This is a genomic window from Patescibacteria group bacterium (assembly GCA_030583705.1).
In the GTDB taxonomy this organism is placed as follows: Bacteria; Patescibacteriota; Patescibacteriia; order Patescibacteriales; family Patescibacteriaceae; genus Patescibacterium.
Genome location: CP129471.1, coordinates 288,357 through 346,027 on the forward strand (window position 1 = coordinate 288,357; position 57,671 = coordinate 346,027).

40 protein-coding genes, 6 tRNA genes and 1 pseudogene (2 of these 47 cut by a window edge) are annotated in these 57,671 nt (G+C 37.4%); 43 read left to right on the forward strand and 4 right to left on the reverse strand.

Annotated elements, in window-relative coordinates:
- The 16 genes from QY321_01400 to QY321_01475 form a co-directional block, all read left to right on the forward strand.
- A protein-coding gene (locus QY321_01400; protein ID WKZ25071.1) for a class I tRNA ligase family protein crosses the window boundary here: on the forward strand, window positions 1–2,770 show its 3' portion. Its footprint begins 101 nt before the window's first position; the window shows 2,770 of its 2,871 coding nt (coding positions 102–2,871); its start codon lies off the left edge, out of view; it ends in the stop codon at window positions 2,768–2,770.
- 30 nt (window positions 2,771–2,800) lie between these two features.
- On the forward strand, window positions 2,801–3,673 hold the full coding sequence (gene rsmA, locus QY321_01405) for a 16S rRNA (adenine(1518)-N(6)/adenine(1519)-N(6))-dimethyltransferase RsmA (GenBank protein WKZ25072.1): 873 nt from the start codon (window positions 2,801–2,803) through the stop codon (window positions 3,671–3,673).
- 134 nt (window positions 3,674–3,807) lie between these two features.
- Window positions 3,808–4,524 (forward strand): thrombospondin type 3 repeat-containing protein, encoded by a 717-nt coding sequence (locus tag QY321_01410; GenBank protein WKZ25073.1) that lies wholly within the window; start codon window positions 3,808–3,810, stop codon window positions 4,522–4,524.
- 1 nt (window position 4,525) lies between these two features.
- Window positions 4,526–12,646: a hypothetical protein gene (locus tag QY321_01415; protein WKZ25074.1), complete on the forward strand. Its 8,121-nt coding sequence runs from the start codon at window positions 4,526–4,528 to the stop codon at window positions 12,644–12,646.
- Between the two features lie 81 nt (window positions 12,647–12,727).
- Complete coding sequence (locus QY321_01420) at window positions 12,728–13,987, forward strand: T9SS type A sorting domain-containing protein (protein WKZ25075.1); 1,260 nt, start codon at window positions 12,728–12,730, stop codon at window positions 13,985–13,987.
- A 229-nt stretch (window positions 13,988–14,216) separates the two neighbouring features.
- Complete coding sequence (locus tag QY321_01425; protein ID WKZ25076.1) at window positions 14,217–15,554, forward strand: type II secretion system protein; 1,338 nt, start codon at window positions 14,217–14,219, stop codon at window positions 15,552–15,554.
- 128 nt (window positions 15,555–15,682) lie between these two features.
- Window positions 15,683–16,723, forward strand: coding sequence for a hypothetical protein (locus tag QY321_01430; GenBank protein ID WKZ25077.1), 1,041 nt, complete (start codon window positions 15,683–15,685; stop codon window positions 16,721–16,723).
- A 207-nt stretch (window positions 16,724–16,930) separates the two neighbouring features.
- On the forward strand, window positions 16,931–17,863 hold the full coding sequence (locus QY321_01435) for a hypothetical protein (protein WKZ25078.1): 933 nt from the start codon (window positions 16,931–16,933) through the stop codon (window positions 17,861–17,863).
- A 5-nt stretch (window positions 17,864–17,868) separates the two neighbouring features.
- Complete coding sequence (locus QY321_01440) at window positions 17,869–20,541, forward strand: hypothetical protein (protein ID WKZ25079.1); 2,673 nt, start codon at window positions 17,869–17,871, stop codon at window positions 20,539–20,541.
- A gap of 20 nt (window positions 20,542–20,561) precedes the next feature.
- A complete protein-coding gene (locus QY321_01445; GenBank protein WKZ25080.1) occupies window positions 20,562–21,794 on the forward strand; it encodes a hypothetical protein in 1,233 nt (410 codons plus the stop codon).
- Window positions 21,795–21,844: 50 nt separating this feature from the next.
- Window positions 21,845–23,401, forward strand: coding sequence for a hypothetical protein (locus tag QY321_01450; GenBank protein ID WKZ25081.1), 1,557 nt, complete (start codon window positions 21,845–21,847; stop codon window positions 23,399–23,401).
- A 9-nt stretch (window positions 23,402–23,410) separates the two neighbouring features.
- The gene (locus QY321_01455) at window positions 23,411–23,869 is read left to right on the forward strand and encodes a PrgI family protein (GenBank protein WKZ25082.1); all 459 of its coding nucleotides are present in this window, start codon (window positions 23,411–23,413) and stop codon (window positions 23,867–23,869) included.
- A gap of 23 nt (window positions 23,870–23,892) precedes the next feature.
- Window positions 23,893–24,564, forward strand: a complete 672-nt coding sequence (locus QY321_01460) for a hypothetical protein (protein WKZ25083.1) — start codon at window positions 23,893–23,895, stop codon at window positions 24,562–24,564.
- 5 nt (window positions 24,565–24,569) lie between these two features.
- Window positions 24,570–26,483, forward strand: a complete 1,914-nt coding sequence (locus tag QY321_01465; GenBank protein ID WKZ25084.1) for an ATP-binding protein — start codon at window positions 24,570–24,572, stop codon at window positions 26,481–26,483.
- A gap of 99 nt (window positions 26,484–26,582) precedes the next feature.
- Window positions 26,583–27,179, forward strand: a complete 597-nt coding sequence (locus tag QY321_01470; GenBank protein ID WKZ25085.1) for a hypothetical protein — start codon at window positions 26,583–26,585, stop codon at window positions 27,177–27,179.
- A 100-nt stretch (window positions 27,180–27,279) separates the two neighbouring features.
- A complete protein-coding gene (locus tag QY321_01475; GenBank protein WKZ25086.1) occupies window positions 27,280–28,131 on the forward strand; it encodes a hypothetical protein in 852 nt (283 codons plus the stop codon).
- A gap of 126 nt (window positions 28,132–28,257) precedes the next feature.
- On the opposite strand, the gene QY321_01480 is transcribed toward QY321_01475, so the two are convergent.
- From QY321_01480 to QY321_01490, 3 genes are all read right to left on the reverse strand, one after another.
- Window positions 28,258–28,344: transfer RNA gene (locus QY321_01480), tRNA-Ser, on the reverse strand.
- A 19-nt stretch (window positions 28,345–28,363) separates the two neighbouring features.
- A tRNA-Arg gene (locus QY321_01485) sits at window positions 28,364–28,435 on the reverse strand.
- Window positions 28,436–28,462: 27 nt separating this feature from the next.
- Window positions 28,463–28,549 (reverse strand) — tRNA-Ser (locus QY321_01490).
- 132 nt (window positions 28,550–28,681) lie between these two features.
- Between QY321_01490 and QY321_01495 the strand changes: the two genes are divergently transcribed.
- From QY321_01495 to QY321_01530, 8 genes and pseudogenes are all read left to right on the forward strand, one after another.
- Window positions 28,682–29,269 carry a hypothetical protein gene (locus QY321_01495; GenBank protein ID WKZ25087.1) on the forward strand — a complete coding sequence of 196 codons (588 nt, stop codon included), beginning with the start codon at window positions 28,682–28,684 and terminating at the stop codon, window positions 29,267–29,269.
- A 14-nt stretch (window positions 29,270–29,283) separates the two neighbouring features.
- Complete coding sequence (gene recG, locus QY321_01500) at window positions 29,284–31,365, forward strand: ATP-dependent DNA helicase RecG (protein WKZ25088.1); 2,082 nt, start codon at window positions 29,284–29,286, stop codon at window positions 31,363–31,365.
- A gap of 208 nt (window positions 31,366–31,573) precedes the next feature.
- On the forward strand, window positions 31,574–32,725 hold the full coding sequence (locus QY321_01505; GenBank protein WKZ25089.1) for a hypothetical protein: 1,152 nt from the start codon (window positions 31,574–31,576) through the stop codon (window positions 32,723–32,725).
- A gap of 436 nt (window positions 32,726–33,161) precedes the next feature.
- Entirely contained in the window at window positions 33,162–33,668 is a 507-nt protein-coding gene (locus QY321_01510) for a hypothetical protein (protein WKZ25090.1), read from the forward strand.
- Window positions 33,669–33,778: 110 nt separating this feature from the next.
- A complete protein-coding gene (locus QY321_01515; GenBank protein ID WKZ25091.1) occupies window positions 33,779–34,180 on the forward strand; it encodes a pilin in 402 nt (133 codons plus the stop codon).
- A gap of 202 nt (window positions 34,181–34,382) precedes the next feature.
- Window positions 34,383–34,455 (forward strand) — tRNA-Lys (locus tag QY321_01520).
- Between the two features lie 145 nt (window positions 34,456–34,600).
- Entirely contained in the window at window positions 34,601–36,520 is a 1,920-nt protein-coding gene (locus QY321_01525; protein ID WKZ25092.1) for a DUF2339 domain-containing protein, read from the forward strand.
- 834 nt (window positions 36,521–37,354) lie between these two features.
- Window positions 37,355–37,570 (forward strand): annotated as a pseudogene (locus tag QY321_01530) (thrombospondin type 3 repeat-containing protein).
- Between the two features lie 226 nt (window positions 37,571–37,796).
- Here the strand turns inward: QY321_01530 and QY321_01535 are convergent.
- Window positions 37,797–38,162, reverse strand: coding sequence for a hypothetical protein (locus tag QY321_01535; protein WKZ25093.1), 366 nt, complete (start codon window positions 38,160–38,162; stop codon window positions 37,797–37,799).
- A 527-nt stretch (window positions 38,163–38,689) separates the two neighbouring features.
- Here QY321_01535 and QY321_01540 point away from each other — a divergent pair.
- The 19 genes from QY321_01540 to QY321_01630 form a co-directional block, all read left to right on the forward strand.
- Window positions 38,690–38,762: transfer RNA gene (locus QY321_01540), tRNA-Thr, on the forward strand.
- Window positions 38,763–38,785: 23 nt separating this feature from the next.
- The gene (cysS, locus tag QY321_01545; GenBank protein ID WKZ25094.1) at window positions 38,786–40,162 is read left to right on the forward strand and encodes a cysteine--tRNA ligase; all 1,377 of its coding nucleotides are present in this window, start codon (window positions 38,786–38,788) and stop codon (window positions 40,160–40,162) included.
- Between the two features lie 90 nt (window positions 40,163–40,252).
- Window positions 40,253–40,741 (forward strand): hypothetical protein, encoded by a 489-nt coding sequence (locus tag QY321_01550; GenBank protein ID WKZ25095.1) that lies wholly within the window; start codon window positions 40,253–40,255, stop codon window positions 40,739–40,741.
- A 136-nt stretch (window positions 40,742–40,877) separates the two neighbouring features.
- Window positions 40,878–43,397 carry a type IV secretion system DNA-binding domain-containing protein gene (locus QY321_01555; GenBank protein WKZ25096.1) on the forward strand — a complete coding sequence of 840 codons (2,520 nt, stop codon included), beginning with the start codon at window positions 40,878–40,880 and terminating at the stop codon, window positions 43,395–43,397.
- A gap of 229 nt (window positions 43,398–43,626) precedes the next feature.
- Window positions 43,627–44,202 carry a hypothetical protein gene (locus tag QY321_01560; GenBank protein ID WKZ25097.1) on the forward strand — a complete coding sequence of 192 codons (576 nt, stop codon included), beginning with the start codon at window positions 43,627–43,629 and terminating at the stop codon, window positions 44,200–44,202.
- Between the two features lie 106 nt (window positions 44,203–44,308).
- Window positions 44,309–46,096, forward strand: coding sequence for a DNA polymerase III subunit gamma/tau (gene dnaX / locus QY321_01565; protein WKZ25098.1), 1,788 nt, complete (start codon window positions 44,309–44,311; stop codon window positions 46,094–46,096).
- A 15-nt stretch (window positions 46,097–46,111) separates the two neighbouring features.
- Window positions 46,112–46,729 carry an HD domain-containing protein gene (locus QY321_01570; GenBank protein WKZ25099.1) on the forward strand — a complete coding sequence of 206 codons (618 nt, stop codon included), beginning with the start codon at window positions 46,112–46,114 and terminating at the stop codon, window positions 46,727–46,729.
- Between the two features lie 118 nt (window positions 46,730–46,847).
- Window positions 46,848–46,922: transfer RNA gene (locus QY321_01575), tRNA-Gln, on the forward strand.
- Window positions 46,923–47,003: 81 nt separating this feature from the next.
- Window positions 47,004–47,708 (forward strand): SDR family NAD(P)-dependent oxidoreductase, encoded by a 705-nt coding sequence (locus tag QY321_01580; protein WKZ25100.1) that lies wholly within the window; start codon window positions 47,004–47,006, stop codon window positions 47,706–47,708.
- A 73-nt stretch (window positions 47,709–47,781) separates the two neighbouring features.
- Entirely contained in the window at window positions 47,782–48,216 is a 435-nt protein-coding gene (locus tag QY321_01585) for a hypothetical protein (protein WKZ25101.1), read from the forward strand.
- 118 nt (window positions 48,217–48,334) lie between these two features.
- Window positions 48,335–49,294: a hypothetical protein gene (locus tag QY321_01590; GenBank protein WKZ25102.1), complete on the forward strand. Its 960-nt coding sequence runs from the start codon at window positions 48,335–48,337 to the stop codon at window positions 49,292–49,294.
- A gap of 514 nt (window positions 49,295–49,808) precedes the next feature.
- Entirely contained in the window at window positions 49,809–50,339 is a 531-nt protein-coding gene (locus QY321_01595; GenBank protein ID WKZ25103.1) for a hypothetical protein, read from the forward strand.
- A 599-nt stretch (window positions 50,340–50,938) separates the two neighbouring features.
- On the forward strand, window positions 50,939–52,444 hold the full coding sequence (locus QY321_01600; GenBank protein WKZ25104.1) for a glycogen/starch synthase: 1,506 nt from the start codon (window positions 50,939–50,941) through the stop codon (window positions 52,442–52,444).
- Entirely contained in the window at window positions 52,431–53,918 is a 1,488-nt protein-coding gene (locus QY321_01605) for a polysaccharide deacetylase family protein (protein ID WKZ25105.1), read from the forward strand. Before QY321_01600 ends, QY321_01605 begins: the two co-directional genes overlap by 14 nt.
- A gap of 28 nt (window positions 53,919–53,946) precedes the next feature.
- Complete coding sequence (locus tag QY321_01610) at window positions 53,947–54,444, forward strand: hypothetical protein (GenBank protein ID WKZ25106.1); 498 nt, start codon at window positions 53,947–53,949, stop codon at window positions 54,442–54,444.
- 134 nt (window positions 54,445–54,578) lie between these two features.
- Entirely contained in the window at window positions 54,579–55,190 is a 612-nt protein-coding gene (locus tag QY321_01615; protein WKZ25107.1) for an alpha/beta hydrolase, read from the forward strand.
- A gap of 30 nt (window positions 55,191–55,220) precedes the next feature.
- Window positions 55,221–55,871, forward strand: a complete 651-nt coding sequence (locus QY321_01620; GenBank protein ID WKZ25108.1) for a DUF1648 domain-containing protein — start codon at window positions 55,221–55,223, stop codon at window positions 55,869–55,871.
- A gap of 20 nt (window positions 55,872–55,891) precedes the next feature.
- Window positions 55,892–56,563 (forward strand): VTT domain-containing protein, encoded by a 672-nt coding sequence (locus QY321_01625; GenBank protein ID WKZ25109.1) that lies wholly within the window; start codon window positions 55,892–55,894, stop codon window positions 56,561–56,563.
- Window positions 56,564–56,697: 134 nt separating this feature from the next.
- Window positions 56,698–57,671: the 5' portion of an L-lactate permease gene (locus QY321_01630; protein ID WKZ25110.1), read on the forward strand. Its footprint extends 595 nt past the window's final position; the window shows 974 of its 1,569 coding nt (coding positions 1–974); the start codon lies at window positions 56,698–56,700; the stop codon falls past the right edge of the window.

A 57,671-nucleotide genomic window follows, 5' to 3' on the forward strand; every position in this document is an offset into this window, starting at 1 on the left:
TATTTTGGATATGTTTCCTTATCCTTCAGGGGAAGGTCTTCATGTCGGACACCCGAAGGGTTATATTGCCAGTGATATTATTGCCAAGAAAAAAGTCATGCAGGGTTATAATGTTCTTCATCCCATGGGTTGGGACGCTTTTGGCTTACCAGCGGAAAATTATGCCATTAAAAATAAGCTTCATCCCCAAAAGGCTATGACGGAAAATATTGCTCGTTTTAAAAAACAGTTGCAAATTTTGGGTTTGGGTTATGATTGGAGTAGAGAAGTTAACACCACTGATCCCGCTTATTATAAATGGACCCAGTGGATATTTTTAAAGATTTTTCAGACTGGACTAGCTTATGAGTCAAACGAACCGATTAATTGGTGTCCTTCTTGCCAAACCGGACTGGCTAACGAAGATTTGGAAAACGGACTTTGTGAACGTTGCGGTTCAGTAGTAGAGAAAAAGCCTTTGCGCCAGTGGGTCTTAAAGATCACTGATTATGCGGAAAGGTTACTTAGTGATCTTGAACCCCTAGACTGGCCAGAAGCGATTAAAGAATCACAACGTAATTGGATCGGCAAATCCGAGGGGGCGGAAATTGATTTTGAGGTTAGTCTGGAAAAAGAAAAAGAACCAGAGAATAATAAAAAATTTATTGTTGGTGTTTTTACCACTCGTCCAGATACTATTTTCGGAGCGACTTATTTGGTTTTAGCTCCTGAACATCCTTTACTTGAAGAATTAAGCGATTTAGCAGATAACACCAAAGAGATTTTAGCTTATCGCCAAGCAGCAGGAAAAAAGACCGAGCTAGAAAGAGGGGCGGAAAATCGTGAAAAAACCGGTATAGCCATTAAGGGTCTTTATGCGCTTAATCCGGCTACCGGAGAAAAAATTCCGGTTTGGGTTGCCGATTATGTCTTAGCGGATTATGGCACCGGTGCGGTAATGGCCGTGCCAGCTCATGATGAAAGAGATTATTATTTTGCGGTTCAGTATGATTTACCTATTAAAAACGTTATTCAGCCCATTTTTATAGATAAAAATAATCCTCCACAAGAAGGTAAAAAAACCGTTGAAAGAAAAACTATTCATGCTTTAATTAGAGACCCAGAAAACGACACTTGGTTGGTTTTAAAATGGAAAAAACAGCCTTGGCGAGGTTTTGTAGTTGGGGGAGTGGATGAAGGGGAGGAGTTGGTTGAAGCCGCTCGTCGCGAAGTACTTGAGGAAACTGGCTATGAAGATCTTCTCTATATTAAAACTTTGGGCGAGTCGGTAAGGTCTGAATATTTTGCTGCCCATAAAGACGAGAATCGTTTGGCAATTACCTCGGCTATTTATTTTGAATTACAGAGTCAACGTCGCCGTGAAGTTTCCGAAGAAGAACAAGCCAAGCATGAAGTTGAATGGGTTAAGTTGGATAGTTTAAACTCGGACAACATGACTTGTGCTGAACTTGAATTATGGAAAGAACGCTTAAGTGGTAATTTTGCTTATACTAGCGAAGGGCTTTTAATTAATTCCGAACAATTTAATGGACGACTATCCTCTGAAATTTTTGAAGAAATTATTAAATTTATTGGAGGTAAACTTAAAACTCGTTATAAACTGAGGGATTGGGTTTTTTCTCGGCAAAGATATTGGGGTGAGCCTATTCCTTTAATTCATTGCGCTAAGTGCGGTGTAGTAGGAGTACCGGAAAAAGATTTACCAGTTACTTTACCAGAAGTTGAGTCTTATCAGCCGACGGGGACCGGTGAGTCACCTTTGGCGGCTATAGAAGATTGGGTTAGAACGGTTTGCCCAGAGTGTGGTGGAGAAGGTAGAAGAGAAACCAATACCATGCCCCAATGGGCGGGCTCAAGTTGGTATTATCTTCGTTATATTGATCCAGACAATGAACAGGCTTTAGTGGATAAAACTAAGGAAAAATACTGGTCGCCGGTGGATCTTTATATTGGTGGAGCAGAACACGCCACCAGGCACCTTATTTACGCCCGTTTTTGGCATAAATTCTTGTATGATCAAAAGATTGTTTCTTATCCCGAGCCTTTTACCAAATATTCAAATTTAGGCCTTATTTTAGCCGAAGACGGCAGAAAAATGAGTAAACGCTGGGGTAATGTCATTAATCCGGATGAAATGGTGGAAAAATTTGGAGCTGATGCTTTTCGTTTATATGAGATGTTTATCGGGCCCTTTACTAAATCAGCCGGTTTTAAGGTTAGTGGTGTAGCTGGTGCTCGTGCCTTTTTGGAAAAAGTTTGTCGTTTGGGCGAAAATTTAAGTGATCAAGAAAACAGTCCAAAAGCCCATAGCTTACTCCATAAGACAATTTTAAAGGTAGGCGACGATATAGATAACTTAAGATTTAATACCGCTGTTTCTTGTTTAATGATTTTGGTTAATGCTCTTTTGGAAGAAGAACAAGTTAATAAAATCGTTTATGAAAAACTTTTAATTATTTTAGCACCTTTTGCCCCTCATTTGTCAGAGGAACTTTGGCATAAGCATTTTAATAAGTCAGAAGACGAATCAATCTTTTTTAAAGTTTGGCCGAATTATGACCCGGCTTTAATTAAAGACGAAGAGGTAATGGTGGTTGTACAAGTTAACGGGAAGGTTAGAGATAGGTTTATGATTGAAGCCGAAACTGAAGAAGAGATTCTTAAAACCAAAGCTTTGTCTTTAGAAAAGATAAAAAATATTATTGAGGGTAAGAAAATAATTAAAGCAGTGATTGTTAAAAACAAATTAGTTAACTTGGTGGTTGATTAAATTGAATTAAGTTAAGTTGATTAAATTAATATGACACTGTTTGAGTTAACTAAAAAAATTTGTGAAGAACATCATCTTAAACCTTCGCGTAGTCGCGGACAGAATTTTTTAATTGATGAGAATGTTTACCAAGACATGATCAGTGCGGCAGAGCTTAAAGGAGAAGAAATAATTTTAGAAATTGGACCAGGCCTTGGTTTTTTAACCAAGGCTTTAGCCGAGCGAACACAAAAGGTGTTCAGCGTGGAAATAGACGATCGCTTGACGGGTATTAGTCGCCAAAGATTAAAACAAGAGGGGATAAGTAATGTTAAAATTTTTAACGAAGATATTTTAAATTTTACCGGTCAGTGGACTAAGGCTTTGGGTCTTTTAAAAGAACAAAACCAACCATGGAGTATAGTGGCTAATTTACCTTATTCAATTAGCGCAATTTTTTTGCGTAAATTCATTGCCGGTAATGAAGCAGAATTATTACCAGAAAGCTTAACTTTACTTTTACAAAAAGAAGTTGTTGAAAGATTGGTAGCCTTGCCGGGTAATTTAAGTATTCTTGGAATCTCGGTGCAATTTTATTCTAAGGTTGAATTTATCCGAGTGGTTAAGGCTGAAGCTTTTTGGCCCAAGCCCAAGGTGGATAGTGCTATCATTAGGATAAAAAGAGATAACGGTTTTAAACAAAAGCTTTTAGCTGAAAATTTAACTGAAAAAGATTTTTTTCGTTTAGTTAAAATAGGTTTTAGTGCCCGTCGTAAGATGTTAAAAGCTAATTTAGCGGCTGGTTATTCTTTAGACATTAAGGAGGTTGTGGAGATGATGAATAAGGCTAAAATTGATATTACTTGCCGTCCCCAGGCACTTTCCTTGGATGATTGGCTTAAACTACTTGCAGCTTGGCGGTAAAATATGCTAAAATAAAGATAGATAGGTATTTACAAATTTTTTATATTTTTTTATAATAAAGTCATAAAGATAAATAACTTAAGTTTATTTTAAATTTTTAAGTTGTTTATTTAAGTGTTTTAAAGATTTTAAATATGTTTAATCGGTTGTCTCATTTTTTGGGTCTTGATGATTTTGATAAGCGACACAAAGTCGGTTTTGTTTTACTTGTATTAGTAATTATCGGCGTTGTTGTTTTATGGGTCTTTCAACTTAAAAGAGATATTAGTGATCCTCTTTATGCTGGCTTTAAAAATAATAATTCAGCTCAATCCGGACAATCCAATCAAGCTAGCCTTGAACAAGAATTAAGAGCAAAAGATACAGACGGTGATGGCTTATCCGATTGGGATGAGCTTTATGTTTATGGCACCTCACCTTATATGGTTGATACCGACGGAGATGGCATTAGCGATTATGATGAAATTATAGCTGGTACAGATCCTTTATGTGCGGAGGGTCAGGTTTGTACTCCTCTCTCATCAGATATTCAACGGGAGCAGCTAACAACTTTCTCTAACCCAGCTTTAATGGAATTGTCTAATTCAGGCTCAGGACAAAATTTGCTTTCACCAGGACAAGCGCCTACAGCATCACCGGGATCTTCACCTTCGGGATCCTCTGGACAAAATAGTGGTACAAGTAATTTAACACAAGAAGAAAGAAACGCTCTTTTGGAAATTTTCGGTGATGTGAGCGATCCTTCAATTTTAAGACAGATGCTTCTTCAGGCCGGTATGAAACAAGCAGAACTTGAAGCTTTAAGTGATCAAGAAATAATGGAAACTTTTAATTCTTTATTAAACCCGTAATATGAAGAAGCGTTTCTCTTTGCTTTTATTTATTGTTGCAATAATTTTTTCATTATCTGTTTACAAGGAGGTTTCTGCTATCGCTGGGCAGGCTTTAACAGTCCCTACCCCAACAGCCGAGTTAACATCTATTCCTGAAACTACTCGTACTATTACTGAGTCTATTTGGGAGAGTTTAAAAAAGGCGGCTCAAACCAGTTTCGTTACTTTGTTTAGAAGCGCTATTAATCAATACGCTTATGAAACGGCTACTTGGCTTGGTTCAGGCGATCATGGGCAAAAACCGGTTTATCACACCAAGGGTTTTGGACAATTTATCCGAGATACCGGTGCTAATGCTGGTGGGCAGTTTGTTGAAGATTTTTTAATGTTTAGGGATCGGGGTGGTTCAGACGGTGATATCTTTAATACCGCCTCTAGTTTGGGGGTGGATATTTGCGCTCCCAGTATTACAGCTAGTTTGCAAATCTCTTTGGGTCTAACAGATTACTTAAACGAAAGTCGTGGTATTCCAGAGTCAAAATGTAACCTTACCAATATTTGGCAAAACTTAGCGGGTAGTTGGGATGATGCTTTTGGCTATGAAGGACAAGGAGTTAATCATCCTCATTTTTGGAATTCTTTAGCTCAGACCGCTTTTAATCCGGCTACTACTCATGTTGGAGCAGCCGCTACTTTGTTCGGAGTTTCCAGCGAAAGAGTTGCCGAGGAGAGAGGAATAGCTTCTCTTGAAAGAATAGTTTCCGGTGAGTGGAAAAATCCATCTAACCTACTTTCCGGTTGGAGGCTTTCTCCACCCGATTACTCCAAGGGTCGTTATGAAATGGCCGAGGAGTTGGTGCAACAAAATATTTTCCAGCAAACAGGTAATGCTATTGTTGACGCTGCTAATATTTTCTTAAATCAATACGCTTTAACTGCTTTTAATAAGTTTATTGCTAGTTTATCTAAACAAGAAGGCCCAGGGGACTTTAGCAGTAGTTTCTTTTCTCAGGGTTCAAGGGGTGGTATTAATCAGATAGCGCAAAGATCCAATAGAATAATGCAAACCCAGTTTAATGAAAAGGTTGATTATGATGTTTTAAGTGAAATGATTTCTTGCCCTGATCCGCAAAACCCGGGACCAACCAACTGTGTTATTACTCAACCCTTCTCTCAAGCCATTTCTAGACAACTGACTATTGGTGACGCAGTTAAGCAAGGGTTAATTGAAGGAGATAAAAGAATAGGCTATGACCAAAGTGGTAATGATTTGGATATTAATAACGGTTATCCTTACAGGTCCTTAATAATTCTTCGCAAATATAGAATTTTGCCAGTAGGTTTTGAAGTGGCAGCTGATTATATTAAAAATAATAGCGGAGAAACCAGATTTACTACCTTGCAAGATCTGATTGATTGTTATGATGGTAGTGATTCTTACGAAGGATCTTATGACACTACAGCTTGGTGTAAGGGTTTGATTGATCCCAATTGGACTCTTAAGATGCCAAGACAGTTTTGTGGTATGATCGGCTATGGTCCGACTATTCTTTCACAACAAACCGTACCAAAAACCAGGGGAGTTTGTGTTTCTGTTGAAAATTGTCATACAAATACGGCAGGCTGTGAGACTAATTATAAGGAATGCACTAACGCACTTACGGATTGCACAGAAACTCCTTATACATTCTGTAATTTTAATTACGCCCAAGAAGTTAACGTAGCCAGGGCACAGTCTTATTGCGCGGATGAACAGGCTTGTATTAAGGAAAATCCTAATGGTACCTGTGCTTTTTATGGATATTGTACGGAAGAAAGAAGACGTTGGGTTTTTGGACAAGCATCGGATAACAGTTGTGAAGCGCGTAATAACAGTTGCTCCACCTTTAGAGGTAGCGAAGGGCAAACTGTTTCTTATTTGCAAAACACTTTATCTTACGATAATTGTGGTCCTGATGAAGTTGGTTGTAAAAGATACGCTACTATCGGAACTTATAACCAGGCGAATAGCTCAATTAACTGGACGGGCGGAGAAAGATTTTTTAATGCAAAAATTGAGTCTTGCGATTCTGGTAATGAAGGATGTCACAGTTTTATTAGGACAGAGAGTAGTTTAGACGTTAACCTGATAGCTGATGGTAGCTTTGAGGAAAGTCTTTGTATTGTGGAGGTAGGAGGAGGTGTCTCAGGTAACTCAGATAATAATAATGAAGTTATAACCAAAGGTAAATTATCTTGGTTTGATTCTTTAATTAAAGGGGCAGTGGCTCAAAACTCTTTAGCTAGTTGTTTAATCAGTAATTTCTCTTCTTCAGGTAATTTGCCTAGTCCAAATAATCATTGGTATATAAGAGTAGCACCTGGACAATCCGCTAAAGCCGGGGTAACCAACAGTGATTCAACTCATGCCAGCCATAGCCTTTATGTTGAAGGACAGGCCGGTCTTTATTCTAAATTGGACGGTTCAACACCCTCACTTTTACCGGCTGGTTTTTCCATGGAAGGTGATGTTTATTATTCCCTGGCCGCCGCGGTTAAAGTTTTGGAAGGTAAAGTCAGGATCGGTTTTGGCGGTGGAGAAAATCGTTTTGTTGAAATAGATTCAGACGGTGTTTGGGAAACCAGAAACTTGGAATTTTATAATCCGTCTGGTGTAGCCTCGGCTATTGATTTCTATATTGAAGGCACAGACGGTACTGCTAAATTCTATATTGACTCAGTAAAATTAAGTAAAGGTAGAGCCGAGCTTACTTATAAACCATATGGCCAGGGCGGACAAATTTATCAAAAACTATTACCAGCTTACCTGGAAGCTCTTTGTTATGAGAATGTTCAAGGTGGAAACTTTAGCTATAAAGACAATGCACCCGATGAGTGTTTTGATTTTGCTAGAAAGTGTGGTGCTGATGAAGTCGGTTGTGAAAGGTATACTTCCCTTAAAACCAATATATCTTTAACCGCCAAAACCAAGCCCTATGATCTTTGTCCAGGTAGTTGCTTGGGTTATGACACTTATGTTCGTCAGGCGGATGATTTTAATCGTAAAGAAAATGCTCACTTTATTCCAAATACCGCCAGTTTTTGTAGTGCCCAAGCTGTTGGTTGTACCGCCTTTACTAACTTGGATAAATTAGGACAAGGAGCTGAGGCTATTGAGTATTACAAGTCTATGCGCCACTGTATTAAACCGGACACCCAAGCTTGCGGAGATTTTTATACTTGGGAAGGTTCTGATGATGCCGGTTACCAGCTAAGAGTTTTCTCTTTAAAGAGAAATGGCAATAGACCAGCTAGTACCATGGATCCCGAGGAGGAAAGCCAGCTTTGTAATGAAGAAATATTTAAGAAAAAACCCGGAGAGCCTGGTTATAACTTTGATTGTCGTGAATTTTATACAAGAGATGGAGCTATCTTTTATCATCTTTATACCAAAACCATAAGTTGTAGTGAAGATTGTCATCCTTATCGTCGAGACGGAGTAACAGCTCAGGAGTGTACTGCTAATGGTGGGCAGTGGGATACCGAACAGGCTCGTTGTCTTTACTACGCTATTCCCTCGGAAGGTGTAACTTGTTCAGCCTCTGAAGTTGGTTGCGGGGAATATACCGGTAATATTGCTAGCAATGTTAGGACGGCCTTTTATGACAGTTTTGAAGATGCTAATAACCCCTTAATGGGCTGGAGTCCTGGTTCGCACAGTGCTGTTTCTCTTAACCTTAATGGAAATTCTTTATTAACTAATGCGCCAGTTGGTAATATAAGTCGCGTAAGTAAGAGAGTAGGTGCTTATCAGCCGATTGAAAACTACATGGGAGTAAATCGTAACATGTCATATACCATTAGTTTTCTTGCCAAGGCAGCTAACCCGTCCACTAATGTTGAGTCCATTCTTTTCCGTAATGATGAAGGCGAAGAAGCTTTATTCTCTTTGGGCTCTTCTAGAGGTATGTCTACTGATTGGCGTCTTTATACTTTTAATCTTGGCGTTCTTGATCATACCCCAAGTCCTTTGGGAGATAACAGGGGAGAAGAACTTCGTTTAGCTTTCTCTAATAGAGTCTATATTGATGATATTCGGTTAACCGAGGTGCCTGATCGTTATTATCTGATCAAAGATTCTTGGAGTACGCCTATTGTGTGTGATCAAGACATGGGTGGTAACCCTTCTCCTCGTCACATGCTTGGTTGTAGTCAATATAGGAAAATAGATAACAGTACGGTTAATCTTAAGAGCTTTAGCGAACTTTGCCAAGATTCAGCAGCTGGTTGTGAGGCTATGATTGATACCCAAAATTCAACTTTGGCCAGAGCCAGAACGATTAAAGGTGTGGAAATACCGGCTCATAAGATGATTAATGTTGTCTATGACAGAACCAAACAATGTGGAGCAGATAATAAAGGATGCCAGAGAGCCGGTGTGGGCTCAACTTATGAAACTGTTACTACCTATAGCGATATTTATATTAGGAACAATCCAGATCGTTATTCTAGTACTGTTTGTGGTGCAGAATCTGTTGGTTGTAGTCAATGGACCGGCGGAGCGGAAGGTACCGGTACATACTACTTTAAGGATCCTGGTAAAGAAGTCTGTGAATGGCGCTTAAAATCTGGTACAGTTAATGATTATGGTTGGTATAAAAAAGATGTTAAACGATGTTCAGCTGCTCCGAATAATATTTGTTCAAGTAATGCAGATTGCGGTGCAGGAATTTGTCAGGAGGTAGCCTGTACAACTACTTTTGATAAAACCCTTGGCATAGGTGGAGCTAATAACGCAGTAGCCCAACCATCTGAATGGGCTGGTCTTTGTGAGGCCGCGCAATCCGGTTGTACCGAATACCTAGATCCTTTGTCCAAGTTTAACGCCAACCTGGTAATGAATCCGACTTATGCTGTTAATCCTCCCAATACCCAAAGATATGATCCTTGGACACCGGCAGGTAATATAGCTACCCAAATAATGAGTCTTGAAAAGCATAAGGTATATACTTTAACTGGTGGGGATAATGACCAGAACGCAACCCATGATGTCTTTGTTCGATGTGATGCCGTGGGGTCAACTCTTTATGAACTTAATAGTGGTAATAATAAATTTGAAATTAAGACTGGAGGAACAACCAGGTCGGTTAGAGGAAAAGACAGTGTACAGTTTTATGTTATTAGTTCAAGTCCTCAACAATCTGTGGCTTGTACGTTAACGAGGAATAATACTAATCCAATAGAAGCTGTTTCTGTCTCCTTAAAGGAAGCGATTGTTGCGTATCAGCTGAAACAGAACTTGGATTATGAAACACCCAATGGATTGGTTAATTTCAATAAAGGGCATATTCTCTTTAATGAAAGATCATATGGACCAAGGGGTTTAACCTCGCTAAGATACAATGCCAATCGTACCAGTAAAGACGAAGACACTGTAGACGGAGTTAGTCCGCTTCCTGCCGATACCTTTAACAAAAATAACGCTAATGAAATAATTGCCGTTACTGCCGATAGAGTCTGTGGACAGTGGCTTTCTTGTCGTGCTTATGTAACCGATCCACAGAATCCTAATAGACAAGTTTGTGTGGATGTTGGTCTTTGTAATGAATTAGATAGTGAGGGTAGGTGTAATAATTTCGTTAATATGGAAGCAGGAGATATTATTAACCAAACCAATAGTAGTGCGATTATTCATAATATGACCGGCTACAGTAAAGTCGGCTATTCAGACGGCTCAGCTATTGTTTCCCAAGGAGCTAAGAGTTATTACAACCTCGGGGCCATGCGTCAGGTGGGTGCACCAATTAAAGTTGAAAATGGTAGTTTTGAACGTTATGAAGATGCCAGTTGGCAAGGCTTTGGTCATCAGGGATCAGGAGACAATGCACCTTTCTTTAAATATATTCTCCATCCTGCGGAATTGTCCGCAGCCGGTTTGAATTCAATCCATAAAGTTGTTTCCTCTACGTCAAGTTATTTGCCGCCGGAAGGTGTTGGTATGGGGGAAGTTAAGAAAAACTCCTCGGCACTGCAAAAGAAGATTGATTTTATTGAAAACGGACAAACCTATATTATTTCAGCTTATCTTTATGCGAAAAGTTTAGAGGGAGAAGTTGGTATTAAGCTTTGTCCAAAGCCAACCAACCAGCTGGGAGGTTTGTGTACCACCGAATTATTGGTTTCCAATAATAATAGCCGAGACGAGTGGAAAAGAGTTAGTGCCTCCTTTAGGATAGAAAACGCTGGGGAATACCAATTGGAATTGTTTAATAGTACAGGCGCCAGTGCTTACTTTGATGATATTAGAATACAATCTAGCTTGGCTTATCGTTGTAACACCGATGAGACTGGAGATTGTCCAGTAATTGCCAATAGTCAAACAGGCGCAGTTAGGGAATTTTTGGGACCGTCTTGTAGACTATACCCCAATGCCAGTGCCTCGGCTTGTAGACATATAGATAACAATAGAGTGGAACATAAAGGTATCCAAGGTTATTGTCTTGAAACAGATCCTAAGAATCCGGGAACCTGTCTTATGTGGTATCCGTTAGATAGGATAGCTTCGGAATTGAATGATGATGAGTTGACTCCAGTGGTCTTAGAAAATGGTTTATTCTATTGTATTAAAGCCCAAGACAGATGTGATGCTAATAATAATGATAAACCAACTTTGGATTGTGAAGAAGTAATTGTTGTTAATATAGATAAATATTGGTATAACAGACTAAGGCCAGATTCACAATTTACCATAGGCGGAGGTAGTTCTTTTTGGCCTGCCAATAATGGAGTTATTGCTGATGATATAGTTATTAACGTCGGTAATTCCTACAGAACAGCTCAGCCCGCTTTTAATGGAAGGCTTACTTTTGATGAAGGATTTAAGCGAGGTAGTATTTATGGAGCAGGGTTAAACTTTAATGAGCAACAAGGGGTAAGATCTATAAATCTTGTTCAGGGTGGCACATTTAACTCCTTTGTTCCTTATTGGTTTAGGGAGTATAAGTATCAAGTTGGTTATGATTTACCCGGAACTGGTTCTCACTCAGCTTGGTCCACTTCTATTGGAGAGCCTCAGAATCGCCAGGTATGTTTAAGGTCTAATTGGGATGAAATAACGGCACCAAACGGCACTCAGAGTGAGGATATTCCACATGATTCTGGGTTTGCTTTAATGACGAGAAATGCAGGGGGAGGTAGTACGGGACAATGTAATCATACGAACTGTTTTTGTAATGGAGGGCCATGTCCGCAGATAGGTTTTACTTGGTGGTCTTATAATAATAATAGTGATTATACTAAGCAAAAATCAGCCATAGAGGGAGATGGTATATCTATATGGTTTACAAATGGGAATGATAATAAAATAAGATTGTTTAGACAGGGTGAGTCTGCAAATACAAGAAGAGCCCATGCAATGTTTGGCGATAATATAAAAGACTATTATGTTGCAACTTCTCGCAACGCGGCTATTCAGGCAATTAAAAGATTGTTTATTACAGACAACAAGGGAGTTAATGGACCAAATACCGGAACATTCTTATGGAAGCTTTGGAGATGGGAACAGGGCTCATATCAAGATAAAACAAATGAGTTAGATGGTGAACTAGCAAGTTTCCCACTTAGAGAATGCCCCTCTACTGGTCGGCCGGATTCTTTTGTCCAGGATAATGATCCTAGTATTCCTTCGGACTATTGCTATGTTAGACCGTTAATATCCGACTTTAGAATACCAAACGCCGGTAATAACGGGGTAGATAATTATCAGGTTAGTGGTAGAGGAGAGGACGTAACTTTTTCTCTAAATACAAAAACAGATTCTGAACAGTTACCTATAGAAAAAGTTGAAGTTGATTTTGGATTTAAAGATAGTTTAAATGAACCAGTAACCAGATTAATAGCACAAAGAGCTGGTGATAATAATCCGAGAATATTTTCTCAGAGATTAAGTTATCATGATGTTAATAATGTTCACAATAATCCTTCGGATCCAGCTGAGCGTCTTTGTGCGGCTGAAAATCAAATAACCAAATTTGGCGAATGTCCGGGAGGTAGCGGAGCTTGCTGTATTATTAAACCTAAAGTTAAGATTACGGATAACTGGGGTTATTCTAATGAAGTTAGTTACGGAGGAACCGTTGTATTAAGAGCAAACATTGAATAACTTGACTATATTTCTCGTTTGTGATTTAATTAAAATTAATAATTAAATACTGTAAATTAAAAACTAAAGGAGGGTAAACCCTTGAAAAAACTAACAATAAATTTATTTTTAGGGCTATTCTTTTTAGCCCAAATTCAAAATTTGCCTGCTCAACAATGGCAGACAGTATCAATTCCTAACTATTCCGGCCCGCTTATTTGCGGAGATTTTGTTAACGATTTAACGGGATATGTTGCGCAAAGAAAGATGTGGAAAACCACTGATGGAGGTTATACCTGGAATCATATCTTTGATTTTCCTTATTCCAATAATGCTATAACCGGAATGAAGTTCTTTAACGAAAATTTCGGAGTAATTTCCGGACTTTCTGGAAAAATAATGAAAACTACTGACGGAGGAAATTCTTGGATTGATATTTCCACTCAATCAAATATTCATGCTCTCTTTGAGGTTCATTTTTTTTCAGAAGAGAATTTCGCTCTAACGGGTCATGGTCTCGCGTCAACTACCAATGGAGGAGTTACTTGGGATAAAGTTTATTCTACAGGTAGTCAAACGTGGTTTAGGGGGGCTGCTTTTGATGGTAATAATATTATTGCAGGGCTGAGCCATGATTTTTCTTATATTAAGAGTAATAATGGTGGAACAACTTGGAATACAGGATCTGTTATGTTGGACAATAAAAAGATAATTGAACCCTACGCTATTAAGATCCCTGACTACACTCTTTTAGTTGGAGTTATTTCTGGTAGTCCATATACATTAGTTTCAGCTAAAACTAGTAATAACGGACAAACATGGATTACTAAAGATTTCGGTCTATCTGTTTGGGGAGTCGGTAGAGTTATTTATTATAATCAAGTTATTTATCTTACTACTAGTATTAGTGAAAGAGCGGTGATTATGAGATCAACTGACTATGGAGAAATTTGGAGCGAGTTTCTAGAGTTTCCATCTAATTGGTCTGTCGCTAATCTTTTAATAAATAATCAAAAGATTTATCTAGTGAGGTCTGACGGCTTAATATCTTTCACAGATATTAACGTCGGAATCCAAACCACCTCAACCGAGGTGCCGGATGGATTCCAAATCTCACAAAATTACCCCAATCCATTTAATCCGGAAACAAAAATAAACTTTCAGATACCAAAAGGAGACTTTGTTTCTCTAAAGGTATTTGATATTACCGGAAAAGAAGTCGCAACACTTGTTAATCAAAATCTTGAAGCAGGAAGCTATGAGTATAGCTTCAATGCTTCAAACTTAACAAGCGGTGTTTACTTCTACACAATACAGGCAGGTCAATTCACTGAGACCAAGAGAATGGTTCTCGTGAAATAAAAACTTGCTAAATATCCTTGCCACCATGGCTAGGAAAACCCCTTTTCTTTTTTTCTTTCTTAAAAAGGGGTTTTTTATTTGTTTAATAATTACATAATAATCATATTTGGTCTTAATTTACCCCCCTAACTTGTTCTTGTTGGAGTTAAATGCTAAAATATTAGTAGATTAAAGTCCTCATGATTTTAAATTAATTACAATATATATCCTATATATCTTAGCTTTAAATATGTTTTACTCTATTTTTAAGAAAATCTTTGACCTTAAAAGGCTTTCTAAACCCGCCTTTTTTAGTCGTTTTTCTTCTGTTCGTTCTTCTTCTTCTTCTTCTTCTTCAGCCTTTACTCTAGTAGAACTTTTGGTGGTAATTGCCATTATCGGGGTTTTAACAACTGTTAGTGTGGTTTATTTTAATAGTTCTCGTGTGGCAGCTAGAGACGCGAAAAGATTGGCTGACATCAAGCAAATACAAATAGCTCTTAAACTATATTATCAGGACTATGGAGAATATCCCCAAACCGTTACCCCGGGAGGTGCTATTGCCTCTGGATCTAAGAACTATCTTTTAAGAGTACCCTCTAATCCTACACCCAGAAACGATGGAGATTGTCCAGATGAAGATTATCAGTACCAAGTAATGGAAGGAGGACAACGTTATTCTCTTAACTTTTGTCTTTCTTCTAAAGTAGCTGATCTTAAATATCCCGGTATAAAAGTCGGAACCACTAACGGTATATTGGATTGTAAACCAGGTTATATGGGCATAGTTGGTAGCACAGCCCTTGATACTAATGATTTTTGTGTTATGAAATATGAAGCCAAGTGCTTGGACGAATCTGGTGAACCAGTTGTTGCTGAATACGGTACTGGCTATGACGATGACGTAGATGGTGATTGTATAAACAATGGAGGAGCTATTACCTCAGCTCCTTTAGGGGAACCGATAATAAGTCTTGATCTTAATAAAGCCAGATATTATTGCGAATTGGACGGAAGTAGATTAATTTCCAATCCCGAATGGATGACTATAGCTAGAGACGCACAAAGCAACGGTCTTAATGAAGAAGGTGCTCGTAAATATATGCCCAGAGGTAATTTTCACAGTCAAGCTGTACTTAATGCAGAAAATGAATATGTTTTTACAAATGAATTTGATGGTAATAACTTTTTTGATCGTCGTACCCTTAAACTTTTAAGCGGAGGCAGTATCTGGGATTTGGCTGGAAACGTGGCTGAATTGGCAGACAGTACCTGCGTAAGCGGCACCGGTGCTGGACAATATCCGGTTGTAGGACCAAGTTATTGGTCCACCGTTTTAGCTGATCCGAATTATGCTTATGCTGTTGAAGCTTCGGGGCCGACTTGGTTGGATGGCTATGATTCTTCTATGGGTAACTCAGGTTGGTTTACCAGTGGTTGTAGTTCAACAGGTAATATTTTTATCAGGGGAGGTGATTCTTTTAATGGTACAGATGGCCATGATGGTTATGTAGGTATTTATTACTTGGATTTAGAAAATAATTCTTCTTATAAAGGTAAGTACCTTGGCTTTAGATGTGTTCATTAATTATCCTCTTGGCTCTTTACTTGTAAAAAAGCTTTATTTTAGCCAAAATATTACCACCTATTGACAAAATATTTTATATATGATATAATTAATATTATATATTAATTAACCTATTTTAGTTTATTTATATGAAAACTTTCTTTATTTCCGTATTTTCTTTGTTTTTATTGGTTTTTGTTCCCATATCCGTGGAAGCTCAAATGTTTTCTTGGTTACAAGTTTCAGATATTAAACCAAAGAAGATAGCTTTTGTTGATGATAATAAGGGTTATGCCCTGGTTAACGATTCTTTACTTAAAACCAATAATGGAGGTTTAACTTGGTCTTTAACTTCTGATTTGGGCTTGGTTAAAGATTTTAATGTAAATGAACAGGGGAATATCTATGTTTTGGGAACAATTAAGACTAATAATCAACAAAAAACAGCTTTATTTTTTTCCAAAGGCGGACATGGTTGGAAGGTGGTACATATTTTTATTTATGATATTACTGTTGGAGGTATGGAGTTTACCGAAAATGGACATGGGTTTATCGGCACAATAGGTTTAATGAAAACTACTGATCATGGACGGAGTTGGCGAAGTTTACTTGATTTACCACTTAATCATGCAGTTGATGTGGCTTTTAATCGAGACCTGGGATTTTATGTAGATTATGATGCCGCAAGACAAGAAGTTAATTTATACAGAACAGTTGACTTAGGTAATACTTGGGATTATTTGGGAGTTTTAGATTACCGCGCTTTAGACCTAAACTCACAAGTTCCTTATAAGATAACTTTTGGTGAGGAGGCGGTTTATTTAGTATCCGGTACAAAGATTTTAAAAAGTGTTAACCAAGGAGCTAGTTGGGAAACAATTAGGCAGGATATTAGTGATTTATATGACATTGTTTTTGTTAGAGATAGAGGCTTTGCTCTAGGTAAAGAAAAAATTATCATTTCAGACAATGGCGGAGCTACTTGGCGAGAAGAATTTTTTAGCCGAGCTAGTGAATATAACTCTTTATCAGCTACTGAGTCTTATGTTTACGCCGCGGCTGGAGGTGGAGTTTTTCGTTCCTCTTTTAACGAGCTTTTTATTAAACCCCTAACACCTAAAAATTCTTTTAACACAGCCAGACAAAGTACTGCTAACGGGTCAAGACAAAGTAGCGCTGGATCCAGATAAATAAGAACAAATTTAACCTAAATCTCAACACTAAAAAACGGATTTTATTGATAAAATAAAGTTCGTTTTTAATTTGACAAAAAAACATTTTTTATTTTTGCTATATTTAAACAAAAAAGCTTTTCTTATCTTAAAACCTTGGTTTTCCGTCTCTTACCCTTGCCCCCTATTAGCTTATTATGATATACTATAGAGGTAATATCAAATATGGCGCAGTCATCAACATACGCAGGTTTGTCTTATCATGAAGCCGCTTTGTCGGATATGCTTAGGCGTGAAAGAGCAAAAAGGCTATCAGAACAAAAAACCGCTAATTCGTTTTTTGGGCAAGAAGCGGGATCAATCCTAAGAAATGTCGCCACTTATGCAGCCGATAATTTTAGTGATATAAAAGATTCATCAAAATCTTCCGATTTATTTGAAGACTACGCTGCTCATTTACGTATTGTTAAAACCCTAAAAAAAGCCGCTTCTTCTTCTAAGGGTGCTGCTAAGGGAGTTGCCGATGTTTTAGCTTCAGCTGGTATGAGATATTTAACAAGGCAAATGCTTAGAAAAGCTTGGCAATTGGCGATTGAAACTTATTTTATTTCAATTTTCTTATACGGTAATCTTCATATTTTTGGAAGATTTGTTATGGGGGAAAAATATTTTTGTAAACTCGGTCATGAATGGAACCCCAAACTTGATTTTGCTTCAAGGGCGGTAAAGAATACCTCTTCTCATGGGGCTTTGGTTACTACTGTTGAATTAGCAGTAAATTTAGTTGGTATTAAAGCCAGTCCAGAGGTTATACAACACGCTGCCGGTGTGCTGGAAGAAATGAGCGATCACGAGCTATATCAAGCTACTGGTCATAGAAAAAGCGGAGTAGCATCAAGCGCGGCGGGTACTGCTTTAGGTTTGCCTTTGGCCGGTATCGGGTTAGGCGAAGCTTTGATTATAGGGGTTTTGGATGCTTTGGTTATTCTGGTTATCTTAGGTTCTTTAATTATGGTGGTAATAACTTGGTATGTTATTTTTGGAGCAGTGGCGGCGGTGGTTGAAGCTGTAGGTGAAGCTTTTGGCGCCACTTCTTCGGCTTTGCAGGTTCATCAGGAAGTAACCGGAGAAACTCTTTTACCGGGCCCTAAGTTTTAATTTTTATGAAAAAGAGATTATCAGCTTTTATAAAAAAGAGATTATCGGCTAAATACCTTGTCGGTCTGTCGCTTTTGGTTGCCTTAATCTTTATTACCTCAGCCCACCCCCTGCAGGCTTCTATTATGCAGGATGTGGCTAATATTGTTAACTCAATTTTTGCCGGTATAATTAACGCTCTGGGAGCTATTTTGGTTGTTTTAATGTATTTGGTTATTTGGATCTCTTCTTATAACGGTTTCATAACTTCAGCCGCTGTTAGTAATGGTTGGACTATTGTTAGAGATCTTTGTAACATGTTCTTTATTTTAATTTTGTTAATTATTGCCTTTGCCACTGTTTTAAATTTAGAGTCTTTTGCCTGGAAAAAGCTTTTACCAAAAGTTTTAATAGTAGCCGTCTTGATTAATTTTTCTAAATTAATCTGTGGTTTAATAATTGATTTCGCTCAGGTAATAATGTTAACCTTTGTTAACGGTTTTAGGGATATTGGAGGAGGAAACTTGGTTACCATGTTGGGTGTAGAAGGGCTACTTAACTTAACACCGGCTGCCGAGGTTAGTATTTTGGGGGTTATGGCCACCTATGTTCTAGCTCTTTTATATATAATTGTTTCCATTGGCGTAATAATTATTATCCTTTTTGTTTTGGTTATGCGTATGGTAATGCTTTGGATTTTAATCGTCTTATCTCCCTTGGCATACTTACTTAAAATTCTACCAAAGACTTCCGGGCACGCAGACACTTGGTTTAAACAATTTGGTGAGAATGTAGCCTCCGGGCCTATTTTAGCTTTCTTTATATGGCTATCTTTTGCCTCGGTTACTATAAATACAAATACAGATGAGCTTTTAGGAAATACCAGTAGACCAGGGCAAACAGAGGATGAATATAGCTGGACAGATGCTCAAGCTATGGGAGCGGGTATGGCTCAGGCTGGTACCCCGGATGGTATGATGAGGTTTGTTATTTCCATTGGACTATTAATGGGAGGAGTTATGATGACTAAACAACTCGGAGGAGCGGTTGGTTCAACAGCCGGTAGGGTTTCAGATAAACTCCAAAAAGCCGGAAGTTGGGCTGGTAAGAAAATGGGTGGGGCGGCCAAGAAAGGAGCTGTTAATACCGGTAAGTTTGCAGCCAGATCAGGCTTGACTATAGCCGGTGGTGCTACTGGGCTGGTGGGCAAAGGAATGAGTAAGGTTACTGGAGGCCGAGTAGGTAATTCTTTTGAAAAGGGCGGTGCCTTCATGAGTAAATGGGGTTCTGATTTAAGAAGTACCAGGCAGAAAGATAAAGAAAAGAAACGTAAAGAGACTTTGGAGAAATTGGGCATGAAAGAAGATTCAATGGACGCTTTGGCAGATTTCCAAAAAACCGCTTTAGCTAGGTCTTTTAAAGGTACCATTGCTGTTGCGGCAGGAGTAGCTACTGGTAATGCCGCTTTGATTTATGGAGGTGGTGCTTATATGGCTTATCAGCTTGGACCAAGTGGTAAAACATTAAAAGATCATGCTAAAGAGATTCGAATAAGATCAAACATTAGTAAAGCTGAAAAAACAAAAGATAAAATTTACGGTCAGATAAAAGGAGAGCAAGATGCTATTGATAATGATGAAAAATTAACCAACCTTGAAAAGATAAAAAAACATGCGGATCTTTCAGATAAGTATAGGCCAATTATAGATACAACTGTTGCTGCAGTAGAAGCTTTTAAACAAAAAAATGTAAGAGCCCTTGATGCTATCTTAAGCGTTAAAGATTCTGAAGGAGCAACTAATACCGGTCTTGAACTAAGCAGACAGAGAAGGAGACAAGAACTTAATAAAGCAAAAGAAATGTTTAAGGACGCTCCTTCGGCTGTTAGGAAGGACAGACTTAAAGAAATTAACGATAAATATGATGCCCAGGAGAGAAATATTAAAGAACAACACCAGATTTTTGCCGATGACCCAACCGGCAGCAAGAGAGCTGCTAAAGATCTAGAAGAAGAAAAGAAGAATTTGGTTAGTGATAGTGATAAAAAACGAGATGAAGAGCTACTTGAGGCTGCTGAGGCTCTTAAGGGGGCAGCTAAAGAGATTAAAGCTGCTAAAGTTAGAGAAATTAACCAGAAGTACGATAATCTTAATCAAAGAATATCATCAGAATATAAAGATCGTATAGATAGCATCAAACAGAATAATGTTCCTGAAATTGGTATTAGCGGATTAGTGCCAACAGCTATGAATTGGCTTGGTAAAAAAGCTGATACTTACACTCCAAATAGACTTACTATTGCAGCCGCTAAGTTAGGCGCTAAAGAATACTCAGATGCCAGAGATAAGCGCAGCGCTTTGTCTGAAACAGATATTGGACAGTTCTCCAGTAAAGACTTTAGTACGCCAACCGGTCCTAATTCCGGACAAGAGAAACTATTTAAGGTTTTGGCAGATAAATCAGATCTTTCCAATAAGGCTTTAGAGAGAATTATCCAAGGACTTAAAGACATTAAGTCTTCAGGTAAACAAAGTAAAGATGTTTCAGCTACTATTGACGCCATGATGCGAGGTATTGCCCATGTTACCGATAAGGACTCTTCCTTAAAGGCTGCTTTAAGTAAACTTTCCTATACTTTAGAAGATGTCCACCAGGAAGGTAAGAAGGTGAGCGATTTTAAACCAAAGTCCAAGTCTTAGTTTACTAACCAATCTTAAATATGTTAATAGAAGAAGCGATCGAAAAATTTCATAAAGAATTTCCACCGGAAGTTACTATAACTTGTGAGTTGCCGGCGGTGCTTGAGCCTTTATCCCAAATGGAAGAGAGCTATGGTGTTAACTTTTCCGGTTTGGTGGTTTTGGTTTTGGTTGGTGAAGTTAATCTTAATAACTTAACGGATTATCTTAAAGATAATTTGGGCTTGGAGGCTGCCAAAGCTGAGAGTGCGGCTAACGAATTAAAAGAAAAAGTTTTTTCTTTCTTAACCGAACGTTTAACCTTAATGAACGCCAATCCGAATAAGGAGATGAGCGTTATTCAAGAAAAAACCATTATTGAAAAGATTTTTAGTAAGAGATTTTTAGATGAGTTAAGTTATCCTTCGGTTATTACTAATGCGGTTAATATGAGAATCTTTTATATCTTAGCTCGTGACTCTAATTTTAAAGGCAGAATAACTCAAGCTCTGCTTGCCAATGATGAGGTTTTAACCGAAGGAGGTTTAATTTTGGACGAGCAAAAAGTTCCAGCCACTGTTGGTAATTGGCTAAAGGCTTATATTGCCGCCAACGGTAGCCAGACCCATGACAGTGTTAGTCAGACGAATTTTTTGGTTAATTCAGAATATGGCCAAAAACTTTCTGAGCAAGAAAGAAGTTTAGTTGGAAGAACCCTAAAGACTTATATTAATATAGCTTTTTTCCCGGACAGCATGCCTTCTGATGAAGGAGAGGGTTGGGAGATAATTAATATTGAGGATAATGAATCCATGTCCGAACAAGATAGCTCAGTATCTTTAAGTAACACACCTCCCGAGCTTTTGGACCAACAAAAGGTAGATGAATTTTTTGCTGAAATAGATAAAACCGTTGAGTCGGTTAGTGTTAAGCAAGATTCGTTATTATCAGATAGTAGACCGTTAACCGAAGAATCTTTAGAAGAACCTTTAGCTGAAGTAAGTCATGACTCTTTATCTCCTTCTTCTCCTATCCCTTCTTCTTCTCCATCCTACTCTTCTGAAGAATCTAATGAGATGCAGAATGAAGAAATTATGGAGACCAATGAGGAATCTTTAGAGGATAATTCTTTAGTGGAGGTGGATGGTTATTCTTCAAATACTTCGGACGAGGTTAAAGAGCTTCACTTGGCGTTAAAAAATTATTCACCGGACAGTTTGGAGTATAAAGCCCTTGAGGAGGAAATAGTCAGACTGGAAAGTGAACAAAAGTAGTTTTTATTTATTTTAATCCTTTAGTTATATAAGTTATTTTGCTTTTCCCTATGTTAACTTATCTTGTTAAATTTCAAAACTTACCCCAAGAGGTTAAAACCTATCTTAATGATGGGTCTCTTAAGGCTAAATTAAACGATATAGAGCAGACTTTTGGTGTTAGCTTAGCCGCTTTGGTTATGAAAGTAGCGGTTAAGGAGCTGAAATTGGATGATCTTGGTGCCTACTTGGTTAATGACCTTAAGTTAAGCGCCACCAGGGCTCTTGAACTTGAAAAAGCTTTAAGAAGAGAAATTTTTGTTGGTTTACTGGATTATTTATTGGGCGATAGTAGGGGACCCAAGCATGTTATAGATAATGAAGACGAAAAAGAAGTGGCTAAACATCTTGTGCAAGACACTTCCTCTTTTGATAAAAAAGTAGAGGACTCAGTGGAAGAGGTTTTTCGTTTATCCAGAGTTAATTTTTCTTCAGATCCTTTATCAGCTGGACGCTTTAAACAGATAATTAAAACTTATCTGCGAGGTGGTCGTGATAGAGTCTCTAGCTTTGATTCCATGATTAAGAATTCCGAGCTTGGTGGTACTGCCTTGAGCCGTGATACAGCCGAGAGAACCTTGATTATTGCGGATAATTATCTAGCTAAATTATCCAATGCCTCTAGTGAACAAAAAAAGGTTTTACCCAAGAGTTTAGTTGGTAATATAGCCCAAGATGCGGATTATAATCTTGAACAAGTCTTAAAACAAGAAGGTAGATTAATTGAAAGAAAAGAACAAGAAAATACTAAAGAAGAAAGGAAAGTAAATAAAGAAATAGAAAAAGACGACAAAGAAATAAATAAACAAGAAATAGAAGAAAGAAAAGAAGTGCAAGAACAAAAACAAGAAGGAGAATCTTTAGAGCAAGAACAGTTAAATACTCCTTTATCATCCGAGCCTTTACTTGACCTGTCTCATGAGCTTATGCCACCTACGCCAGCTTTAATTGATGAAAAAGCTGAGATGAGGGAGGATGATAATGAAAAAAATAACGATAATGAACAAATCAATGATGAAGTAAAAATTAATAATAAAGAAGAAGTTAATGATAAAGAAGAAACCCTGGAGGTTTCTCAAGCTAAGACTGCCGGTTTAATTAAACAGGCTTTAGCTGGTGAACCACTTAACAAAGAGAAATTACGCTCTTTAACTTCTGTTTCTGTTAAGGTTCCGCGTATAGATAATCTGGAAACTTCTTCTACTGGTAAAGTTAAAATGCATGATATAAAATTTAATCCGAGAATTCTTAGCCCAGTAGATGAACTTCGTTATCTTACTCTTAAACAGTTTAGGAGGCTTTCTATTGTTCCCGAGCAAGCGGTGGAAAAGATTAAAGAAAAAATGGAGTCTTTAGGTCGTTATGATTATGGTAAGAAAATAGAAGGTATTGCCGCTTGGCGTGAAAGTCCTCTTAATAACCTGTATCTGGAAATAGGGCGACGTAGTTTAAAGGAGCACATTAGTGTTGATGATATAGTTAAAGAGAACTTAGCCACTGATCCCGATGGTCTTCGTCAAGATGAACTTGAAGCGATTATCTTTCTTAACCAAAGTTTAAAGTTTTAATTATTGTTTATGCAACAGTTTACTGTCCCACAATTTATTGAAGTTGAAGATAAGATTATCGGGGCTTTGACGGTCCGACAATTTGTTATTTCTTTGGTTGGAGTATTGTTAATAGCTCTATGTTATCGTCTTTTTGATTTTGAACTTTTCTTAATTGTCGGTATTTTAATCTTTTTAATTACCGTTCTTTTTGCTTTTATTAAAGTCAATGCCATGCCTTTTCATTTTTTTCTTTTAAATCTGATTGAAACTTTAAAAAAACCCCGTTTACGAATATGGCAAAAAGATGATACAATGTTAGCGGAGCTAATGATCTCTCATCCTAAGCCCAAAACCCCTCCATCTCCACCAGATCGTCAAGCCTTAATTAGTCGTTTAAACGAACTTTCTTTGATTGTAGACACCAAGGGTATGTACCAAGGAGAAGTTGATGATAACATCCATATTAAGGATCGTAGAGATTTTTAAGTACAGATTTTTTAAATATTATTATGGCCAAAACAAATACCACTCCTTCCACTCTTTCTTACCTGGATATTGCCGCTATTAGGCAAGATTCAGTCATTATGCGTGACGGTAGTTTGCGGGCGGTGGTTATGGTATCTAGTGTTAACTTTGCCCTTAAAAACGAAGATGAGCAGAATGCCACCATTGCCGCTTATGTTAGTTTTTTAAATAATATTAATTTTCCTCTGCAGATAGTTATACAATCCAGGGAACTTAACATAGATAATTATTTGGAAGATTTAAAACAAAAAGAAAAGGAACAGACCAATGAACTCTTAAAAATGCAGATTGGTGAGTATCTTCGTTATATTCAAGAATTGGTTTCTTTAAGTAAAATTATGAATAAGCGTTTTTACGTAGTAGTGCCTTATAATCCCTTATCTGATAAAAAGAAAAATTTCTTTGCCAGGCTTTCTGGAACTTTTACATCTAATGACTTAATCAAGATGAAAGAGGACACTTTTGGTTGGCTACGTAAGGAGCTGTCTCGTCGGGTTGATACAGTAATCGGCGGACTTAGCTCCATGGGTTTAAATACCATTGAATTAGACACTCAGGGCCTGATTGAGCTTTATTACAATACTTATAATCCGGTTACTTCAGCACACCAACCTTTGGCTGAGGTAGATAAATTACGCCTTGAAGAACAAAGTTAATTTTTATGTCAAAATTATCTGATATTTACAATAAGATAGTATATAAGCAAGAACCGGGAGAGTTTGAAGAACCGTCCGGTGCTTTAGAATTGCCTGATCTTGAAGCTATGAGTCGGGAAGCCGAAGCTGGTGAAGAGGTGATCATGAGCGAAAAAGTTTTTCGTCAGGGTCTGGCTTCTATTAAGGAGCTTATCGCTCCGGAAAGTTTTGAGGTAACTCCTCAGCACCTTAGATTGGGCTCTAAATTTTTGCGAACAATTTTTGTAGTTTCTTATCCTCGTTATATCAGTGTTGGTTGGTTTGCGCCGGTAATTAATCTAAACGCCAGTTTTGACATTGCCATGTTTTTTTACCCGGTTAAGAGTGCCCTTATTTTAAAACAATTAAGGAATAAAGTCGGTACCTTGGAAGCGCAAATTATTGCAGACTCGGAAAAGGGTGCTCCGCGTGATCCGATTAGAGAAACCGCTTTACAAGACATTGAAGAGTTAAGAGATTCTTTAACCCAGGGTACGGAAAAGTTTTTCCAGTTTGCCTTGTATGTTACTCTGTATGCCGATAGTCTTGAAGAATTGGATCGTTTAACGGATACGGTGGAAGATATTTTCGGCTCTCGTTTAGTCTATTCCAAGCGTGGTTATTTCCAGGCTGAACAGGGTTTTAATTCCACTATGCCGTTGAATAATGACGAACTTTACATTACCTTTAACATGAATTCTTCGCCGATCGCTTCTTCTTTCCCTTTTGTTTCCAGTGAGCTAACTAGCGATAACGGTATTTTGTATGGTATTAACCGTCATAACAATAGCTTAATCCTTTTCGATCGTTTTAGTTTGCAAAATGCCAATAGCGTAGTTTTCGCCACTTCCGGTGCGGGTAAAAGCTATGCCATTAAGCTGGAAATTCTACGTAGTTTAATGATGGGAACCGAGGTGATTGTTATTGACCCTGAATATGAATACAAACATTTGTCTGAGGCTGTTGGTGGTACTTATATTAATATTTCTTTAGCCAGCGAAGGTAAAATCAATCCCTTTGATCTACCTAAAGCGGTGGGGGACCAGACGAAGGTGGAAGATGTTATTCGTTCGGCGGTTATTACTCTTAAGGGTTTGGTAAGGTTAATGATTGGTGATTTAAACCATGAAGAAGACTCTATCGTAGATAGAGCTCTTTTGGAAACCTATGCTCGCAAAGACATTACCCCTGATTCAGATTTAACCACTGTTGAGCCACCAATTATGCAAGATTTTCAACAGATTCTTGAGGGCATGGAAGGGGGAGACGAGCTAGCTAATCGTCTTAAGAAATATACTGAAGGTACTTTTGCGGGACTTTTTAATAGCGCTACTAACGTGGAAATGGATAACCAGCTGGTTTGTTTCTCGGTTCGTGATTTAGAAGACGAGTTAAGGCCAATGGCTATTTATACCATTGTTAATTATATTTGGAATGAAGTAAGGAGTCAGGTAAGAAAGCGTATTTTGGTGATTGACGAAGCTTGGTGGTTAATGCAACAAGAAGACAGCGCTAAGTTTATTTACGCTTTAGTTAAGCGTTGTCGTAAATATTATTTGGGGGTAACAACTATTACCCAGGATGTTAATGACTTTTTAAGATCCCCGTACGGACAAGCCATTGTTACCAACTCTTCCATGCAAATTCTACTTAAACAATCTTCGGCTTCTATTGAAATGGTGCAAAAGACCTTCCTTCTAACGGAGAGTGAAAAGTATCTGCTTTTAGAATGCGGAGTTGGAGAGGGAATTTTCTTTGCCGGTAATAAGCACGCGGCCATTAAGGTGGTGGCCTCGTATATTGAGGATCAGCTTATCACCTCAGACCCCAGACAACTTTTGGAGATTGAAGCTGCTAAAAAACAGGCAGAAGAAAAGCGTTTTACTGAAGAAAAGGGTTAAAAGAATTAATTAAAGGATTAATAAACAGATATTTTCAGCCACTACTTAACTTGCCTAGAAAATTGATTTTTGTTAAAATATAAGAGTAATAATAAACATATGAATGTTAATAAAAAAGCTTTAGCAATCTTAGTGGCCGGTCTTTTGGTTATCTTTTTAATTATCTATTTTATCTTTATCCACGACTTTGATCGCGATGAAGAGTTTCCGGACGCTGAATTCCCGACTGATCAACCTACCCAAGTAGAGCCGGTAGTTGAAGTAGTTGGGGAAGCTCCTTCGGTAGCCGTACCCCCAAGAACTTCCAGCGAGATTAATCGGGATCAAGTACAACAAGTATCTTCTTACTTTGCCACTCGCTATGGTAGTGCTTCCAGTCAGGCAGATTTCGGTAATCTTGAGGATTTAGAGGTCTTTGTAACTGATGAAATGTGGATTAGTCTGTCTGAAGAAATTAGACAAAGGCGAGCCGCTTTAACCCAAGCTCCAGAGTATGAATCAATAGTTACCCAGGTGGTAGTGGCCCAGATAGACACAATTAGTGATATTATTGGTACTGCCCAGGTAACAGTTAAAACTAAAAGACAATCTATTAACACAAATGGAGAAACTAGCGAATTTGGACAAGACCTTAAATTGTCTTTACGTCTAATTGGAGAAGAATGGAAAGTGGAAAGTGCCCAGTGGGTTGAATAGCTTAGGGTAGTGTAATATTGGTGTAAGAAGATTAGATTAAATTATATTAAATTGAATTAAATTAAGTAAAGAATAAAACCCTCCCTAGAAGGAGGGTTTTATGATTAAAAAAACATTAGATTTTTTCTTAGATTGTCTTTTTCCTAAGCTTTGTTTGGGGTGTGGTTTGGAGGGGTATTTTTTTTGCTCAAATTGTCGGAGAACTTTTTTAATGGCCATTCCTGGTTTTAGTTGTTTGGGCTGTCGTAAGAGAGCCGCTAATCTTCTTTGTCCGGATTGTACCTGGCTTTATTCTTTTGATGGAGCTTTTATTGGCTTAGATTATCACGAGGCTTTGGTAAAAGAGGCGGTTAGGCTTTGTAAATATGGTTTAGTTAAAGAACTATCCCAAGAGTTAGCTGAAGCTCTAATTAGGCGTCTTGAGAGATTCTTAAAACAAGAAGAGATAAGGAAAGAGGAAATAAAAAAAGAAGGAATAGAAGAAGAAACAGAAGGGAAAATAAGAAAAGAAACAAAAGGAGAAGAAGAGGTGGAAGAAAAAACAAAAGAAGAGGAAAAAGAGGAAGAAGTTATCTTAAGTGGTCCCGCAGTAATTAAAGAACTTTTTTCTTCAGTAATAGTTCCCATACCCCTAAGCTCTTTTAGGCAAAGATGGAGAGGCTTTAACCAGTCTGAAATGATAGCCACTAGAGTGGGGGAATATTTTGGTTTGGAGGTTAAAAGAGATCTATTAAAAAGAAAACACCGAAAACCCCAGGCTAAACTAAAAGAAGAACAAAGAAAGAATAATATTAAGGGAGCTTTTTATACTAATTATAGCAAACAAGAATTTCCTTCTAAGATAATCTTAGTGGATGATGTTATAACGACTGGTGCAACAGCCAGCGAAGCAGCTAAAATATTAAAACAACAAGGAGCTGAACAAGTTTGGTTAATTGCCGGGGCGGGGTAAAAAAAGGGAGGGTAATGTAATAGGGCTTATGACTATGATGTCTTATATGATTTATTCAATTATAATAACCTCACCATCTGTTTTCTATATTACTAAATAGAGCTACTTTCATAAATTTATTATGTGCGGAGAGAGAGGGATTCGAACCCTCGAGACTCGTTAAAGTCTAACACCTTAGCAGGGTGCCCCTTTCAACCACTCAGGCATCTCTCCTTGGTTGTGCTATTTACTGTGCTCTCGCTAGGAATCGAACCTAGATTTTGAGATCCGCAATCTCACGTCCTATCCATTGAACGACAAGAGCTTATTTTTTTTAGGTTTATTAGACCTGCGGAGGGGGTGGGATTCGAACCCACGAGCCGCTTGCACGACTGACAGTTTTCAAGACTGTTCCATTCGACCACTCTGGCACCCCTCCTTTACTTAAAATATCTTTAAAATAAGGCTTTAAAAGAAAAAGTTATAAAGCCTGGATTTGGGACTTTTCGCTTTATAACTTATATGCTATAATAATAGTATATAAAACTTAAGGCTTTGTCAATTAAATTATATGGCCAAAGAAAATGAAGAAATGATTTATCAGGAGAATGAATATGATGATTTTTCTGAAGAATCTCCGGAAGAGTCTCTTGATGAATATCTTGAAGAAGAAGGTATTTCTCCTATCGGCTTGGAGATTGTTAGTTGGGAGATTGATTCCCATGACCGACACCAAAGAAGCAAGGCTTGGTATATTGGTTTTGCTTTGATTATGTTTGGTTTGATTATCTATGCTGTTACTACCGACAATTTTCTTTTTGCTTTAATTCTCATAATTTTCAGCTTTCTTTTCCTTATTAACGATGCCCGGCATCCGGCCAAAATTCCTGTTTCCCTTACCACTGAAGGAATATTGGTTGAGAGTAAGTTTTATGAATACGACACTATACAAGATTTTTCCATTGTCTACAAACCCCATTTTAATATCCGTAAGGTCTATTTTGAATTTAAAGGAGTAACCAAGCATCGCCTTTCTTTACCCCTTGAAGATCTTAACCCTCTTTTAGTCAGGGAGGAGTTGCTTAAGTATCTGCCCGAAGATTTGGACAGAACTGATGAGCCTCTTTCCGAAGTCTTGGCTAAAATTTTTAAACTTTAAGCAAATCGTTGTCTATGGAAAGTTCTTTAGCGCCGGCCGCCTGGCCCGGGGTAAATTCAGCCATGGCTAAAAAACTAAAGACTCTTGGGCTTGACTCGGCTCGGGAGGCTTTATATTATTTTCCTTTTCGTTACGAAGATTTTAGCCTTACCAAAAATATTGGTGATTTGGAAATAGGGGAGACAGTTAATTTAGTTGTTCAGATAGAGATGATTAAGAATAAGAGAAGTCCTAGAAGACGAATGAATATTACCGAAGCTTTGGTTAGAGATGACAGTGAAACCTTACGTATAATTTGGTTTAACCAACCTTTTTTAACCAGAATTTTAAAGGTTGGACAATCTGTTTCTTTATCTGGTCGTTTAAGTGAAGATTATGCCGGTCCGGTAATGGTTTCCCCGGCCTATGAGCCCTATAACGGACAAAGCTTGCATACCCAGGGTTTAGTGCCTGTCTATCATTTAACCGCCGGTTTAACGCCCAAACAATTAAGAGCTTTAATAGCTAAACTTTTGCCCTTAGCTGATCAGTTACCTGAATGGTTACCTGAAGAGACAGTTAAAAAATATAATTTAATTAGTCATCAAGAAGCGATTAAACAAATACATTTTCCGGAGAATGAAGAAAAATTGCAAGCCGCTAAAAATCGCTTAAGCTTTGAAGAACTTTTTACCCTAAGATTAAAAGGTTATGCTCGGCGACGTTTGTTAGCCTCTTTTAAGTCTCATAGTGTTGGCTTTAGAGCCGATGAGCTATCTTCTTGGTTGGAAACTCTGCCTTTTATTATGACCGCTGGGCAAAAACAAGCTCTTTGGGAGGTTATACAAGACATGGAAAAAACCAAGCCCATGCTTAGGCTATTACAGGGCGATGTTGGTTCTGGTAAGACAGCGGTAGCGATGGCAGCGGCCAGACAATGCGTTAAAAGTGGAGCCCAGGCGGCCATTATGGCGCCCACCGCCCTTTTAGCTAAACAACATTTTAATACTTGTCTTGATGATTTTTTTACCAAAGACGATTTTACCATAGCGCTTTTAACCTCTTCTTCAAGGTTAATTAGAAGAGGAGACAAGAGTCTTGAGAATTTATCCAAACAAGCTTTATTAAAAGAGATAAAGGAGGGCAAAGTTGATATTATCATAGGTACGCACGCCTTAATCCAAAAGGATGTTGATTTTAATAATCTGGCTTTAGCTGTTACTGATGAACAACATCGTTTTGGTGTTGAACAAAGAGCCGCCTTAGCAGTTAAGGGTAGTAAGGAAGTTATGCCTCATCTCTTAGCTATGACCGCCACCCCGATTCCTCGTAGTCTAGCCTTGGTTCTTTATGGAGAATTGGATCTATCTGTTATTAAAGATATGCCTCCGGGTCGTCGTACGGTTTTAACTAAAATTGTTGAAGAAGAAAAAAGATCTGCTATGTATGATTTTATTAAAAACCAGCTTAAAGAAGGTAGACAAGCTTTTGTTATTTGTCCCTTAATAGATCCTTCAGATAAGTTGGGCGCACGTTCGGTTAAATTGGAATATGAAAAACTTTCCAAAGGTAGTTTAGTGGATTATCGCGTTGGTATGATCCATGGGCGTTTATCTGCTAAAGAAAGGGACAAGGTTATGGAGGATATGTCTTCAGGGCTTTTAGATGTTTTAGTAGCTACTTCAATTATTGAGATAGGGATTGATATACCTAATGCTTCGGTAATGGTTATTGAAGATGCGGATCGCTTTGGTTTGGCTCAACTTCATCAGTATAGGGGCAGGGTAGGTAGGTCCACCCACCAATCTTATTGTTTTCTTTTAAGTTCAGCTACTGAACCGAGAACCAGGGGTAGACTGGAAGTTATGGCCGAGTGTAGTAGTGGCTTTATCTTAGCTGAAGCAGATCTTAAGTTTAGAGGACCCGGGGAAGCCTATGGACTGGCTCAAAGCGGTTGGCCGGAGCTTAAGATGGCTAATTATTACGACACTAAACTACTTAATTTAACCAAAGAGGCTGTGGATAACTTAGTAACCAATGATCCTAACCTGGATAGTCATCCGAATTTAAAGCAATACCTTAAAGAGGAGGAAAACAAGACAATAACTAACGATTAATAGAGAAATAATCCAAGAAGATTTAAAAAACCCCTAGAAACACCTTATTTTTACCTATTATTAGAGCCTTTTGCCTAAAGAAAAGGCTCTTTCAAGATAAAGAAACCCTACCTATTGACATAACTTTTATAATATGATATAATGATATATTGAAGTTTAAAGCAAGAAAATTAAAAATAAATCAAAAATAATAGAAAAGGAGGCCTAAATGGCACAAGGACAACAAAACCCAAAAAGAAATCAACCACCCGTTCCTGTTATTGAGGGGCGAGTAGTTTCTGTAAATTTCAATAACAATATTATTCAAGTTGTTATTGACGCTGTTGTAAAAGCAGGAAGAAACCCCATAAGAAACCAAGATGTGGCTTTTCGTATGGGAACTTCCAATCTCGGCAGCAAGCCAACTGATCAGTATGGATTAGTTAGCTTTGTTCACGACCTACCGGAAAGTTACGCCGGCACAGCAGTTGAATTCAACCTTCACCTTATATCAGGAGGAGGAAATTTTTCAACGGTAGTGAGTTTGCCACCATTAACAAAAAAAGAAAAGGTGAAGACCAAAACCAATCTTGATCCGAATAGGATTGAGTTAAGGAGTCATATTAACGAGAACTCCGGGTTGGCTCATGTGGATGTAAGGGTGATTGGCCAGCGAGGCGAGTCACTGGTTCGTAATGTCAACATCTTTTTTGAGGGGCAGAATCATGTTATTCGCACAGATCGTGAGGGGCATTGTATTTTTCAAATTCCGCGATTTTTAAATGCAGGGGAAGACGTTCTTTTAGCTGTTACCGTTGACGGTATAGCAAAAGAGTGCGTTATCCGCCTTCTTAATCCTGACCCTCAAGCAGGCACTTGGAGAGAGTTTTGGAGAGACGCTGGTTCTTTTTGGCCCTTCTGGGTCTTTGGAGGACTTTCAATGATTTTTGTCATCCCTACAGTGGTGGCAATTATCAAGCTTCTAAACTTTTCATCAGTCGCTTGGGCTTTAATCCCAGCTACGGCACTTTTCCCGTTTTTCTTCTTTGCCCTTTCAGTAGGGATATTTATTTTAAGAAGAACAGCGATCAGGACTCATAGGTATACAAATACCATGATCAGATACAGAGAAAAGAGGGCAGCCTCTGATCCTCATCTTGAAAATCTGGTTGATGAAGTAAAGTCATGGGTAAAGCCGGAGCAAGACAAGTCTGCTGAGGTTAGTAATACTACAACTTCCTCTAGAAGTTCTGGTGCTACTAGTAAAAAGGGCTATGACTGGGGAGGGCTAATGAAGTACATTAAGGCCGACATCATTGGTGATATCGGTAGTAATGCTTTATTTGCCTTACTAAAGAAGGTTCTTCCGGGTAGTAAGTAAAAATTAAAATATGAACCTCCTTGCTTTTATATAAGTGGGGAGGGTCATAGATTATCAAAAAGTTTAAAAAACAAAAAAATTAAAAAGGAGAAGAAATATAATGTTACAAATATTTGAACAAATCATAAAAATGATAGTCAATAGATTTGATTTTGCGGCTACTATCATAGGTAGAAATATAAAAAGGACAGCTGTTCTTGTTCTAAATATATTTCTTTGTCTTTTGACATTCTTTGCTGCTGTAGTTGTTATTGTGTTGTGTCAAATAATATTTGACCCCATTAATATGACCATAATTTTCTGGATAATAGTTGCTTCTTGTTTATTGTCATTTATGTCCAGAAAGACTAGATGGGGATCAGCGGTTCTCGGTGTATTCTTGGCATTTGTTGTAGTTTTGCATATTGCTAACAGCTATGTTCCTGGTTTTTCAAGTATGATTAATTCCCAAAAGGAGAGTGTGGACAATGATGCTTTTCATAATTTTGTCCCGGCTACCGAAAGCGAAGAAAGGATTATAAATACTTACAAAAAGGAAGAAGTGCTTGTATTAGAAAGAGTTGATGAAGCTAACAACAGATTTGACTATCAAGAAGCCCTTCGTATTATGGAGGAATATATAGAGAAGGGGAATGGGCTTAAAAAAGAGCTCTTAAGAATTAGAAGTAGTGCACTTGCCGGTAATAATGTAGAAGAAATGATTGAGATGAAAGGAATTGATGCTATTTATCTTAATCAGACGAACCTGGGAAGAATTAACAAACCAGGTCTTGTAAAATTTTACGCCCCAAAGCCATTTCAGCTGGTATGTTCAGTTGTAGGTCAAGGTGGAGCAACATTGGTTAATAAACCAGCCGGATATAGCGATCAGTATTTTTCTTCTCCAGGATTAATTCTAATCCATGGATCAGACAGATATGATGTTCAAGCAGAGATACCATGATAACTAAATTAGTACGAAATTAGTACTTTTAAAGAGGCAACAATTTTGCCTCTTTTTTATTTTTTTATATTATGATATAATAAAATTATAAATTATATAAGTCTATTTATATGAGTATTATTAAATATTCTTTAGTTATATTGTTTTCACTTTTTATAATATCTCCTGTTTTAGTATTGGCTCAGGTTGGTGATGAGCCTGCTGGAGATAAACCCGCAGGAATTGAGAACCAAAACAACACCAGCAAATCAACAGTTAGCTTACCAAATCCATTAGGAATCACCTCTGTCCCTGTTTTAATCGGTAGAATCATTAAGGGTGCTTTGGGTATTGTTGGTTCTTTAGCTCTTTTGATGTTTGTCTATGGGGGTTTTGTTTGGATGTTATCCGGAGGTAATAGTGAAAAAGTTCAAACCGGTAGAAAAACTTTAGTTTGGGCGGCCATTGGCTTAGCTGTTATCTTTACTTCTTTTATTTTAGTAGACAAGATTATCAGCACCTTGGGAGTATAAATCTTAGCTTATTATATCTCTTATTAGATATTGAGCTATTTTCTTAAGATGATGCAATAATCATTGATTACTTGGCTATTTATCTTTGGGATATTATATTTCTTGTTTATCTTCTCTTTCTCTCTCTTGCTTTTTTTTATTTAATCTTGTATGGTGTATTAAGTTATTATTTTTATTTTTGCCATTTTTTGGCTAAAAACAAGCGCCTATAGCTCAGTCGGTAGAGCAGCAGCCTTTTAAGCTGATGGTCGCAGGTTCGAATCCTGCTGGGCGCACTGAAAAAAAAGAACGTTAATTAGCGTTCTTTTTATTTATTTATATTTTAATAATTGCTATCTTTTGTCTTTTTTTGTATAATTAAAGCATATTATAATTTAAGGTCTAAAGATCTTTTTTAAGGTTTTTTAGCCTCCAAAACTTATGTATGCGATTATTTCAATAGTGCTCTTCATTATATTAATGGTAAAGATTAGTTCCCTTGAAAAAAGGCTCTTTCGCCTTGAAAGAGGAGAGAGAGGAGTTTCTCCTTCTTCAGATAAACAGCCTGAAGCACAAAGAGCATCGGTTGCTCAGGTTTCTTCTACTGAGCCAGTATTAGCGAGCGAGGTGACTGCTAACCCCACCCTTTTAAATTACATTGAACAGTCCAGGGCCCAAGGTATCTCTTTTAAGGTAATAGAGGAGAGTCTTTTAAATAATGGCTGGAATCGCTTAGATGTTGATGTGGCTTTATCTTCTTTTGATAGATCTGGTGAGATTTTTGAACAAAGAGAGGGCCATGAAGACGGTAAAAAGAATTATAGACAAGATTTGAATGATAGATTTATTGAATGGCTTAAAAAAGATTGGTTGGTTAAGCTTGGAGCTTTGTTGCTACTAGTTGGTTTTGGCTGGTTTGTTACTTACGCTTTTATGGAAAACTGGATCGGGGAGCTTGGTCGTATTAGCTTAGGAATAATCGTTGGTGCCTTGTTCTTACCTTTGGGCTTTATGAGAATGAAGAAATATCTTAACCAAGGTGGTATCTTTATGGTACTTGGTTCAACCATTATCTTGTTAACTGTTTTTGCTGCCAGAAATCTTTATGACTTTTTTGACCCCATTTCCGCCCTTTTGATTATGTTTTTAAGCGTTGCCTTAGTGGCTTTAGCTGGAGCACGTTATAAGAGCTTTTACATTATTTTATCTTCCCTGATTTTAGCGGCCGTTGCCCCCTTATTAACTGATTCTTCTTCAGATAGTAGTGTCTTCTTATTTAGCTATTTAACCGTTATTACCTTAGGAACTCTTTGGATAGTCTTTGTGACCGGCATGAGAGAGTTGGTACTGGCTTCTTTATTGATCGTCTCTATTTACAGTTTCCCTTATTGGACTGGTTTAGCGGACGGTAATTTAACTACTTTACTACTTTTTGCTTATAGCTTAGCCGGTATTTTCTTCTTTGTTAGTTTAGCGGGAATTATTAAGGAGCCTGGTAAGGAATCAATGTCTGATTTGGCGACGGCCTTATTAAACGGTTTCTTTATCCTGCTTTGGATTATTACGGTAGCGAGCCCCGAGTGGCAGTCTTTAATTATTGCTTTATGGATGCTACTTTTTGCTGGTGGTGCTTTTGTGGTATTTCGTTTATCTGGCAGTCGGAAAGTTTTTTACCTTTATTCTGCGGTGAGTTTAATAATGCTTGGTTCAGCTACCGCTGTCCAACTTAAAGATAATCAGGCGGCTTTATCTGTGGCCTATACTCTTGAAGCCGGCTTAATTGTTTATCTTTCTTATATCCTTACCTCAGACATTCGTTTAGCTCGTCGTTTGTCTGCTTTAATGGCTATACCGATTTTCTTTTCTTTCTTTAATATCTTTTCCTCCAGCTGGCGACAGGGCTTTTTGCATAGCGACTTCTTTATCTTATTGATTCTTATGATCGTTTTAGGCTCTTTAGGTTGGTTATTCCTTCGTTATCGCCGAGATGATGACCCTGTTATTTGGCGACAATTTAACCCACTCTTAATAGCTTCTTCAATCTATCTTTATCTTATTATTTGGTTGGCCTTGCATTCCGGTTTTTACACTGACTTTTCCACTATGTTTGCCTTAGTGGTTTATGCGGTGATAGGCTTAGTGGCTTATTTCGGTGGATTAATCTATAACCTAAAATCGGTTAAAACTTATGGTACAGTCTTTTTGGTCTTAATTATGATTCGTTTGGCGATTGTTGATATATGGAACATGGACCTGGCTTATCGGATAGTTGTCTTCTTTATAATCGGTGGACTTTTCTTGGCTACAGCCTTTTTATCCAGAATGATAGAAGGAGGAAAGCATGAAGAACCTAATAATTAAACAAAAATTATGAAAGGACAGAAAATCTACAGGGCTTTAATCGTTTGTCTCTTGTTAACCTTTTCTTTAACTGGTTATGCCCAAGGGCAAGAAGCTGAGCCGAATGAAGTTTTAAGCGCCTATCGTTATTATTACGAGGTACCAGCTTTTTCTTCGTCTGTGCCTGCTGTTGTAGAAATGCCTTTGGATAACTTTTTTATGGAAAGATCTTCTTTTGCAGTTTATGATAATGATAATAAGATATTTGTGCCCCATTATTTACAAGATAATCTATTAACCAATAAAACCCCACTTAAGGCTGAGGTTGATAGTGGACTTAACGTAAGAGCCTTAACAGATAATAACCCCTCTACCTTTGTTGATTTCCCCTTGCCTTTTGATGCCCAGGGTGAGGTTGAGATTATTTTAAGTTCATCTTCAGCTATTACCACCTCTTCTTTATCTGTCTTATTGGACGCTAATGTCGCTTTGCCAACCAATATTTCGGTAATAGCCGAAGTTAACGGTGTACCGACCATAGTACTAGCTCCTTCATCAATGAGTAGCCAAACAGTTAATTTCCCTAGAACCACTTCTTCTAGATGGACGGTTAAACTTAATTTTGCCCAACCCTTGCGTATTGGGGAAATGGTTTTGCAAGAAGAAAACCCTTCGGTTAGTAGTAGTCGTTTTATTAGATTCTTAGCCCAGCCGGGAGGTAACTATAGGTTGTATTTTGATGCAGATCGTTTTGTTTCTCCTCCTATTGGAGAAACCCCTAATTTATCTAGTGCCAGAGATATTGTTAGATTAACAGTTGGCGAAAGAATAGCTAACCCTTTCTATAAACTCTCAGATATTGATGGCGATGGTATTCCGGATATTTACGATAATTGTATTGATGTACCTAACCCGGATCAAGCAGATACCGATAATAACGGTAGGGGAGACGCTTGTGATGATTGGGATTTAGATGGTGTTATTAATCTTTATGATAATTGTCCCTTTCATCCCAACAGGGATCAAAGAGATACAGACGGGGATGGTATTGGTGATGTTTGTGATGACGAGGAAAGTCGCTTAACTGAAAAATATACGTGGTTACCTTGGCTGGGACTTGGTTTAGCTTTAGTGGTAATTATTTCTCTATTCTTTATGGTAATGCGTTCCGATAAAAAAGAGAATAATGATACTTAAAATGTAACATAAGAAAACAGAAGATAATATAAATAAAAAAGAAAAAATAAAAGAGCGGACCAAAAGTTCGCTCTTTGTGCTTTAAAATTATTTGAAACCCTCAACCTATCTTTTTATAAAATATCCAGGCAATAATCCCTGATACTATCATGGCTGAGATCTTTGTCGCTATTTCCGACAACTCCTTATTTTCACTAAAAAAGACTAGGAACCCTACATAAGCAAAGAAATTTATCATACCCAGGAAGAAATATGGTTTAATAAAGTTTCTTTTTTCTTTTAGGTGCTCGGCTACAAAAGAAGCCATTAGCAGAAAAAGAGATTGTCCTATTACTGCTATTAAAGCAAATACGGGAAGAAATGGCTTTATAGTTAGCCAAGTAAGTATAACTACAATCAGTAAGCTTATAAAATACAAAAAAGCTACAGATAGTTTATTGAAGATTTTGTTAGTTATCTCTTTCATTTTTTCTCCTTGTTTTTATTTGAAAGGGCAGATAAAGACTTTAGTACATTTTAAGGAAGTTGTCAATTGTTGTACGATTGCATAGTTAGGGTTACCTTTTCTCGAGGTAATATATATAAAAAATTAAATAAAAAACTCGCCCCTATTTTGGATTTTGGTGCGAGTTAATTTTTAGCTCTCGTCTTTCATGTATTCCTGTACAAACTCCTCTTTATTAAGAGGATGCTTTGAGAGCATTATAAAAAAAACAATGATAAATGTTACTATAGCCACTATTGATGTGGCAGTAATTAAAAAAGACCATCTAGCTAGATCAAATAATGATTCCATTATTTTCTCCTTTTTGATTTTTAAATAAAATTTAGTATTATTCTAATTATACACCCAAAGTTAGGTTTTGTCAACGGGTTTATGGGTGGATAGCTTGATAATTTCTTAAGATGGTATTATAATTAAAGAGCTTTTAAGACAAGGCTTTTTCTTGTTGTTTAAGGTTTTAAACCCCGGTTTATCCGAGGTTTTAGTACGCCGGGGTAGCTCAACTGGCAGAGCAACGGTTTTGTAAACCGTAGGTTGCGGGTTCGACCCCCGCCCTCGGCTCCCTTTTTATTTAATTTATCCCCATGGATCTTTATCTTTATAACACCTTAAGTCGGCAAAAAGAGAAATTTTCTCCGCTTAACGATTCTTTGGTTGGTTTATATACTTGCGGCCCAACGGTTTATCATTACGCTCATCTTGGTAATTTAAGAACCTATCTTTTTGAAGATATTTTAAAAAGAGTTTTATTATATAACGACTATCATCTTCGCCATGTCATGAACATAACCGATGTCGGGCATTTAACCGGTGATCGGGACATGGGTGAAGATAAAATGGAAAAAGGCGCCAGTCGCGAAGGTAAGAGCGCTTGGGAAGTAGCGGACTTCTTCTTAAAAGCTTTCCAAGAAGATCTGGTTTCCCTAAACATTCTTGATCCAGATATTTGGTGTAAGGCAACAGATTATATTCAGGCGCAAATTCATTTAATACAAACCCTAGAAGCTAAGGATTACGTCTATCTTACCTCAGACGGTGTCTATTTTGATAGCGCCAAATTCCCGGACTATAACAAACTAAGTCATCTTAAGCTGGATGAACTTAAAGAAGGAGCTAGGGTGGAAAAAAACTCCGAGAAAAAAAATCCCACAGATTTTGCGCTTTGGAAATTTTCTCCTAGTGGAGCTAAAAGACAAATGGAATGGTCTTCGCCTTGGGGTATTGGTTTTCCTGGTTGGCATATTGAATGTTCGGCTATGGCTCTACATTTTCTTAAAGGACATCTGGATATTCATTGCGGTGCGGTGGATCATATTAATGTTCATCATACCAATGAAATAGCTCAGTCTGAAGCGGCTACCGGAGAAAAGTTTTTTAATTTTTGGTTACATGGTGCTTTTTTAAACGTTGGAGATGATCAGAAAATGAGTAAAAGCGCGGATAATTTCCTTACCCTAACTAAAACCCTTGAAGAAACTGGTTTAGACCCTTTAGCTGTTCGTTTCTGGAGTTTTTTAACCCATTACCGCAAACCCATGACTTATAAGGCGGAAGCTATTAAACAGGCTGGTGCCGCTCTAAGTGCTTTACGTAGAGCTATGTTGGGTTGGCCTGAGCCTTCAACTCTAGATAAGGCTCTACTGGATGATTTCCACACTGCTATTAACGATGACCTTAACATGCCCCAGGCAGTAGCTGTTTTACAAGCTACGGTTAAAGCCGAGCTTGATCCGGCTGTTAAGGCCGCTACTGTGCAGGAAATGGATAAGATTTTTGGCCTTAATTTTAACTTTACACTCCAAGAAGATATTCCTTCCGAGATTAGACAATTAGCGGCTCGTCGTGAAGAAGCGAGAAACGAGGAAGATTGGTCCTTAGCGGATGATCTACGTACTGAACTTACTCGTCGGGGTTGGACTATTGAAGATTCTTCCGAGGGTAGTCGTCTGCGAAGAGTATAATTGTTTTCTAAGTATAATAAGGTTATAATATAGGTAATAGAGTAATAACCAATAATATAATAAAAATATAATAAACAAGTTAATAAAAGTATGCCTGAAACTGAAAAAACCATAAGCCCGGAAAGTCCTATTAATCCTGAGACTGTCTCCCCAGACAAGTCAATGGAAAGCCCCACCCTACCGGAAAAACCCGCTGAAAAAGCAGATAAAGTCGTTAAAGACGATGATGTTTTTAATGTTTCAGCTACCGCTTCTTCAGGACAAGACAACTTGGCTTTAGCACCAGATCAGGCAAGAATTTTAGAGATAGAGCGAATCCTTGAGGAAGATTTATCTGAGTTATATTTTCAGATACCCGAAGATCGTCGGCAAGAGTTTAAAGTTAAGGGAGAAGCAGCCGCTCGTGAGATTAGTGAGCTTCTTAAGGTTGCGAAAGTTAAAATTTCTAAGTTGGTTGAGGTTATCCGACGTTGGCTATCTTTAATTCCCGGAGTTAATGTTTTCTTTCTTGAACAAGAAGCTAAAATTAAAGCAGATAAACTTTTATCTTGGCGGGAAGAGAAAAATAATAAAAGCTAGAAATAGTTTAATTTTAAGAAGATTAAGATAAGATTATAGAGGATAAAAAAGAGAAAAGTGGAAACAAGATAAGATAAAAATAAATATAATATAAATAATAACAAGATAAGATAAAAATAAATAATAATTTCAATCTATGGATTTTGGGCAACAATATATTAACGAGAATACTACAGTGGTTTTTGAACCCACTATTCCCAACCAAGTAACGGTTGAGCCGGTTGTTTGGGTTAGTGCTTTATTATTAATTATTTTTTTGATTTTGCTTTTCTCGGTCCGGGCGATGTTTCGTAAGAGAAACTTGGGAGAGCAGAAGGTTTTCTTGGTTCGTCTACCAAAACAAAGAAGCGAAGAAGATAAACAACCCATGAGTGTTCAGCAATTAAGAGAAGAAATTGCCAAGGGTGAAAGCCTTTTTACCGCTATTGGGGGATTACGAGCCCAACACGGTTTTAGGAGTTGGCTTTTTGGTCGTAATGATCATTTCGGTTTTGAAATTGTGGCTCATAAAAAAGTTATTGCTTTTTACGTAACCGCTCCCTATGAATATGCTCATCACCTTGAACATCAACTAAACGCTATTTATCCCGATGCGGTAATTGAAGATGTTAAGGATTATAATATCTTTTCTCCCCAGTCTTTTATCGCAGCAGCCGAGGTGCAAATGCGTAATTCAGATATTCTACCTTTACGTACTTACCTTAAAGACGATACTGATCCTCTTAACTCCATTATTAACGCTATGTCAAAACTCCAAGAAGGAGAAGGCTTGGCTTTGCAGTATATTGCCCGTAGTGCACCCGGTTCTTGGCATGGGCGAGCCAGAGGGATTGTTGAAAAAGCTCATAAGACCGGTTCTCTTAAAAAAGCCTTGGGTGCTAATTTATTTAACCATTTAATGGAAACAGTTGGGGACTTTAATTCGGCGGTTAAAAATGAAGGCTCTAAGCATGAGGCGCCGCAAAAGAAACTTACCGCCAGAGAAGAGGAAGCCATTAAAGCTATTGAAGAAAAAGCCGCTAAAGCCGGTTTACAGGTTAATATTCGTGCTGTGGCCAGTGCTTCTAGTATGGGTAGAGCTTCGGCTATTTTGCGACAAATGACCGATGCTTTTAGTCATTACAATCTATATGAATACGGTAATAGCTTTATCGTTAAAACCTTTAAGCGACCCAAGAAGTTTATTAGTGACTTTATCTTCCGTCGTTTTTATGAAAAAACGGCTGCCCTGTGCAATACTGAGGAAATGGCTAGTTTATATCATCTACCCTTAAAAAACGCTGAGACACCCAATATTTTATGGTTAACAGCTAAACAGGCCGCCGCTCCAGTTGATATACCTGAAGAAGGCTTACTTTTAGGTACTAACCATTACCGACACGTCCAAAAAGAGGTTAGAGTTAAACCGGCAGATCGTTTACGTCATACCTACATTGTTGGTAAGTCTGGTACCGGAAAATCCCAACTCTTAGCTAATATGGCCATACAAGATGTCTTAGCTGGGCATGGTCTTTGTTTTTTGGATCCCCATGGTGACGTGATTGAAGATATCTTAGCTCGTATTCCACCGGAGCGGGCGGATGATGTGATTATCTTTTCTCCGGCAGATATAGCAAGACCAATGTCCATGAACCTTTTGGAATATGATCCTCGTTATCCTGAACAAAAGACTTTTGTCATTAACGAGATGATTGGTATTTTTGATAAACTCTATGATCTTAAATCTACTGGTGGACCGATCTTTGAACAATATATGCGTAACGCCATGCTTTTAGTTATGAGTGATACCGAAAGCGGCTCTACTTTAATGGAAATCCCCAGAGTTTTAGCTGATGCGGAATTTCGTAATTTAAAACTTTCTCGTTGTCCTGACCCGACAGTGGTGGATTTTTGGCGTAAGGAAGCGGAAAAAGCTGGTGGTGATGCTGCCCTAGCTAACGTTGTCCCTTATATTACTTCCAAGTTAACTTCTTTTATCTCTAATGATATGATGAGGCCGATTATTGGGCAACAAAAGAGCTCCTTTAATTTGCGAGATATTATGGATTCAAGAAAACTACTTTTTGTTTCTTTGCCTAAGGGTATTGTCGGGGAACTTAATGCCTATCTTTTGGGTATGATTATTGTCGGCAAAATCTTAATGGCTGCTTTATCTAGAGCGGATATTACTAATCCAGCAGATCGTAAAGATTTTTATCTTTACATAGATGAGTTCCAGAACTTTACTACCGATTCTATCTGCCAGATTTTATCCGAGGCTCGTAAGTACGGATTAGGTTTGGTTATTGCCCACCAATATATTGGGCAGTTAACTAAAAAGGGTGATACGGCAGTTAAAGATGCCGTCTTTGGTAACGTAGGAACTATGATTAGTTTTAAGGTGGGGTCTGAGGACGCGGAGTTTCTTAAAAAAGAATTTGCTCCGGTTTTTAGCGAGTTTGACCTTATTAACGTGGAAAAATATACCGCCTATATTAAGCTCCTTATAGATAACACCACCAGTAAGCCCTTTTCCATAAAAACACCTTGGCCCTTGGCAGGCGACCTAAGGCCGGATATGGCTGGCAAGCTCAGGCATCTTAGTCGTCTTAAATACGGGCAAGACAGAGAAACGGTTGAGGCGGAAATTATGGCTAGGGTTAGACAGACGCAGTAGTTAATAGAGGTGGAGGCTTAAAATAGGGTATAAATATAACTAAATGATGTTTAATTTTAAATAATTTTCTCCCCTTGACCAAAGCTTGCCCAAAAGGCTATAATGGGAGTACTTTAAGGTGTTTTAAAAGTAATTAAAAATAATAAATTATTGTTAAAGCAATTTAAAAGATTAATAAATAATCAATATAAATAATAAATAAATATTAAAATATAATTAAAACAAACATATGGATTATACAAACACAAAGGAAAATGAAGACGACAGAGCCGAAGAAGGTCTGGTGGTCTCAAAACAAAAATTGGCTGCTTTAAAATCTTTGGCTAATAATCTGCGCCAAGCCAGTGAAGCCTTATCCGACTTTTTGTCTGGTTTTGGGGAATTGCCTTATTCTTCCTCTTCACAAGGTTTTGATTTAACGGCGCCTAACATAGATCGGGTAGTGGAAGGTGTTTTTGATGGAGAAAAGATGATCGGTTCTGATGGTAAGACTTATCTGGTGCCAATGAATTACGCTTCTAAGTCCAAGTTGGTTGAGGGAGACGGTTTAAAACTTTCTGTAACAGATAAGGGTACTTTAATCTATAAACAAATTTTGCCAGTAGAGAGACTTCGTTTAACCGGTGGTTTAGAGAAATCAGAAACAGGTGACTGGACTGTTCAGGCCGGTGCCCATCGCTACCGAGTCTTGGGAGCCAGTGTAACCTATTTTAAGGGTGATCCAGGCGATGAAGCGGTAATTTTAGTACCTAAGACCGGACAGTCTCATTGGGCTGCGGTAGAACATATTTTTAAAAAGAGTTAATTTTGCTGTTAAGTTAAAGCGTTAAACGACGGCAAGATTACCGTTCGTTTTTCGTTTATAAAGAGGATTTTATATTTTATTAAACTAAACAATTAATCTAATTAACATGCCCACCCTATACCGTAGATATCGTCCCCAGACTTTTGCTGAAGTTTCCGGACAAGACCATATTAAAATAACTTTGGAATATGAGATTATGGCCAATCGTTTGGCGCATGCTTATCTTTTTTGTGGTCCAAGAGCCATTGGGAAGACTACGGTAGCTAGGCTTTTAGCTAAGGCGGTTAATTGTCCCAATAAAAAGAAAAACAGTGCTGAGCCTTGTAATACTTGCGAGTTTTGTCGGGAAATTACAGATGGACGGGCTTTGGATATTTTGGAAATAGACGCGGCTAGTCATACTGGGGTAGATAATGTTCGCGAGTCCGTGATTGCTTCAGCCAGAGTAACTCCTGGACGGTGTCGTTATAAGGTCTTTATCATAGACGAAGCGCATATGTTATCCACGGCGGCTTGGAACGCTTTGTTAAAGGTTATGGAAGAGCCTCCTGAATACGTTATTTTTATTCTTTGTACAACCGAGGCTCATAAGGTGCCGGCAACTATTATTTCTCGTTGTCAGCGTTTTGATTTTCGTAAAATAGGTTATACAGATATTTTAAAGAAACTTAATAAGATTATTAAAGAAGAAAAAGTGGAGATAGAAGACGAGGTACTGGAGGCAGTAGCTAGACATTCTGGTGGACATATGCGGGATGCGGAAAGTCTTTTAGGACAAGTTATTTCTTTGGGTTCAGCTGCTGACTCTTTAAAAGGTAAAAAGATTACTTTAGCGGAAGCTGAATTGGTTATCCCAAGAAGCTATCTTAACGAAACGGTTTCCATGCTGGAATTTTTAATTGAGAAAAAAGCGGCGGAGGCGGTGGAGCAAATTAATCGTTTAGTGGAAGACGGCGCTGATCTTAAAGTTTTTAACAAAGAAGTGGTGGAAGTATCTAGAAGATTGTTCTTAGCCAAAGTTAGTCCAACCATGGGAGCAGAGCTTTTATCTGAGTTTGGACAGAATGTTGAAGCTAGACTTTTGCCTTTATATACTAATAGCCGGTTAGACTTTCTTTCTTATATGACAGATCGTTTGGTTAAAGCCGGGTTAGAGATAAAAGATTCTCCTTTAGCACAACTTCCTTTAGAATTGGCGGTGGTGGATATTTGTCTTTTTTCTGTGCCTAGAGATACCTCAGCAATTTCTGGTGGAGGAGAAGGAGTAGGACAGGGAAAAGAACAAAGACAAGGGCAACAAACCACTGGAAATATAACACAGCAAAATAGTGGGACACAAAAGAGTATTAATGATAGTGCTGGAACAAAGAGTGGGGATGGGGATAATAAGCAATCGGGGTTTAGTTTAAGTGGTAACTCTTCTTTAGAGGTAAACTCTCTTTGGAAAGAGCTTTTAGTTAAGATAAAGCCATATAATCATTCCCTTTCCTTTATTCTTAAATCTTGTCTGCCGGTTAGTCTTGAGGGGAATAGTCTAAGGATAGTTTTTAAGTATAAGTTACATTATGACAGAATTAAAGATGAAGCAGTTAAGAGTTTGGTGGAAAAGGTAGCCTCAGAAATTGTTGGACAAAACTTAATTGTTGAAGCTCTTTTGGATCCTTCTTTAACTTTGCCGGAGATTAAAAGTGTGGAAGAAGATTTTGGGGGTAATAATACAAGAGCTACTTCCAGTGAATATGAACAGTTGGATAATGATCAGGATAGGGGAGAAGGTGAGAGAGAAGGAATGGGAGAGGATAATCAAGGAGGAGAAGGTAATGATAAGGGATCGACTGGGGATGATTCGGTAATTAATAATCTTTTAAAAACCTTTGGAGGAAGAGTGGTTTAGTTATAGTTTAGAGCTATGGAGAATAAAGATAATAATGAAAATTACAAGAAGATGGCCGATTTCTTTTATGAAATAGGTACTATGCGCAAGATTATGCGTATTCACCGCCAAGCTCTTTTAACGGATGATATGTCGGACAGTATTGCCGCTCATTCATACCGGGTAACGGTTATTGGGTGGTTTTTAGCGAAAGAGGCTGGTGCTGATCCATATAAAACGGTTATGATGTGTCTTTTTCATGATACTGAAGAAGCTAGGAGTAATGATCATAACTGGATTCATAAAAGGTATGTTAAGATTTTTGATGAAGAGATAAGGGAGAGTCAGTTAGGGCAATTACCTTATCCGGAATTATCTGAATTTATTAAAGAATATGAAGAAAGAGAGAGCTTGGAAGCTATTTTAGCTAAAGAGGCAGATACTCTTGACCAAATTCTTCTTTTAAGAGAATATGAGTGGAGTGGAAATAAAGAAGCTTATCTTTGGTTGTATGGCAAAGAAGAGAATAAGGAAAAGAGACAGTTAGATAAGTTAAAGACAGAGGTTGGTAAGAAGATGGGAGAGGCAATCTATGAAGCAAATCCTTCAGATTGGTGGAATAAGCTTTGGACTTCGGAGAATAGGAAGGATTAAGGGTTAGGGTTAAGAATTAAAGAAGAGTAATGAAAGCATTGGTATTAGTATAGTTAAAATCATAGTTAGTGGTAGAATTATAGTATTAATAACCATTGTAATAAATAAAACAAAACAATGCGGGATCGTCTAATTGGTAGGACTTCGCCCTCTGAAGGCGACTATCTAGGTTCGAGTCCTAGTCCCGCAGCCAAGTTGAGCATAGTTCTTACGTACGAGGAGCGTAGCCAAGTTGAGCTAGTACGAGGAGCTTACTTTCATTAAACATAAGTCTATGAAGACAGCACTTATAACCGGAGCTAATCAGGGAGTTGGATATGGTTTTGTTTCTAAGCTTCTTGGAGAAGGATGGAGAGTATTTGCGACTACTCGAAAGTCTATTGAAAATTTACCAGCGCTCCAGAATTTAGAATGGATGTCTCTTGAGCTTACCGATGATGAATCAATTCAGAAAGCCTTTTCTCTTGTTGCTGGCAAGACAGATAGGATTGATTTAATTGTGAATAATGCAGGGGTTAACAAAGATACGGCAACGCAGAATCAAAAAGAAAAAGTTAGCACCCTTCAAGACCTTGATAGAAACATGCTTCTAACCATGTTTAACATCAATGCAATCGCCCCTTTATTAATTGTTAAGCAGTTCCTGCCTTTGCTACAGGGAAATCCTTCCTTTATTATCAATATATCTAGTATTCGAGCATCTTTTGGTAATAAAAATAAATTAGGTAATTATGGGTATAGAGCAAGCAAGATAGCTCTTAATATGTTTACTTTTTGCAGTTTAAAAGATCTTCCTGAAAATGTTAAAACTTTTGCGGTACACCCGGGGATAGTGAAAAGTCAAATGAATCCAACCGGAGAAGGGGATCCTGAAAATCATGCTGAAAAAATATTAAATATAGTAGAGAACTGGAATGATGAATGGAACGGAAGATTCATGAACTTTGACGGTACAATGTATCCTATAGACGAGGGGTAAGTCTTATCCTATCTTAGGGCGATCAGCTGAGTTTGTTTAATTTAAAAAAATCAACTAGAACTAATATATTAAAATGAAAAAAATAGATTTTATTTCATATCTTGAAACTCTTACAGAAAATGACTGGAGTAAAAAAGTCACTAGTCAGTGGTCAGTTAAAGATGTAGTTGCTCATCTCACGGGTTGGGAAAAAGATGATGTAGATGCAATTAGATCAATCTGGACAACTAAAGAGTTGCCGTGGTGGATGAAGACCAAAAATTATGACGATTATAATAAAAAATGGGTTGATTATTATAGTTCTTATACTTCTGGTCAACTTTTAAATGAGCTAAAGATTTGTCAACAAGCTGTTGCGGATGAAATTAATAGAATTGGAGAAGCTAATTTACGAGAGTATCCCGAGTTATTTTCTTGGCTTTTTGATGAAACAGATAAGAGTCATTATTCTATTCATCTTAGACAAATTAAGGAGGCGGTCTCTGGTGCTCGGGGAGCGTCGATATGATAAAATAAAAGAACCTATAAAAGCCTTACTGGGCTTGACCGATTACTGTTCTAGCTTAGGGCGGTCAGCCAAGTTGAGTTAGTTCTTACGCACGAGGAGCTTATGGTCTAATATTACTATGAAGGAAGCAACCAAATCATTTGATAAAATAAGAGAATTGAGAGACCTTATTAACTCATCTATTTGTTATGCTCAAAACACATGGAATCGCAAAGATACGGGTGATTGGAGTAAATTGTGCGTGTCCATGGATAATATTGAGGATACGCAAGTTGCGATTGATGAATATCTATTTTTAGACACTAAGGGATATTTAGCTGTGTATGGAGTTCTTCAGGCTTTTGTTGTACAACAAGATGCAATCAAGCATTTGGAAGAGGCAATCGGAATAAAGGCATGGACATTAAATGACTACCCTAAGTTTAGAGAAATTAGGAATATTAGAATTGAAACCATTGGCCATCCAACAAAAACCGAAAGAAAGAGGAGATCGAGTACATTTGAAGATGGGACAATAACTTACACTTCTGTTGGCAGAGAACACCAGAAAGGTATTGTTTCTTATGTAGTCTGGTCAAAAGATGGAGCAGTTATTAAAGAAATAAATATTAAAGAACTGATACTTTTACAAGAAGAATTGTTAAAGCAAGAAATTATAAAGATTATGGAAAGAATCAAAAGAGACGAGAAAGATCACAAAGTAAGATTTAAAGAGAAGAGTTTGATTTCTATGTTAGGTCAAACAAGTTATTTAGTGGGAAAACTTTGGTCATTTGAAAGAAGTCGTGAGCACTCCCAGGTATGCTTTGAACAGGTATTTAAAATTTATAATGAGTTTAAAGAGGAAATAAAAAATAGGTATAAAATAAAGAGTTTCAGTGAATTTAGCACTCAAGTGCCAGGATTAATTAATCTAATTCAACACCTAGATAAAATATTTCCACGAATAAACAAAATGATTTTAATGGAAGAGGATGTTGATAGATTAGATTTAGATGTATATGTTCAATCATTAGACATTTCTTTTGAAGAACTTCAAGATATGGCGAGAAAAGTTGATGAAACATTTAGCAGTTAAGTTAATTAACTAATTTAATCTATTTTATGAAGATTGCATATAGTTGGTATGTTATAGCATTCCTAATAATCGGTGGATTTTTATTTTGGTGGTATTCTTTTCGACCATCCCTAATTATTAAGCGTTGCTCATTTTCATCCCTAGAGAGAGTTAGTGAGTCAGATAATTTAGACAGAGAGGACTATGAGTATTATTTTACTAGATGCATGAGAGAAAATGGTTTGAATTCAATTAACAAAGCTAACTGGAGGCTTTAAAGGTGTATATTGGTTATCCTGGATTTCTTAACTTTTAGCAAGGTGATTCCATGAGTTATTAGAAATGGATGTATGAATATTTTCGAAGAAATAGCCAAACTTAATTTTCCACCTGATCAATCTTAGTTTCTTATTCTAAATTGAATTTGAATCTAAGGGTGTTTTTTTATATATTGACAACCCATTGACAAACCCTAACTACTATGGTATATATATTAGTAAATCAGCTCTTTTTATTTAAATAAAAAAAATCAAACATGGAAGAAACACAAGAACTAACTCCTGCTGCTCAGAGATCAACAAAGGTTCTTATTATAACCTTACTCCTTCTCATAATCTTGCCCATCATCGTGAGTATTATAACCGGACAGGCAGAAGGATTTTGGACAGTACTCTTTGCTGTTCCTGGACTTTTAGCTTTTGCAAAGATCTCTATACATTTTAAGTCTTATCAGGGATGGAGGGTTACTGGAAGAAAGATGTTTCTAGTATTCCCAATTTCTCTGGCTTTATCTGTAATTATTCTTCTTGGTATGTTAGCTTATATTGCAGGCTTAACCTCAGGAATAACATCTCTGCACCCAGATACTTTAGCAAGAATACAGATATTTGTATTTAGCGCCGTATTAGGTCTCTTGGGAAGCCTTGTATATTGGTATGCAGGTATAAGCGCTTTTACTGCTAAGTTCAGTGAATATGATTTTCGTAAGATATTTAAACAAGCCGGGTTGCCCCAAGATGAAATTGAACAGAAAATTAATTTATTAAAAGAGAGGGGATTGTTATAGTAGAAAGTACACAAATTATTTTAAAGGAGTTAAATCATTAACTCCTTTTATTATTTATTGAAGATTAAGTTGTTTCCCAGCTTAATTTTTTAAAGCAAATTAAGTAAAAAATAATTTCTAAGATAACACAGATAGAAGATGTTTTCTTATATGAAATTATATTAAATATAAAAAGAGATTAATTCATTAATCTCTTTTTAGCACTCTCTACTCTTTATTTATCGTAGAATCTTGCGATTTAATTTCAGTTAATCTCATAAAGGACATAACAGAAAATGCTGAGGTACCAATAAGCATAGGAATTGAGAATACGGGGTGAATAATTATAATGTCCCACTGATACCATCCAATAAGGGATAATATTGTATAATCAAAATTAAGTTATGATTAGATGAATTATCCATCTTATAAACGAGAAAAGCATTAGTTTTATTTTGTTTTGATTATTATTTACCTGTATGGTGTATATTGATAGGAATATGTTATACAGGTAAGTAGTATTTTTCTTGGTTTCTTCTTTCTAGTTTTTTGTTTTTTGAAATATTCACATTAAAATATCCACACTATGCAAAAAAGCTAATCTGTGCTATGATGATTACATGAAATTGTTTAAGAAATCTCAATACAAGATTCTTTTTATCGCCTCCGAAGCCTCTCCTTTTGTTAAAGTGGGTGGCTTGGGGGAAATCATGCATTCTTTACCTAAAGCTTTACGAGAAATGGGCTGTGATGCCAGAGTAATGGCTCCTAAATACGCTACTATTGATACTGAAAAATACCCCATGAAAACCGAATATGCCGGTTTGGTTTTAGGTGATTTAGAGAATGATCCCTTGGGAATCTTAACTTCCAATGTTTTAAGCAGTCAAATAGACGGTACTACTATTTACTTTCTTGAAAACATGGAATATTACGAAAAAAGAGCTAATGTCTACGGTTACACCGACGACACTATCCGTTGGGTACTATTATGCCGCGGAGTTTTGGAATTCTTAAAAGTAAGTCCATGGCGTCCGGATATTATTGTGGCCTCAGACTGGCAAACCGGCTTTATTCCCAATTATCTTAAAACCGATTATAAGGATGATCCGGTTCTAAAGAAAATCTCTACGGTTTTTACTATTCATAATCTAAGATACCAAGGTATGTTTGATCCGCACTTTGTAAGTGAAATGGATTATGATTCCGGGCAACAACTTATTCCGCCCCTGCCCAATGAAGATATTTTAAAACTAAATGGTATGAAAAGGGGAATTTTATTTGCTGACGTAATTAATACCGTCTCTCCGACTTATTCCAGAGAAATTTTAACCGAAGGAGCTGGTGAAACTTTAGATAAACTCTTAAACGAAAGAAAGAGCAGTTTGTTTGGTATTTTAAACGGTATAGATACTGATTCGCTTAATCCAGAAACTGATCCTGATCTTGAGGTTAACTATAATTTTAAAAACTTTAAAAAGAGAAAACTTAATAAAGCCGCTTTGCAAAGACAGTTTGGTATAGAGATTAATGAAGATAAGTTTGTGGTTGGTATTGTTTCTCGGATGGACGAACAAAAGGGTTTTGAACTTTTAATTCAGATGATTGATCAGTTCATGCAGAATATAGATATGCAACTAATTGTGCTTGGCGAAGGTGATCCGGTTTATCGTGTCTTTTTTGAAAACCTTAAAAAGAATTACCCAAACAGAGTGGGTATACATTTTTCTTTTGATTCTCGTTTACCACGTTTAGTTTTTGCCGGTGCTGATACAGTACTCCTGCCATCTCGCTTTGAGCCTTGCGGACTGGTACAAATGGAAGCTATGCGTTATGGGGCTATCCCAATTGTTCATAAGGTCGGTGGATTGGCCGACTCGGTTGAAGACTTTAAACCAGAAACTGGTCTTGGTACTGGTTTTGTTTTTGAAAAGTTTGATCCTTTCTCCCTAACCATTGCTATGGTTAGGGCTTATCAGGTATATAGTCAAAAAGATCTTTGGAATAAATTAATTAAAAACGCTATGAATCAAGACTTTTCTTGGCGAAGATCGGCTGAGGAATATTTGAATATTTTTGCCAAGGCCAAGCGTTTTCATAAAAACAATAAAAATGAAGTGGGCTAATTTCTTCCATATTTATCAGCCAGCAGGACAACAACCAGACATCCTTGAGGCAGTAGTTGCCCAAAGTTATCGTCCAGTTTTAGAGGGGTTAAAAAAATACCCTAAAGTTGGAATTACCATGAATATTAGTGGGGTTTTGTTGGAGATGTTTGATCGTGGATCTTACCACGATCTTTTAGATATTATCAGGGAACTTGTAAAGGAAGGCAGGCTTGAGTTAACCGGTTCGGCTAAGTACCACGCCCTTTTACCGTTTTTACCGGAACAAGAAATTGTAAGACAAATAGAAGAAAATAATAAGACACTAAATTTTTATCTTGGAGATTATCGTCCTCGTGGTTTTTTCCCACCAGAAATGGCTTATGATCCCAAAATTATATCAATCCTTGAAGACTTTGGTTTTAATTGGTTAATTCTTGATGAAATAGCTTATCAGGGTAAAACCATGGCTGTTGATTATAATAAGCTTTATAAGATAAAAAATTCCAAGCTGGGAGTTTATTTTAGAGAAAGAGAGCCTAGTAATTTAATTATGGGAGCTACTGTACGTTCTTTAGCTTCTTTTAAAGAAGTTTGGGGTAAGGAGTTACTAGAAGGCCGCTATCTTTTAACTGGTATGGACGGAGAGACTTTCGGTCATCATCGCCCTGGTCTTGAAAAACTATTACTTGAACTTTTCGCCTCTGATGAACTTAACTTGGTAACTATTTCCCAGTTGTCTTCTTTTTATTCTGAAACACTGGAAATTGAGCCGGTTAAATCAACCTGGGCTTCTAGTGAAGAAGAGATAAAAAAAGGCATACAGTTTTTATCTTGGAGTGATCCTGATAATGAAATACACGCCTGGCAAAAAGAACTACTAGATTTGTCTTTAAAAAGTGTTTATGCCCTAGATAAACAAGATCCCGCTTATGCCGAAATTCGTCAAGCTATGGATGAAGCGTTATCCAGCGACCAATTTTGGTGGGCGTCTGGTAAGCCATGGTGGAGCCTTGAGGAAATAGTACGAGGAGCAGTTTTATGTTACGGGGTTATTAAAAAGAATCCGCAGGTGGAAATATCTCTTAAAGAGCAAGCTTCCTCTTTATATGAAAAAATAATCTCCACTGCTTTTGAATGGAAAGAAAGTGGACGTGTCTATCAAATGCTTAATGAAAGAGAAAATATTGAAAAAATACCTTTTAAGGAAAGAACTCTTGAACAAGGAGGAGATAAAGCCATGGAATATGAAGCTTTCTTGGCGATTTTTAAAAGACTGGAAAACGAGGCGGCTGAAGCAGGGGAATATGAAAAGGCTATTTTATGGCGTGATTCTGTTTGGAAGATAGAAAATAAAAACGATATTTATGACATGGTACACGCTGTTAATCTTTTAAGAATGGAAATACCTAATCATGAGGTAGATAAGATTATTAAGGAGTATCAAGACAAATATAGAGCCATTCGGGGCGGACAACCTGAACAAAGAGATTAATTCATTGTTTAATTTTAATTTTAAAAATATGATAAGATCATCAATTATTGTTACAGCAATCTTTTTCGCCCTAGGGGCGATCTTGGGCTATTTTTTTTCATTATTCGTAGAAGTTTCGGTGGATAAAGAAGTTTCTTCGCGTATTTTGTCTTTTGAAGAATGCGCGGCTGCCGGTTATCCCATAATGGAGTCTTACCCAGAGCAATGCATGACTCCGAGTGGTGAGGTCTTTGTTAGGATTATTGATGAAGATTTTTCGGAAAATCCACTAATTGAAGAAGGAGAAAATTTTGAAAATGAAAGCATGGAGAATGGTGAAGGTGGTAATTTAAATAAAAAAAATAATAACTCAGGTTCAGATGATAAAGGCTTGGAAAACCAAAATAACAATGGTCAATCGGAGAAAAAAGAAGCTGGTGAAGAAGAAGCTGTTATGTGTACCATGGAAGCTAAGCTTTGTTCGGATGGCTCATACGTTGGACGAATACCACCAAGTTGTGCCTTTGCTCCCTGTCCTGGTAATTAGTTCAAGATAATAAGTTTTGATAAAAACTTAATCTAAGATATAAAAATTAAAGATCAAGAATTGAAGATTAGACTAAGAGATTAAACCAAGATATCAAGAGATTGAGTATTAAACATTAAATATTCGCCTAGCCTATGTCCCAAAACAAACAACAAGTAATGGCTATTCATGGAGGAGATACTTTTACGGACTACTCTGAATATTTACAATTTTTAAAAGATTTTCCCATAGAGCCTTTTTACCAAGGAAGAAGCTGGCGCTCTCGTTTAGCTGAAGATTTGGGTGAAGATTATGAGGTTTTTCTACCAAGCATGCCCAATAAAACCAACGCTCGTTATGAGGAATGGAAGATTTGGTTTGAAAAGTATTTACCTTATCTTCGTCCGGAACTTATTCTAATTGGTCATTCTTTGGGGGCTACTTTTTTGGTTAAGTATTTAGCTGAAGAAAAACTACCTTTTAAGCTTAAGGCTTTATTTCTAATATCCGCACCTTTTGGCGATAGTCCGGACTATGTTTTAGGAGATTTTAGTCCACCCTCTTCATTGTCTCAAATTAAAGAGTCTTCGGATAATATTTTCCTATTTCATAGTCGTGATGATGAAATTGTCCCCTTTGCGGATTTGGACAGATATGCTAAAATATTAACAGATGCCAAGACTTGTATTTTTGAGGATAGGGGACACTTTAACCAAGAGTCTTTACCGGAGATACTTGAACTTATTAAAAATTTAAAGTTTGAATAATTCAAACTATTTAATTATTTTATTAATAATATGACAACTAAGACATCGTCTTTTCTTTTAGCTCTCCTTATTGTTGGGGGAGTTTGGGCCGCTTTTTTCGCTTATAATATCCTACCGGATCAGGTGGTGGCGCATTGGGACGCCTCTGGCAGACCGGATGGTTATATGGGTAAATTTTGGGCACTCTTCCTTTGGCCCATGATTATTGTGCTTTTTACGATATTCTTTGTTCTGTTACCTAAGATAGATCCTATTAAAAATGGTATAGCTTCTTTCCGTAGGGTTTATAATATGTTTTGGTTAATTTTGTCCATTTTTATTCTTTATATTCTTTTAATTATCCTAAGCTGGAATTTTGGTTTTAAGTTTAACTTTATCGTTCTCATCTTGCCGGCCTTGGCTTTTGTCTGGTTCTGTCTAGGAGAGTTATTGGCCAACTCAAAGCGTAACTGGTTTGTTGGGATAAGGACTCCTTGGACTATGTCTAGTGATAAGGTCTGGCAGAGTACCCATTTTTTGGCTGGTAAATTATATAAGATCTCCGCGGTCTTTGCCTTATTGGGCTTGGCCTTTAAAGGCGAGCAAGGCGTAGCTTTAGCTTTTGGTCTTATTCCCGTTATTGTTAGCGCCCTCGGATTAGTGGTCTTTTCTTACTTTGAGTATAAAAGACTTCAGAGTTAGTTAGAATAATTCTTGATTAAATGTTTAGTACTATTATTGAACGACTTGAGGTTATTATTCGCGAGTATGGAGCCTTAGGTGTTTTTTGGGCGGCCTTTACCGAAGAAATAATCGCCCCTATTCCTTCTTCTTTTATTGCCATGATGTCAGGTTTCTTTTTACTGGAAACCAACCTTACTTGGGGAGAAGCTTTAGGCCAAGGTTTTCTTTTAGTGGCGATACCTATGGCTCTAGGGATGACGGTTGGTTCAATAATTATTTACGGAGCTTGTTATTATGGTGGCAAACCCTTTATTGAAAGATATGGTAAATGGTTGAGTATTAGTTGGGAGGGGATTGAAAGGGCGGAAAAGAAGTTTACTAAAGGTCGCTGGGATGAGTTGAGCATGCTTGGAGCTCGTATCTTGCCAATAGTACCCAGTGTGGCTATTTCTTCTTTTTCCGGCTTAATTAGGTACCCCATTAAAACCTTTATCGTTTTATCTTTAATTGGAGGAGCTATTCGTTCTTTAATTATGGGACTGATTGGCTGGCAAGCCAGAGACGCTTACAAGCTTTATGCTGAACGTTTTGAACATTTTGAATCACTGTCTACCCTAATAGTTGGTGTTTTATGTCTTGGAGCCCTTGCTTATTGGTTTTATAAAAAGAAGAAAAAAGAAAAGAAGAGAATAGATCAAGAAGAAAGATAAGAAGAGAATAAATAAAGAAGAAAACAAATAATAAGCAGTAAACAATAGAATAAACAATAAGAAAGAAGAGAATAAATAATAAAAGATAATAAAGGATAATAGAAAATAATAATTAAATCTTAAGTTATGCAGATATGCAGATTTTAGCTGTTATTGCACCCATTGCCGTTTTGTTTTTATCGGTTATTGCCTTTAGACGTTCGGCGTTTTTTTCGGCTACAGCGGCTTTGCTTTGTTTGTGGCTAATTTCCTCTTTCTATTGGTTAATGACTCCCACTAGACTTTTAGCTTCTTCTGCTAAAGGTTTTTTTATTGCTACCGAAATAGCCTTAATTATTTTCGGAGCTCTACTTATTTTTAACCTCCTTAAAAGAGTGGGTTTTTTCTCTTCTTTTAGTCATCTTCTCGCGGGTATCTCCAAAGATTTACGAGTGCAGGTTATTTTAATCGGTTTAACGGTTTCGGCTTTTATTGAAGGAGCTTCCGGTTTTGGTACACCAGCCTTAGTGGTTGTACCTCTTCTTATGTCTTTGGGTTTTGCACCAATTTTGTCTGTTACCTTGGCTTTAATTGGTAATTCTGTGCCGGTAATGTTTGGAGCTGTTGGATTACCGGTAGTGTATGGTCTTGGTTCGGTTTTAAGTTCGGAGCAACTGGTTTTACCTGAGTTTTTAAGAATTATCTCTTTAGTTACTCCTTGGGTGGCGGCTTTAATTGCTTTAATTTTGGTAAGTGTGGCGGTACTTGGTAGGGGAGGAGGGTTTAGAGATATTTTAAAAACAGTGCCTTTTGCTCTTCTAGCTTCGTTAGCTTTTTCCCTACCAACAATTCTAACAGCTCGTTTTTTCGGTCCAGAGTTACCGTCTTTAGTTGGCGGGGGAGTTGGTATAGTTTTAATTATCTTATTGATTCGTTCCCGCGTGGCCTTACCTTCTTTTATACCAGATTATCTAAAAGTTAAGGAAGAAAAAAGAGAGTATAAGAAGATGGGGATCTTGTCTTTTTCTCCATACATTCTTTTAGTACTTCTTTTAGTTTTAAGTCGCTTATTCTTTTCTTCTAATCTACAAAATCTTTGGACTATTAGCTGGCCACAACTTTTCGGGCA

Excerpts from the sequence above, each read along its gene's own strand:
- rsmA (WKZ25072.1), top strand. The coding sequence starts at position 2,801 with ATGACACTGTTTGAGTTAACTAAAAAAATTTGTGAAGAACATCATCTT.
- QY321_01410 (WKZ25073.1), top strand. The coding sequence starts at position 3,808 with ATGTTTAATCGGTTGTCTCATTTTTTGGGTCTTGATGATTTTGATAAG.
- QY321_01415 (WKZ25074.1), top strand. The coding sequence starts at position 4,526 with ATGAAGAAGCGTTTCTCTTTGCTTTTATTTATTGTTGCAATAATTTTT.
- QY321_01425 (WKZ25076.1), top strand. The coding sequence starts at position 14,217 with ATGTTTTACTCTATTTTTAAGAAAATCTTTGACCTTAAAAGGCTTTCT.
- QY321_01430 (WKZ25077.1), top strand. The coding sequence starts at position 15,683 with ATGAAAACTTTCTTTATTTCCGTATTTTCTTTGTTTTTATTGGTTTTT.
- QY321_01435 (WKZ25078.1), top strand. The coding sequence starts at position 16,931 with ATGGCGCAGTCATCAACATACGCAGGTTTGTCTTATCATGAAGCCGCT.
- QY321_01440 (WKZ25079.1), top strand. The coding sequence starts at position 17,869 with ATGAAAAAGAGATTATCAGCTTTTATAAAAAAGAGATTATCGGCTAAA.
- QY321_01445 (WKZ25080.1), top strand. The coding sequence starts at position 20,562 with ATGTTAATAGAAGAAGCGATCGAAAAATTTCATAAAGAATTTCCACCG.
- QY321_01450 (WKZ25081.1), top strand. The coding sequence starts at position 21,845 with ATGTTAACTTATCTTGTTAAATTTCAAAACTTACCCCAAGAGGTTAAA.
- QY321_01455 (WKZ25082.1), top strand. The coding sequence starts at position 23,411 with ATGCAACAGTTTACTGTCCCACAATTTATTGAAGTTGAAGATAAGATT.
- QY321_01460 (WKZ25083.1), top strand. The coding sequence starts at position 23,893 with ATGGCCAAAACAAATACCACTCCTTCCACTCTTTCTTACCTGGATATT.
- QY321_01465 (WKZ25084.1), top strand. The coding sequence starts at position 24,570 with ATGTCAAAATTATCTGATATTTACAATAAGATAGTATATAAGCAAGAA.
- QY321_01470 (WKZ25085.1), top strand. The coding sequence starts at position 26,583 with ATGAATGTTAATAAAAAAGCTTTAGCAATCTTAGTGGCCGGTCTTTTG.
- QY321_01475 (WKZ25086.1), top strand. The coding sequence starts at position 27,280 with ATGATTAAAAAAACATTAGATTTTTTCTTAGATTGTCTTTTTCCTAAG.
- QY321_01495 (WKZ25087.1), top strand. The coding sequence starts at position 28,682 with ATGGCCAAAGAAAATGAAGAAATGATTTATCAGGAGAATGAATATGAT.
- recG (WKZ25088.1), top strand. The coding sequence starts at position 29,284 with ATGGAAAGTTCTTTAGCGCCGGCCGCCTGGCCCGGGGTAAATTCAGCC.
- QY321_01505 (WKZ25089.1), top strand. The coding sequence starts at position 31,574 with ATGGCACAAGGACAACAAAACCCAAAAAGAAATCAACCACCCGTTCCT.
- QY321_01510 (WKZ25090.1), top strand. The coding sequence starts at position 33,162 with ATGATTAATTCCCAAAAGGAGAGTGTGGACAATGATGCTTTTCATAAT.
- QY321_01515 (WKZ25091.1), top strand. The coding sequence starts at position 33,779 with ATGAGTATTATTAAATATTCTTTAGTTATATTGTTTTCACTTTTTATA.
- QY321_01525 (WKZ25092.1), top strand. The coding sequence starts at position 34,601 with ATGTATGCGATTATTTCAATAGTGCTCTTCATTATATTAATGGTAAAG.
- QY321_01535 (WKZ25093.1), bottom strand. The coding sequence starts at position 38,162 with ATGAAAGAGATAACTAACAAAATCTTCAATAAACTATCTGTAGCTTTT.
- cysS (WKZ25094.1), top strand. The coding sequence starts at position 38,786 with ATGGATCTTTATCTTTATAACACCTTAAGTCGGCAAAAAGAGAAATTT.
- QY321_01550 (WKZ25095.1), top strand. The coding sequence starts at position 40,253 with ATGCCTGAAACTGAAAAAACCATAAGCCCGGAAAGTCCTATTAATCCT.
- QY321_01555 (WKZ25096.1), top strand. The coding sequence starts at position 40,878 with ATGGATTTTGGGCAACAATATATTAACGAGAATACTACAGTGGTTTTT.
- QY321_01560 (WKZ25097.1), top strand. The coding sequence starts at position 43,627 with ATGGATTATACAAACACAAAGGAAAATGAAGACGACAGAGCCGAAGAA.
- dnaX (WKZ25098.1), top strand. The coding sequence starts at position 44,309 with ATGCCCACCCTATACCGTAGATATCGTCCCCAGACTTTTGCTGAAGTT.
- QY321_01570 (WKZ25099.1), top strand. The coding sequence starts at position 46,112 with ATGGAGAATAAAGATAATAATGAAAATTACAAGAAGATGGCCGATTTC.
- QY321_01580 (WKZ25100.1), top strand. The coding sequence starts at position 47,004 with ATGAAGACAGCACTTATAACCGGAGCTAATCAGGGAGTTGGATATGGT.
- QY321_01585 (WKZ25101.1), top strand. The coding sequence starts at position 47,782 with ATGAAAAAAATAGATTTTATTTCATATCTTGAAACTCTTACAGAAAAT.
- QY321_01590 (WKZ25102.1), top strand. The coding sequence starts at position 48,335 with ATGAAGGAAGCAACCAAATCATTTGATAAAATAAGAGAATTGAGAGAC.
- QY321_01595 (WKZ25103.1), top strand. The coding sequence starts at position 49,809 with ATGGAAGAAACACAAGAACTAACTCCTGCTGCTCAGAGATCAACAAAG.
- QY321_01600 (WKZ25104.1), top strand. The coding sequence starts at position 50,939 with ATGAAATTGTTTAAGAAATCTCAATACAAGATTCTTTTTATCGCCTCC.
- QY321_01605 (WKZ25105.1), top strand. The coding sequence starts at position 52,431 with ATGAAGTGGGCTAATTTCTTCCATATTTATCAGCCAGCAGGACAACAA.
- QY321_01610 (WKZ25106.1), top strand. The coding sequence starts at position 53,947 with ATGATAAGATCATCAATTATTGTTACAGCAATCTTTTTCGCCCTAGGG.
- QY321_01615 (WKZ25107.1), top strand. The coding sequence starts at position 54,579 with ATGTCCCAAAACAAACAACAAGTAATGGCTATTCATGGAGGAGATACT.
- QY321_01620 (WKZ25108.1), top strand. The coding sequence starts at position 55,221 with ATGACAACTAAGACATCGTCTTTTCTTTTAGCTCTCCTTATTGTTGGG.
- QY321_01625 (WKZ25109.1), top strand. The coding sequence starts at position 55,892 with ATGTTTAGTACTATTATTGAACGACTTGAGGTTATTATTCGCGAGTAT.